At 47.4% G+C, this 52,710-nt stretch carries 47 protein-coding genes, 1 tRNA gene and 1 pseudogene; 20 read left to right on the top strand and 29 right to left on the bottom strand.

Annotated elements, in window-relative coordinates; translation table 11 throughout:
• Nucleotides 1-119: pseudogene (locus QGP82_RS21970) on the top strand (photosystem II q(b) protein); the annotation flags it as partial.
• A 783-nt stretch (nucleotides 120-902) separates the two neighbouring features.
• On the opposite strand, the gene infB reads toward QGP82_RS21970, so the two are convergent.
• Nucleotides 903-3,872, bottom strand: coding sequence for a translation initiation factor IF-2 (gene infB / locus QGP82_RS21965; RefSeq protein ID WP_163702829.1), 2,970 nt, complete (start codon nucleotides 3,870-3,872; stop codon nucleotides 903-905).
• Nucleotides 3,873-3,961: 89 nt separating this feature from the next.
• On the opposite strand from infB, the gene QGP82_RS21960 reads away from it, so the two are divergent.
• On the top strand, nucleotides 3,962-4,165 hold the full coding sequence (locus tag QGP82_RS21960; protein WP_163668143.1) for a hypothetical protein: 204 nt from the start codon (nucleotides 3,962-3,964) through the stop codon (nucleotides 4,163-4,165).
• A 75-nt stretch (nucleotides 4,166-4,240) separates the two neighbouring features.
• On the opposite strand, the gene QGP82_RS21955 is transcribed toward QGP82_RS21960, so the two are convergent.
• The 5 genes from QGP82_RS21955 to hemE all read right to left on the bottom strand — a co-directional run bounded on the left by QGP82_RS21955 (nucleotide 4,241) and on the right by hemE (nucleotide 8,857).
• Complete coding sequence (locus QGP82_RS21955) at nucleotides 4,241-4,507, bottom strand: YlxR family protein (protein ID WP_163668145.1); 267 nt, start codon at nucleotides 4,505-4,507, stop codon at nucleotides 4,241-4,243.
• Nucleotides 4,508-4,516: 9 nt separating this feature from the next.
• A complete protein-coding gene (gene nusA, locus QGP82_RS21950; RefSeq protein WP_163668147.1) occupies nucleotides 4,517-5,884 on the bottom strand; it encodes a transcription termination factor NusA in 1,368 nt (455 codons plus the stop codon).
• Between the two features lie 144 nt (nucleotides 5,885-6,028).
• Nucleotides 6,029-6,499 carry a ribosome maturation factor RimP gene (gene rimP / locus QGP82_RS21945; RefSeq protein ID WP_163702830.1) on the bottom strand — a complete coding sequence of 157 codons (471 nt, stop codon included), beginning with the start codon at nucleotides 6,497-6,499 and terminating at the stop codon, nucleotides 6,029-6,031.
• Nucleotides 6,500-6,646: 147 nt separating this feature from the next.
• Nucleotides 6,647-7,645, bottom strand: coding sequence for an NAD-dependent epimerase/dehydratase family protein (locus QGP82_RS21940; RefSeq protein ID WP_163668151.1), 999 nt, complete (start codon nucleotides 7,643-7,645; stop codon nucleotides 6,647-6,649).
• A 147-nt stretch (nucleotides 7,646-7,792) separates the two neighbouring features.
• Nucleotides 7,793-8,857, bottom strand: a complete 1,065-nt coding sequence (hemE, locus tag QGP82_RS21935; RefSeq protein WP_006516793.1) for a uroporphyrinogen decarboxylase — start codon at nucleotides 8,855-8,857, stop codon at nucleotides 7,793-7,795.
• A gap of 176 nt (nucleotides 8,858-9,033) precedes the next feature.
• Between hemE and QGP82_RS21930 the strand changes: the two genes are divergently transcribed.
• Nucleotides 9,034-9,567, top strand: coding sequence for a phycobiliprotein lyase (locus QGP82_RS21930; RefSeq protein WP_163668153.1), 534 nt, complete (start codon nucleotides 9,034-9,036; stop codon nucleotides 9,565-9,567).
• Here the strand turns inward: QGP82_RS21930 and QGP82_RS21925 are convergent.
• The 5 genes from QGP82_RS21925 to QGP82_RS21905 all read right to left on the bottom strand — a co-directional run bounded on the left by QGP82_RS21925 (nucleotide 9,557) and on the right by QGP82_RS21905 (nucleotide 14,471).
• Entirely contained in the window at nucleotides 9,557-10,240 is a 684-nt protein-coding gene (locus QGP82_RS21925; protein WP_163668155.1) for a hypothetical protein, read from the bottom strand. The two genes, QGP82_RS21930 and QGP82_RS21925, sit on opposite strands and share 11 nt — an antisense overlap.
• A gap of 203 nt (nucleotides 10,241-10,443) precedes the next feature.
• Nucleotides 10,444-12,858, bottom strand: coding sequence for a DUF3769 domain-containing protein (locus tag QGP82_RS21920; RefSeq protein WP_499061011.1), 2,415 nt, complete (start codon nucleotides 12,856-12,858; stop codon nucleotides 10,444-10,446).
• 174 nt (nucleotides 12,859-13,032) lie between these two features.
• Nucleotides 13,033-13,149, bottom strand: a complete 117-nt coding sequence (locus QGP82_RS21915) for a photosystem II reaction center protein I (protein WP_006516789.1) — start codon at nucleotides 13,147-13,149, stop codon at nucleotides 13,033-13,035.
• A gap of 107 nt (nucleotides 13,150-13,256) precedes the next feature.
• Complete coding sequence (locus tag QGP82_RS21910; RefSeq protein WP_163702835.1) at nucleotides 13,257-14,138, bottom strand: EamA family transporter; 882 nt, start codon at nucleotides 14,136-14,138, stop codon at nucleotides 13,257-13,259.
• A 3-nt stretch (nucleotides 14,139-14,141) separates the two neighbouring features.
• Nucleotides 14,142-14,471 (bottom strand): DUF8822 family protein, encoded by a 330-nt coding sequence (locus tag QGP82_RS21905; protein WP_163668161.1) that lies wholly within the window; start codon nucleotides 14,469-14,471, stop codon nucleotides 14,142-14,144.
• Nucleotides 14,472-14,595: 124 nt separating this feature from the next.
• On the opposite strand from QGP82_RS21905, the gene aat reads away from it, so the two are divergent.
• On the top strand, nucleotides 14,596-15,240 hold the full coding sequence (aat, locus tag QGP82_RS21900) for a leucyl/phenylalanyl-tRNA--protein transferase (RefSeq protein ID WP_499061010.1): 645 nt from the start codon (nucleotides 14,596-14,598) through the stop codon (nucleotides 15,238-15,240).
• Between the two features lie 89 nt (nucleotides 15,241-15,329).
• On the opposite strand, the gene QGP82_RS21895 is transcribed toward aat, so the two are convergent.
• Nucleotides 15,330-15,482, bottom strand: a complete 153-nt coding sequence (locus QGP82_RS21895) for a hypothetical protein (RefSeq protein ID WP_163668165.1) — start codon at nucleotides 15,480-15,482, stop codon at nucleotides 15,330-15,332.
• Between the two features lie 203 nt (nucleotides 15,483-15,685).
• On the opposite strand from QGP82_RS21895, the gene QGP82_RS21890 reads away from it, so the two are divergent.
• From QGP82_RS21890 to QGP82_RS21870, 5 genes are all read left to right on the top strand, one after another.
• Nucleotides 15,686-18,364 (top strand): MGH1-like glycoside hydrolase domain-containing protein, encoded by a 2,679-nt coding sequence (locus tag QGP82_RS21890; RefSeq protein ID WP_499061013.1) that lies wholly within the window; start codon nucleotides 15,686-15,688, stop codon nucleotides 18,362-18,364.
• A 257-nt stretch (nucleotides 18,365-18,621) separates the two neighbouring features.
• Nucleotides 18,622-22,170: a DNA polymerase III subunit alpha gene (locus QGP82_RS21885; protein ID WP_499061009.1), complete on the top strand. Its 3,549-nt coding sequence runs from the start codon at nucleotides 18,622-18,624 to the stop codon at nucleotides 22,168-22,170.
• A 201-nt stretch (nucleotides 22,171-22,371) separates the two neighbouring features.
• Nucleotides 22,372-23,133, top strand: a complete 762-nt coding sequence (locus QGP82_RS21880) for a lipase family protein (RefSeq protein ID WP_163668169.1) — start codon at nucleotides 22,372-22,374, stop codon at nucleotides 23,131-23,133.
• Between the two features lie 137 nt (nucleotides 23,134-23,270).
• Entirely contained in the window at nucleotides 23,271-24,116 is an 846-nt protein-coding gene (gene ypfJ / locus QGP82_RS21875) for a KPN_02809 family neutral zinc metallopeptidase (RefSeq protein ID WP_163668171.1), read from the top strand.
• Between the two features lie 230 nt (nucleotides 24,117-24,346).
• Nucleotides 24,347-25,225, top strand: coding sequence for a hypothetical protein (locus QGP82_RS21870; protein ID WP_163668174.1), 879 nt, complete (start codon nucleotides 24,347-24,349; stop codon nucleotides 25,223-25,225).
• A gap of 2 nt (nucleotides 25,226-25,227) precedes the next feature.
• On the opposite strand, the gene QGP82_RS21865 is transcribed toward QGP82_RS21870, so the two are convergent.
• The 6 genes from QGP82_RS21865 to psbH all read right to left on the bottom strand — a co-directional run bounded on the left by QGP82_RS21865 (nucleotide 25,228) and on the right by psbH (nucleotide 29,325).
• On the bottom strand, nucleotides 25,228-26,340 hold the full coding sequence (locus QGP82_RS21865; RefSeq protein WP_163668177.1) for an S-(hydroxymethyl)glutathione dehydrogenase/class III alcohol dehydrogenase: 1,113 nt from the start codon (nucleotides 26,338-26,340) through the stop codon (nucleotides 25,228-25,230).
• 117 nt (nucleotides 26,341-26,457) lie between these two features.
• Nucleotides 26,458-27,123, bottom strand: a complete 666-nt coding sequence (locus QGP82_RS21860) for a hypothetical protein (protein WP_163668179.1) — start codon at nucleotides 27,121-27,123, stop codon at nucleotides 26,458-26,460.
• Nucleotides 27,120-27,776 carry an AAA family ATPase gene (locus tag QGP82_RS21855; RefSeq protein ID WP_163668181.1) on the bottom strand — a complete coding sequence of 219 codons (657 nt, stop codon included), beginning with the start codon at nucleotides 27,774-27,776 and terminating at the stop codon, nucleotides 27,120-27,122. Before QGP82_RS21855 ends, QGP82_RS21860 begins: the two co-directional genes overlap by 4 nt.
• Nucleotides 27,777-27,843: 67 nt before the next feature.
• Complete coding sequence (gene pth, locus QGP82_RS21850) at nucleotides 27,844-28,473, bottom strand: aminoacyl-tRNA hydrolase (protein WP_499061007.1); 630 nt, start codon at nucleotides 28,471-28,473, stop codon at nucleotides 27,844-27,846.
• Nucleotides 28,474-28,588: 115 nt separating this feature from the next.
• Entirely contained in the window at nucleotides 28,589-28,906 is a 318-nt protein-coding gene (locus QGP82_RS21845; protein WP_163668185.1) for a TatA/E family twin arginine-targeting protein translocase, read from the bottom strand.
• Nucleotides 28,907-29,121: 215 nt separating this feature from the next.
• Nucleotides 29,122-29,325, bottom strand: coding sequence for a photosystem II reaction center phosphoprotein PsbH (psbH, locus tag QGP82_RS21840; RefSeq protein WP_006516771.1), 204 nt, complete (start codon nucleotides 29,323-29,325; stop codon nucleotides 29,122-29,124).
• Between the two features lie 76 nt (nucleotides 29,326-29,401).
• Between psbH and psbN the strand changes: the two genes are divergently transcribed.
• The 7 genes from psbN to QGP82_RS21805 all read left to right on the top strand — a co-directional run bounded on the left by psbN (nucleotide 29,402) and on the right by QGP82_RS21805 (nucleotide 39,669).
• Complete coding sequence (psbN, locus tag QGP82_RS21835; RefSeq protein ID WP_006516770.1) at nucleotides 29,402-29,533, top strand: photosystem II reaction center protein PsbN; 132 nt, start codon at nucleotides 29,402-29,404, stop codon at nucleotides 29,531-29,533.
• A 315-nt stretch (nucleotides 29,534-29,848) separates the two neighbouring features.
• Entirely contained in the window at nucleotides 29,849-30,097 is a 249-nt protein-coding gene (gene rpsP / locus QGP82_RS21830; RefSeq protein WP_163668188.1) for a 30S ribosomal protein S16, read from the top strand.
• Nucleotides 30,098-30,222: 125 nt separating this feature from the next.
• Nucleotides 30,223-30,612: a KH domain-containing protein gene (locus QGP82_RS21825; RefSeq protein WP_431732032.1), complete on the top strand. Its 390-nt coding sequence runs from the start codon at nucleotides 30,223-30,225 to the stop codon at nucleotides 30,610-30,612.
• A gap of 125 nt (nucleotides 30,613-30,737) precedes the next feature.
• On the top strand, nucleotides 30,738-31,691 hold the full coding sequence (locus tag QGP82_RS21820; protein ID WP_163668201.1) for a PhoH family protein: 954 nt from the start codon (nucleotides 30,738-30,740) through the stop codon (nucleotides 31,689-31,691).
• Nucleotides 31,692-31,773: 82 nt separating this feature from the next.
• A complete protein-coding gene (locus tag QGP82_RS21815) occupies nucleotides 31,774-34,974 on the top strand; it encodes a sll1366 family intein-prone helicase (protein WP_499061006.1) in 3,201 nt (1,066 codons plus the stop codon).
• 536 nt (nucleotides 34,975-35,510) lie between these two features.
• The gene (sigC, locus tag QGP82_RS21810) at nucleotides 35,511-36,782 is read left to right on the top strand and encodes an RNA polymerase sigma factor SigC (protein ID WP_163671771.1); all 1,272 of its coding nucleotides are present in this window, start codon (nucleotides 35,511-35,513) and stop codon (nucleotides 36,780-36,782) included.
• A gap of 262 nt (nucleotides 36,783-37,044) precedes the next feature.
• Nucleotides 37,045-39,669 (top strand): choice-of-anchor Q domain-containing protein, encoded by a 2,625-nt coding sequence (locus tag QGP82_RS21805; RefSeq protein ID WP_163668205.1) that lies wholly within the window; start codon nucleotides 37,045-37,047, stop codon nucleotides 39,667-39,669.
• Between the two features lie 103 nt (nucleotides 39,670-39,772).
• On the opposite strand, the gene QGP82_RS21800 is transcribed toward QGP82_RS21805, so the two are convergent.
• Both QGP82_RS21800 and QGP82_RS21795 read right to left on the bottom strand, forming a co-directional pair.
• Nucleotides 39,773-39,937 (bottom strand): hypothetical protein, encoded by a 165-nt coding sequence (locus QGP82_RS21800; RefSeq protein ID WP_006516763.1) that lies wholly within the window; start codon nucleotides 39,935-39,937, stop codon nucleotides 39,773-39,775.
• Nucleotides 39,938-40,071: 134 nt separating this feature from the next.
• Nucleotides 40,072-40,704, bottom strand: coding sequence for a phosphoribosylanthranilate isomerase (locus tag QGP82_RS21795; protein ID WP_163668207.1), 633 nt, complete (start codon nucleotides 40,702-40,704; stop codon nucleotides 40,072-40,074).
• Between the two features lie 162 nt (nucleotides 40,705-40,866).
• Here QGP82_RS21795 and QGP82_RS21790 point away from each other — a divergent pair, with 162 nt between their 5' ends.
• Nucleotides 40,867-42,066, top strand: coding sequence for a site-2 protease family protein (locus tag QGP82_RS21790; RefSeq protein WP_163668209.1), 1,200 nt, complete (start codon nucleotides 40,867-40,869; stop codon nucleotides 42,064-42,066).
• 300 nt (nucleotides 42,067-42,366) lie between these two features.
• Nucleotides 42,367-43,488, top strand: a complete 1,122-nt coding sequence (locus QGP82_RS21785) for a CHASE2 domain-containing protein (protein ID WP_499061005.1) — start codon at nucleotides 42,367-42,369, stop codon at nucleotides 43,486-43,488.
• 51 nt (nucleotides 43,489-43,539) lie between these two features.
• On the opposite strand, the gene QGP82_RS21780 is transcribed toward QGP82_RS21785, so the two are convergent.
• The 9 genes from QGP82_RS21780 to QGP82_RS21740 form a co-directional block, all read right to left on the bottom strand.
• Nucleotides 43,540-44,277 (bottom strand): lipoyl protein ligase domain-containing protein, encoded by a 738-nt coding sequence (locus tag QGP82_RS21780; RefSeq protein WP_499061004.1) that lies wholly within the window; start codon nucleotides 44,275-44,277, stop codon nucleotides 43,540-43,542.
• Nucleotides 44,278-44,281: 4 nt separating this feature from the next.
• Complete coding sequence (locus tag QGP82_RS21775; RefSeq protein WP_163668217.1) at nucleotides 44,282-44,755, bottom strand: YbjN domain-containing protein; 474 nt, start codon at nucleotides 44,753-44,755, stop codon at nucleotides 44,282-44,284.
• A gap of 183 nt (nucleotides 44,756-44,938) precedes the next feature.
• Nucleotides 44,939-45,652, bottom strand: coding sequence for a GTP cyclohydrolase I FolE (gene folE, locus QGP82_RS21770; RefSeq protein ID WP_163668219.1), 714 nt, complete (start codon nucleotides 45,650-45,652; stop codon nucleotides 44,939-44,941).
• 104 nt (nucleotides 45,653-45,756) lie between these two features.
• Complete coding sequence (locus QGP82_RS21765; protein WP_163668222.1) at nucleotides 45,757-46,485, bottom strand: SDR family oxidoreductase; 729 nt, start codon at nucleotides 46,483-46,485, stop codon at nucleotides 45,757-45,759.
• Between the two features lie 319 nt (nucleotides 46,486-46,804).
• Nucleotides 46,805-47,785 (bottom strand): acetyl-CoA carboxylase carboxyltransferase subunit alpha, encoded by a 981-nt coding sequence (locus QGP82_RS21760; RefSeq protein WP_006516754.1) that lies wholly within the window; start codon nucleotides 47,783-47,785, stop codon nucleotides 46,805-46,807.
• Between the two features lie 107 nt (nucleotides 47,786-47,892).
• Complete coding sequence (locus QGP82_RS21755) at nucleotides 47,893-48,915, bottom strand: long-chain acyl-[acyl-carrier-protein] reductase (RefSeq protein ID WP_163668224.1); 1,023 nt, start codon at nucleotides 48,913-48,915, stop codon at nucleotides 47,893-47,895.
• A gap of 165 nt (nucleotides 48,916-49,080) precedes the next feature.
• Nucleotides 49,081-49,776, bottom strand: a complete 696-nt coding sequence (locus QGP82_RS21750; protein WP_163668226.1) for an aldehyde oxygenase (deformylating) — start codon at nucleotides 49,774-49,776, stop codon at nucleotides 49,081-49,083.
• Nucleotides 49,777-50,117: 341 nt separating this feature from the next.
• Entirely contained in the window at nucleotides 50,118-51,167 is a 1,050-nt protein-coding gene (locus tag QGP82_RS21745; RefSeq protein WP_250565097.1) for a hypothetical protein, read from the bottom strand.
• A 43-nt stretch (nucleotides 51,168-51,210) separates the two neighbouring features.
• Nucleotides 51,211-51,702: a DUF4112 domain-containing protein gene (locus tag QGP82_RS21740; protein ID WP_499061003.1), complete on the bottom strand. Its 492-nt coding sequence runs from the start codon at nucleotides 51,700-51,702 to the stop codon at nucleotides 51,211-51,213.
• Between the two features lie 220 nt (nucleotides 51,703-51,922).
• On the opposite strand from QGP82_RS21740, the gene QGP82_RS21735 reads away from it, so the two are divergent.
• Together QGP82_RS21735 and QGP82_RS21730 are read left to right on the top strand one after the other, a co-directional pair.
• Nucleotides 51,923-52,375, top strand: coding sequence for a PPC domain-containing protein (locus QGP82_RS21735; protein WP_006516749.1), 453 nt, complete (start codon nucleotides 51,923-51,925; stop codon nucleotides 52,373-52,375).
• Nucleotides 52,376-52,553: 178 nt separating this feature from the next.
• Nucleotides 52,554-52,626: transfer RNA gene (locus QGP82_RS21730), tRNA-Phe, on the top strand.
• Nucleotides 52,627-52,710 lie beyond the last annotated feature (84 nt).

The following is a 52,710-nucleotide window of genomic DNA, read 5'->3' as shown; positions in this document are numbered from 1 at the left end:
ACCGTGCCAACCTAGGTATGGAAGTAATGCACGAGCGTAATGCTCACAACTTCCCTCTAGACTTGGCGGCTGGTGAAGCGGCTCCTGTTGCTATGGTTGCTCCTTCCATCAACGCGTAGTCGTCGTGGTTTTGTAACCTAGTCTAGTCAAAAGGGCCTCTATCTTCGGATGGGGGCCTTTGATTTTTTAAGGGGATAGATACGCAATTCTTGTTTTGTTTGAGACTGACAACTTGGCAAGCCTATTTCATTAGGCTATAAGTGATTGCTGAAACGTTAGCTGGAAACAGACAGCTATGGTCAAAGCAAAGTGCTGTTGGCGTCGCTTCTCATTTGGAGATATGCATTCATCGATGTTCGATAAGTAGATATGCTTGTTACTAAAAAAGGGAGGTTACTAAACCTCCCTTTATGGCTAATGTTTAATCAGTGCTGGTCAAAGCGTTTAGATTGAAAATACATCAAGAGACGCTCTGTAAATTCACTAAGCTTTTGTCTTTAGCTTAATAAGCAAGAGTTTCTAAGGTCTCTCGCAGATATCGTCTTACCAATTGCTCTAGTGGAGTTTTATCCAAGGTGTCAGCTGGTAGTTCGGACTTCCATCTCTGGAACCCGGTACTACTACATATAGCTCGCTGCAAGCTTAACCATACATTCGTATCTTCAGAGCTAAATAGAGTGGAGGATATACTAGCCATAGGTTTCCTGTGTAAGCTGATTTGATAGGATATTTCAGCATCTTCTACTCATACGATAACGCAGGACCAATGGACGTGTTGTGCCTATAATCACGGTTTATATCGACTTGTTGCTAGTCGATACAAGAAATGGAGACAATCTGGTAGTATCATCGGTTTTTCTTGTATCGACTAGCTTTATACAGCGGATTGCTGACGATAAGTCCTATTGAGAACGCCCGGCTAGGGTCCGTCGCTTCGTGACCATCTTGAAGGCCTCAATGCGATCTCCTTCTTGCCAGTTACTGAACTTATCAACACCGATACCACACTCAAAGCCAGAGGCAACTTCTTTCACGTCATCCCGCATACGCTTGAGTGAATCTAGATTACCTTCATATACCTGAGTGCCATTACGCATGACTCGAATCTTACAATTTCGAGTTACCTTACCGGATAGAACATAGCAGCCTGCAACAGCCCCTTTACGTACTGGGAAGACAGCACGGACTTCGACTTCACCCAGATCTTCTGCCACCAGTTCAGGCTCAAGCAGACCTTCCATAGCGCCTTCAATATCTTCTAGGAGCTTATAGATAATGTCGTAGTCTCGAATATCAACACCTAGACGGTCAGAAGCTTGCTGTGCTCCCGGCGCTAGAGTTGTGTTGAAGCCAATGATGACTGCGCCACTGGCCGCAGCTAGGTCAACATCAGTTTCACTAATCTCCCCTGGAGCAGCCATCAGCACACGAATTTGAACTTCGTCCTGGGGCAGCTGTTGTAGAGATGCCAGAATTGCTTCAACAGAACCTTGAACGTCTGCTTTCAGCAAGATGTTGAGTTCCTTCAGTTCGCCTTCCTGAGCTTGGGCAGACAGGGTATTGAGGGTTACCCGTCGAGATGCCATCGCTTGCTGCAACCTAGACTGACGCTGATCGATTGCTCGGCTATCAGCTATAGCACGAGCTTCTTTTTCAGACTTGAAGACTTCAAACTCATCACCTGCTTGAGGTACGTCATTGAGACCTAGAACCTCAACGGCAAAGGATGGTGAAGCTGCCTCAACACGGTTTAAGCGATCGTCTAACATTGCCCTCACCTTACCGAAGACAGAGCCGACGACCATTGAATCGCCAATCTTCAGAGTGCCATTTTGTACAAGTAAGGTAGCCACAGGGCCTCGTGCTTTATCCAGGTTGGCCTCAATAACGGTTCCCTTTGCTAATCTGTCAGGATTAGCGTGTAGATCCTCAACTTCAGCCTGTAGCAATAGCATTTCTAGCAACAGATCAAGGTTCTCACCAGTTATGGCACTCACAGGCACCATGATGCTATCGCCACCCCATTCCTCAGGAACCAGACCTTGCTCCATAAGTTCTTGCTTGACGCGATCAGGGTTAGCTGTTTCTTTATCAACCTTGTTTATAGCAGTAACAATGGGTACCTGAGCTGCTTTGGCGTGGCTAATTGCCTCAATCGTCTGAGGACGCACACCATCATCTGCCGCAACCACTAACACTGCAATGTCAGTAACACGAGTACCTCGAGCACGCATTGCTGTAAATGCTTCGTGGCCAGGGGTATCTAGGAAGACAACCTGGCGATTGTCGCCCTCATGTTCGACATCAACGTGGTAGGCACCAATGTGCTGGGTGATACCCCCGGCTTCCCCACTGGCAACTTTAGCTTCACGGATAGCATCCAGAAGCGAGGTTTTACCATGGTCAACGTGACCCATGATGGTGACCACTGGTGGACGCTGCTTCAGATTTTCGAGGTCGCCCTCATCAATCATTTCGGTGGTTTTCTTTGCTTCAGACTCGGCTTCAGCAGTTTCTACCTGGATATCAAAGGCTTCAGCTACCATCCTGGCCGTGGGAATGTCCAAGGTTTGATTGATATTAGTAGCGATGCCTTTAAAGAACAAGAACTTAATAACTTCAGTTTCAGGTTCTTTAATCTCTTGAGCTAATTCGTGTACGGTCAGACCGTTGGTTAGAATTATTAGTTCGGGCTTGTCTTCGACGACTTCGACTTTGCGATCGCGCCGATTATTGCGTGATGAACCACCCCGAGTTGGCATAGAACGGCTTTTCACAGCAGCTGGCTTGGCCTGACTCTGATGAGACTTAGGCTTAGGTGGCCGCATCAACGAAATACTGATTGGCGTTGCTGAAGAATCACCAGACAGACCTGCCTCTAGTTCTTCAATGTCATCATCATCATCTAAACGTTGAGCACGTCGCTTCTTCGTTGCGTTCTTGCTAGCGCGCTGCCGCATTTCCTCTTCTTCACTCTCACCACGAGGCTTCCCTCGTTTGGGTGGACGTGCTGGAGCTGAAGGTCGGCGTACGTCAGGACGTCGAGGTGCGCCAACTAAAACGGGGCCACCACTGCTGGTATCGTCTGTATCTGTATCTGTAGCACCTGTCTCATCAGCCGTTGGACTAGACGGTTTTGGTCGGCGAACCTCAATAACTGGTTTTGGTTTTAAGCTTGGTTTCGCCTTAAGTGCAGCTGGCTTATCCTGAGCCTCGACCGATCTACCGACCTCAGTCACCGGGATCTTGGCATCTGGATCATCACTTCGCCTCGCTACTTTAGGACGTGGTGCTTGGGTACGAGATGGAGGAGAGACTAGCTTAGGTTGAACAATCTGTGGTTTGGATACCGGTACAGCCTGGTCGGATGGCTCACTGGACGTAGCCCCAGAAGAACTGGCACCATTTGTATTCCCAGTAGGACGAGGTACTGGCTTCTGAGGAGGACGCACAGATGGCTTGTTTGGTCGTCCAGGGCGATTTGGTGGCTGTCGTAAGTCATCCGAGGATGGCGACTTGGCTGGAGAAGCATCTTTGGGAGCCTGAGGAGGAGATACTTTTTTCTCAGGAGAGTTAGGTTCTGATGACTGATGACGCCTAACTTCTAAAATTTGCTGTTTTCGAACGGGACGATTTGGGGCTTTAGGCTTGGTCAGGTTCGGTTTTTGCTTTGGTTTCGGAGGCGGCTTTTGTAATGAGCGCTTTGGCGCTCCTGATGCAGCTGCACGAATCCGTTCCGCATCCGATTCAGTAATAGTGCTGCTATGGCTCTTTACTGCTATGCTCAAACGTTCACAGATGGCCAGAATATCTTTATTGTCTAAATCCAACTCCCGAGATAACTCATATATCCTGACTTTGCCATTGTTCATCCAAATATTCCTCGCAAATTTTCAAAGAAAGGTGTCACATAGACTTACTGCCCTTATCGAAACGACATGACATTTTACCCTTGGGCACTATGGGCAATATCTTATTCTATCGACTCTTAGCACTAATGTGGCCATTGTGGGTACTGATGAAAATGGATGTATCCCCATCCCCGCTCAATAATATTCTGACAGTATCAGGAATTCCCGACCAAAAATTAGCACAGGTCTTAAATTCTACCTTAGCATCAGCCCTAAAAAGTATTCGCAGCCAGGCAAAAGCTCAAAAGCTTTAACTGAACTACTTAGGTCATTTGCATGTAAGCCTTTGTGGACATTTCAGAAGCTGTTAATGATCAAGCTTGAATCTGTTATCGGGGTGATGCCAGTTTTTGCTTAATGAGTTGGTGCAAGTGTTGATAAATTTCCTCTGGCACAGGTGCCTTAAGGGAACGACCAAGCCGATTTTTCTTGTGTGCTGAGTTTAAGCAATCTATCTGAGGACATAAATAGGCGGAACGTCCCATGCCATAGTTCAGCTGGATTGTGCCTGTTGGATAAGTGCGAACGACCCTCAGGAATTGATCTCGATGGGCTGCCTTACGGCAGCTCACACAGCGTCGATAATTCGGTCGCATCAAACTAACTTATTCCTCCTCATAAGCGGGTCCCTCATTTTCCCCCTCATAGGCAGGTCCCTCATTCTCAAGGACTTCAGGCTCTTCTACAGCCGCTGCTTCTGCGGCAGCTTGTTGAGCGGCCGCCGCTGCTAGATTTGCTGCTTTAATGGCTTCCATTTGTGCCGCTAAGGCCGCCGCTGCTTCTTCCTCTTGCTTACGTTTAGCTTCCAGTTGAGCCCGTACCTTCTCATCTTCGGCCTCATAGTCGTACTTAGCTGAGTCCTTGATGTCAATTTTCCATCCGGTTAAACGTGCTGCTAGCCTTACATTTTGACCTTCTTTCCCAATGGCTAAACTAAGCTGATCTTCAGGGACCAACACATGGGCTTGACGATCTTCTGGATTCATCAATCGCACCTCGTCAACCCGTGCAGGGCTGAGGGCGTTGGCAATATAGGTGGCTGGGTCTGGGGACCAGCGAATAACGTCTATCTTTTCACCTCGCAGTTCATTGACAACAACCTGAATGCGAGAACCACGAGCACCAATGCAGGCACCTACGGGATCAACATCCCGTTCTAGGGTATCAACAGCAATTTTGGTTCTAGGGCCTACTGAACGAGATGGGGGATTAGCCTCACGGGCCACGGCAACGATGCGGACTACTTCGTCCTCAATTTCAGGTACCTCATTGGAAAATAGCTCAACAACAAGGCTGGCATCTGCACGGGACACTAGTAATTGTGGCCCACGGTGAGATCCTTCTGAGACTTTTTTCAGTGCTACACGGAATGTGGCATTGGCTCGATAGTTATCATTGGGTAATTGATCCCGTTTGAGTAACTCTGCTTCTACGTCTGGTTGGCCAACGCCGCTGCTAACGGCCATAATCACGGACTGACGCTCAAATCGCAGTACGCGTGCTTGGAGGATGGTACCTTCCAAGTCCTGAAATTCTTCCTGGATTAACCGCCGCTGCTGATCACGTAGTTTTTGAGCCAGCACTTGTTTGGTCTGAATCGCGGCCATGCGGCCAAAGTCGCGTTGCTCTGGCGTAACATCAAGCACCACCTCGTCTCCTATCTGAGCCTCGGGGGCAACTTCGACTACTTCTGCTAAAGAAATTTGATGGTCAGGGTTTTCAACAGCCTCGACAATTGTTTTGCTCGATAAGACCCTAAAGCCTTCTTCCTCTGGATCTAACTCCACAGCAAAGTTGTCAAAATAGTCTTCATCAAATTGAGCGCTATCCATGCGGCGAGTACGACGATAGCGCTCATAACCTTTGAGTAAAGCTTCTCTGAGGGCCTGTTCTACAGCGGAACGAGGTAAGTTACGCTCTCGACTGATGCCTTCAATCATTTCTTGTAGGCTGGGCAGACTGACCATTGACATGGGCTTTCTCCTCCTTAAATAACTAGACTTCGATGCGAATAGATGTGAATAAAAGTAAGAATGATGCTGGTTTAGCCCTGATATCCTGGCGCGTTACGCTGAGGTGATAGGCGTTTTGTAGCGATGAAGTGGTGCAATGAGCGGCTATGCTTCAACTTGATTGCTCAGTTGTACTGCTTCTACTAACTCATTGGGTATGGCAACGCGACGACCTCGTTGACTAATAGCTAGTTTGCTTTCCGTTCGTTCTAGTAGTGTACCTATCCATACTTTTTTGCCTTTGTGAGGTGTATGGAGAGTGATTTCAATGGCAAACCCCTTGAAAACGATAAAATCGCGGTCAGTTTGCAGCTGATCAGAAACGCCAGGACTGGAAACTTCTAGAACATACGCATCAGGTAGTGTATTAGAGGTTTCTAATGCTTCACCTAAGGCGATACTCATTTTTTCACAGTCGTTTAGGCTAGTGTCGTCCTGGGTGAGGTTACGGACGTCAACCCGTAAAACCGGTGGGTTATGGTTGGTTTGAAAAACCGCGCCCACTACCTCTAATCCCAAGTCAGTGGCAATGGGGGCAGCTATTTCAAGTACCTGTGGAATAACAGGGTGAGCCATGGACACGTAGTAAATTAAACAAAATAAAAAGTGGGCCTTGAGGTCCCACTTCTTAACACAATCATTTTTGAACTGGGGCAGTAAATAACCAGTTATTAACTGATCCAAGTAGCATTACTGCTACATGACTTTACTGCGTTACACAGTTTAGCGTGTTTTTCTTTGCTTTGATTCAATACCCGTTGCTTGAAAAAGATCGGCAACAGTTGTGCAGTAGTTGTCTAGGCCAAGACTAGAAGGGGTCAGAGGATTTTGATAAGTAAAATGACGATACTTTAAACAAAAGTGGTCCCAATCTTCCAGACGCACCTTAAATAGTTTGATAAAAAAGTCGATGAGTCTCTGGGATAGAGGGATACGGAAGTAAATGGATCGACCTAAATAATGGCTGACTGCGGTTACAGCCTCATCCACGGCAAGGGCAGAGTTGCCTAATACCAACTCCCTACAGTCGTCTTGCGTAGGCGGATGGGCAATTAGATAGGTAACCATCGTGGCAACGTCTTGAGCATGGATAAAATGTAACGTACCCTCAGCACTAAAAAAGCGAATTAAATCGATCCACTTAGTGACTTCGGTTAGTCCACTGGAAATATGCGAGTAAGGTTTGTTGGTATCACCCCCAAAAACGAGTGTGGGAAATAGGGTAGTGATTTTGGGATATATGGCTAGGTCTTTTAACTTTTGATGACACTGATATTTACTGCGAATATAGTCAAAGGAGACGTTGCCGGCTTCTTTGAGGGGCTGATTTTGACGGTCTAAAATACTCGCGGTTGAAAAGTAGAGCACCTGTTTAATCCGATCAGGATCTAACAGTTCCATCAACTTCAAATTAGCTGTGACATTGATGTCGTAGATTGCAGGTGCGCCTCCCCAGGATGTGGCGATGAGGATTGCAGTGTCTATGGTGCCAAGTAGGTTGGCAAACTGATCAATTTCACGAATATCGCCCTGTAATATGTGAACCCTCGGCTGCTGAGAAATATCTAGTTGGAGCTTATCTGGATGACGCAATAGTAGAAAAAGCTCATGATGACTATGCTCAAGCAAGTTCTCAAGGACATAATGGCCTATACACCCACTGGCACCAGTGATAAAAATTCTCTGCGGTGACGATTGAAGGGATTGTGCCAGTTGACTCACGGTTTAAGCAGGCGCGATATTTAAGTATCCATAGTATTACCTTGCGTAGCAGTTATAACAGCTGGTGTTACGCCTGGTTGAGTGCATGATTGCAGCTACAGCCCATCAATCAGCTATGGGCTGTAGCTGTGGCGGTGGCTTTGCGTTTTAAGCAGGAACTGCTAGCAAATCTTCAAGCTGCTTGGCGGTTTCGAAGAAGTGAGCTGCATTTTCTTCTGGAGTGCCAGGAAGAATGCCATGGCCCAAATTCAAGATGTGCCCACCACGACCGGCTTTGCGTACGGTATCGAGGATGCGATCGCGAATGAAATCCTTCGATCCAAACAAAACGCCGGGGTCAACATTACCCTGTACCTTCATGTTGGGACCGAGACGACGACGGGCATCGGCCATATCAACTGTCCAGTCGACGCTGATGATATCTACACCAGACTCGCCCATAAGTTCCAGTACGCCAGCACTGCCGCTGATGTAAAGGATAAGAGGGGTATCAGGATGAGTTTCTTTAACCTGACGTACGACCTGCTGCTGATAAGGCAGGGCAAAAGTACGATAGTCTTCAGGACTTAGCTGACCGGCCCAAGAGTCGAATAGCTGGACAACCTGAGCACCGCAGTCAATTTGATAGCGCACATACTTGGCAATGCCATCTGCCAGGTGGCTCAGCAGCTGATGCAGCATCTTGGGCTCAGAGAAGGCCATGCCTTTAATCACGGAGTAGTTCTTAGAGCTCTTGCCTTCCACTGCATACGCCGCCAACGTCCAAGGAGACCCAACAAACCCAAGCACTGTTGACGCATTGCCGACTTCTTGTCTGAGGGTAGTCAAAATCTGTCGAATAAAGGGTAAATCCTCTTCAGGATTCAACGGGCGTAGGGCATCGATTTGAGCTTGAGTGCGGATTGCAGGCTCAATGATGGGGCCTTTGCTCTCTACGATATCGAAGGGGATGCCCATGCCTGGCAATGGGGTCAAAATGTCTGAAAACATGATGACGCCATCGGGACGAAATGCTCGCCAGGGCTGTAGTGAAATCTCAATAGCAAGTTCTGGGTTCTCAGAACGCTCACGAAAAGAGGGATACTTCTCTCGTAAATCGCGATATATCTTCATGTACCGACCTGCCTGACGCATCATCCAGACCGGTGGTCGATCCAAGATTTCGCCCTTGGCGGCTCTTAAAAGGTAGGGCGTTTGATCGGGTTGGGTCATTGAAATTTCACCACAGACTAAAAGAGTTTTTAATTCGCATTTGTAAGCTTATCATCGTGAATTGCCCTCAATGACTGGAGATGTTTGGCTTGCCTAGGGTTTAGCCAGTGAACTGATGAATTTGACACGACCGTCACAGCGTAAACTTAAAGGCAGATAACGAATTGTGGCTATGTATGTCACTCCAGTCAGACCTATTCATGCAGAATGTGAACTTTTTTAAAAAGCAAGAAGGACGGTGGTTTTCGCAGCGCACTACACACTACCTGAAGGCAGGAAACTCAAAGGCGGGTAAATCAGATTTAGAAGTTACCTACATGGACGTTGGTACGGATGCTGTGATTCAGCTCTGTAATGAAGCGAGCTGTTCTGCCACGGATGCCGTAGGCGGGTTACGGATTGCCCAGAAGAGTACCGTAGATGGCCAAACGCGAACCCTGGTAACGTTGTTGGCTGCGATCGCAACCGATGACGATAACGGTAAGTTAATCAGCAAACCTGAGGGTAAAGCCCGATCTCAAGTCAGTCAGTATCGGTTTGAGAATGAAGTTCTAACGATTGTTACGGCAGCTGATGGTTTGCGAGCTGAAGAGCGTTGGTGGTTTATCACTGACAAATTACGGATGCGCACCAATGTTCTCAGTGGCGACCAGGGGCAAACGATGGCTTCATTTTGTTCAGAAATTCGTCTGGGTGATATCAAACCCTAGAAATACGCTTAAGTTGAAGTGTTGGTCGAAACGGTTGGATCGGAGCTGACCTAACCATAGGAATATAGTCTGAATAGGCCGCCTCAGTCTTATGGGGAGATGCCTTGGGCCTAGCTTCTGCTTTGGATGCCATCGTTTGATGAGGCTGATGCGATGGATCAGCTTGATAAACTTCAACCAGCGTATCCTCGGGCTGCACTGGAAATGCTTCGATGGATAACCCAGGGTAATGGCCGTAGTCCACATCAGATGATCTACTGTGGATGCCTTTGGCGGTTGAGACGGTTTCTGTAAACCCTGATGAGGACATAGTCTTGCGCTGACCCAGCTCGTTCATCGTGTGACTGGGGCATGTGATCTCAGGCTGTGGTGCTGTGGTCAAATGTAGCGGAGTCCCAAGATGGTCAGCAATGACTTGCCCAAAGCCAGACGTAAAGTGACGAATAGGCTGTCCACGCCGTTGCCATAGGCTAAGGATATGCTGAACCGAAATAACTTTGTAGCGCCCTTGATATACTGCCTCGATAATGGCATCTCGAATCCAGTTAGCACGATAGTGGTTAAGCCAATACAAGACTTGGCTTTCAGGACTATATTGAGCCAACTCCAGGCTAAAGGACTTGAGCAGAGTAATGGCCTGTTGTGCTTCTCGCTCTAGATCAGATGCCATCATGGTTAATACCTCTAGCCCAACGTATTATTTGATTCATTGTTGAAGTAACAATTTCCTAATACGCTTGGGAAATAATATTTATAGGTTTATTGAACCCATATAAGTCTTAACTTTACCCTTGGACATCAGTCCTTGATGCAGTCCTTAAACTTTGTTTGATTCCCGTATTCCTACGATGTGGTGAACGCTGATTAAGTAAAGGCCTAACGTTCTTCTACCACACCACTATCTACCTGGCGAATATTGGGCTCATCAAAGGGGCTGCCACTGCCAAGCCAGTTGAAATCACTAAGTCTGAATCCAATGGAACCTGTTTCTCTAGTTGGGCTGTAGCGAAAAACCAAACCGTAGGTGCGGCGAGTGTATTCGAAAATAAAGTCGGTGTTAACGGTTTCCCCAGTATTAATGTTTATTGATGTTTGAAAGCCTAGCAAAATAGGCCCAAAAATCTGCTGGAGCACACCAAAACTAACCACGCGTCGATCTACATTTCGATCAAACAAAAAAGGAGAGTTATCGCTTGAAAGGATGTCTTGGGAATAGCCCAGGTTGAAGCGAGTGTAGTCAAAAAAATTTTTAGACAGATGTCCAATCTGCCCGTCTAAACGTACATCTGCAGAGAGTTCCTCTTGAAAGTCGCCACTCGTATAGTAAGACGCCACTCCCAGCAAGTTAACGTTGAGGTTTAGAAAAGGGACCACTGGGGCTGGGGTGTAACGTAAGCCTTCTGTGGGGGTAGCAGGCAGGGGGGTGCCGCGCCAGAGGTTAAATCCTTTGCGCAAGCGTGCGCTGGCTTGCATCCGGCCTAATGTGATCAGATCTTCGCCACCCCGTGGCCTACCCAGAAGATCGATACGATCGGTTCTAGAGGTGACTAACTGTGCGCCAGCTTGGTAGGTCAGGATAAGGCCACGCTTATCTAAATTAATGGGTGGAGACAGCAGGACTGCACCGAGACTGGAGCGGACATTTTGAAAGCCTAGACTGCCATTAAAAAGGCGATCGCGATAGCTATATTCTGCGGACAGTAGATGATCGCCGATAAGGTAGCGATTACGAATACTGCCGCGGAGGTTATCTTCAGCTTCTCTTAAATCTAAGCTGGTCAATCTGACTCGTGCAGAAAGGTTGGAGCTTGGGCTTAGACGCGTGTCAAAGTCAGCTTCCACACCAAATACATCTGAATTAGCCAGGCCTTGATTTGTAGCGCGTTCTAAAAAGTACTGGGGAGTAATGCTAAAGGATGTGGATTCATTCTCGACAATAGGGACTTCGCTTTCTAAAAAAACGCCACCACGATCCTCAGAGTCGCTACCAATACTGATCAAAAAAGGGTTGATTTGATTCTGCTCGCGTTCTCCACGATTCAGAATATATCTGGACTTTAATAGGGGTAGGGAAAACCCTTGATCAAAAACCAAGCGAGGGTTTTCTGTCGTGAGCAAATCGGCGGTTGGTGAGAGTGTCACTAACGTCAGTCGGTCAGTGCGAAATTCGAGCTCCGGTGGAGAAAAAGGATCGTTTGTTAATCGCACCTCCTCTGCTACCCAAGCTTCAGCATCAAAGGTGACTCGTGCGGCTTCAAAGCGGATGCGTCTGATGCCGCCTTCTGCGTCTGGTAAGGATCCGGGGTTACTGCCTTGAAGCCGAGAACTCAACTCAACCCCCCCGACTCTTCGGACGGCAGTGACATCCTCGTCTGGGTTGAGGGGGTCGAATACTGTCCGGCTAGTGACAGGTCTCTCCGTTGGGGCTGCAAAGTCGTCTTCGAGTTCTGGTAAAAAAAGTTCACCCCGTGTTTCAAAAATGGTGCCTGCTTCCTGCAGAAGGCTATATTCAGCTCGTTCACCTCGAACTTCTTGCTCGCCACGAGTCAAAATTACGTTGCCTTCTGCCAGGACATAGCGATTAACTAAGTTGATCCACATCTCATCGGCTAATAAAAAGGCATCGTTGAGCTTGAACACGACGTTGCCTCGGGCAATCACCACTTGCCTATCAGAGTCAAAGATTTGGGTGTCGGCTGTAATTTCTAATTTTGAGGGATCTAATGCTTCAGTAGGTGCTGTGGTAGAAGGAGGTTCTGCTGATTCCGGTGTTTCAGTCTCGTTGCCCTCATCAGAGCCCTCATCAGAGCCCTCATCAGAGCCCTCCGCTGCTGCTGGCTGAGGGACTAAGCTATCGTCCGCTACTCCCTCAATCTCTCGCTCCTCGAAAGCGTTGGGATTGGGATTCTCTAAATCGACTGCTTCGGCGTCTTCTAAATCGATTGCTTCGGTGTCTTCTAAATCGACTACTTCATTGACGGTATCCCCAGCTGCTTCGTCACTTGCAGCTGGTGCCACTTCCGTTTGAGGCGGTAGGGAAGGTAATTGGGCCAGATTGGGCTTAGAGAAATCATCCGCATTGGGCTCTGACAGTTGTCCGACAGGAATCAGGCTTCTAGGGGAAAAAGAAGGCTCTAGAAGGCCATCGGTCGATTGCCCAGGCGTGGGGTAGTGATGGGTGAGTAGGTGTTGAGCCCCGCTGTTGTGCTTAGTTTTGGTTGAAACTGTGCTGATTGAGACTGCTGATAGCTGATTTTGGGAAGGTTCAGGAGGTAAATCGATTAGGGCCATGGAAATTGTTAAAAACGGCCAATGGTTAGCGTAATACTAACCCTCATGAACACAAGCGTTGAAACAGTCCCTCAGGGTGAAAACTGACTCGCATTAAAAACTCCTTAGCTGGACTAGCCAAGGAGCCTAATCAAAATTCATTGGAACTCTTTCGAAACTAGCGCTTAGCAGGAATTATTCCATATCTTGGCGGCCAGGATTCCGAGAGGGGTCGCCATTGAGGAAGCCAAAGACGAATAGACCTACAAAAAATGCAACAGTCAGATATACAACGATCTTTAGAGTCAGCATCGGGGATCTCCAGCACAGACACTTAAATTTATAAAAGCTATTCTATCGCAACATTGAATTCATCGAGTGTTGATACTCAGAGTTTGCGTAAAGATGGAACCCATGGTTTAGTCCATTGCCATGATGGCAACGCCACTGACCATAATGGCTGCTCCTAATAGGCGCTCTTTCAGTCCTGTTTCGCCAAATAGGGCGTAGCCAAAGCCAACTGAAATTAAGGCACTCATGCGCTTGACTGCGATTACCTGTGCTACTGGGGCCAGGGTGAGGGCGATGAACTGGAGGCTAACGCCGATAGCGTTGAAGACACCTGCGAGCACAACGAATAGGGCTTGCGATCGCAATTCCCCAATCACCAAACCTGCCCCCTTTTGCCAGGCCCGCTGCACAACAAAGGGCATCATACCCATCGCAATTGTCCCAAACAGCGACATGCCCCAAAAAAGGGAGGATGAATTTAGGGTGCCAACCTTATCAAAATTGGACGTGATGCTCCATAAAAACGCCACACCCATCATCATGCGGCTACCTGGATTGGTCATGAGTGCCCGTAAGGGGGCCAACGTCAAGCCCTCACTAGGCTTCAGGTTCAGTATGTAGGAACCCACAATGAGAAACAGCACACCCATCACGTCTAAGCCAGTGGGCCATTCGCCAACGATGATGGGGGATGTGACCAGCAAAAACAATGGCGTTAAGGTGACCAATGGCACCGTCAGCGATAGGTCCGCAATTTTAATGGCGCGTGTATAGAGAGTGAAGGCCAAAATATTTAAGCTGCCCCCCACCAGAATTGCTAACCCAAAATCAGGTCCCAGAGTCGGTGGACCTTCGGTTGCCAGCATCAACATGGCCATCAATAAGGCTCCAGCGCTGGTAAAGCCTAATAAAACCGAATATTCATCTAACGATTTCAGCGCCTGTTTCCCCGTGGCATCTTTGAGGGCTTCACAAAGGGCGGTGCCGCTGGCAAGGGCTAACCAGAGCATCCCCTAAGCTCCGCAGCAACGATCGATGCCCAGGCTTTCTAGCAATAAGTCGCCGACAGCATTGGCGACAGAAAACTCGCTGTAGAAGCTTTTGGAAAAATCGAAGGACTGCAATTCAGTTAAAATGGCCATCACCAAGGGAATCAGCTCATTTTCCCCTTCCATCCGCTGGCGTACGAAGACCTGAGATGCACGTTGGGCAATGTCCTGATTGACCGCTTCTGGCAAAAACTCTGTATCTAACCAGTTTTGCAGCGATGCTCTGAGCCATTCGCCTTCTTGCTGTGGATCTTGAGGAGATGGTAACGTGACGGATTGAATTGGTTCAGTCATAGCAGATGCTGCGGCGATACCTGTATTTTTTCGGTTCTAGATTCTTTTAGGGTAAGTTTTTTTAGGCTACGGTAGGAGAAGGGTTTGAAGAATGTAACGGGATAGTCCCCCTGTCACAGCTGCTATGGCTTACTCGATTCCCCATATTTTGCAGTGTTATGCCCAGGGTTATTTTTTAATGGCAGATAGCGATTACCAAACGCTCAATTGGTATTCCAGCCGTAAACGAGCACTGATTCCATTGGATGAGCGATTTCGTTACCCAAAATCGCTACGTCGGGTACTCAATCAAAATCGGTTTGAAATTGCGTTTAATCGGGATTTTGATGGCGTGGTTGAAGGCTGTGCTAATCGTGAGACTACCTGGATCTCAGATGAATTGAAGGCAATTTATCGCATGCTGCACCGGGCAGGCCATGCCCATAGCTTTGAAGCCTGGCAGGGGGATCAGCTGGCAGGCGCTATTTTGGGCATTGTGCTAGGGGGAGCTTTTATCGGCGAGTCGATGTTTTTTACGGTTCCCGACGGTTCGAAGGTGGCGATGGTGAAGCTTGTGGAGTGGCTGCGATCGCAAAACTTTCTACTTTTCGATGCTCAAATGATGAACCCCCATCTAGCCCGTTTTGGGGCATACGTCGTGGAAAGTGAGATCTACGAAGACATCCTTTATCAGGCAATACAGCGTTCCTGTCAATTTTTGCCGCCGTCAGCGAATGAGCGAACCATCTCCATGGGATCGCAATACTTAAATCGCAGGAAGTACGAATAGGGTAAATGCTGTTGTAAGTTCTTCCGAGTTCTCAGGGGGAATGAGGCATCCAATGGTCATCCACAAGGGATACCCTTACGGTTTGATAACTATTCTTCTTGAGATTGGATGGGTACCCACTGGCAGACTAACTTGCCATTCACTCTGGTCCAATGGGCAACCAGGCTTGATCGCTTCTGAGGCCGAGAATCTTTAGGAGGAACGGCGCGATAAGTAGTCGCTAGATCCGCATAAGTAATCATATAGTGACCCTCCAGTGATTTATCTATAGCGGCAGCAATGTTGCTTTACATTTCTTGGGATGTTTGGTCAGGAACTCATTTATCTCCCTCAACAAGACGTCCCTATCCAGCAAATTCGCTACCTAATGACCTCTGGCATTGGGACATCATTATGGTAGTTGCTGATGCAACGGCTACCGCTGTCCATTGCCCCTAAAACCGCCATGACCGCCGAATACGATCGCCTGCACACCAATCCAGACACCTGGAAAATCTGGGGACCTTATCTCAGCGAACGTCAGTGGGGCACCGTTCGCGAGGACTATAGCGCAACGGGGGAAGCTTGGGATTATTTCTCCCATGACCAGTCCCATAAGCGGACTTATCGGTGGGGTGAGGATGGTTTGCTGGGGATTTCTGATGCAAAACAAAGCCTTTGTTTTGCCCTGGCACTTTGGAATGGGGAGGATCCAGTTCTCAAAGAGCGATTATTTGGGCTGACGGGTAGTCAGGGCAACCATGGTGAAGATGTGAAGGAGTATTACTTCTATTTGGATAGTACGCCGACACATTCTTATATGAAGGCACTCTATAAGTATCCGCAGGCAGCCTATCCTTACGGTGAGCTGGTGAAGGAAAATCAGTGGCGCGATCGCAACTCCCTAGAATATGAACTCCTGGACACAGGCGTCTTTGATGAAAATCGCTACTTCGATGTCTTTATCGAATACGCTAAGGCAGCGCCCGAAGATATTCTCATTCAAATTACTGTTGCAAATCGAGGCCCAGAAGCCACAACATTAATAGTGTTGCCCACCCTATGGTTTCGCAACACCTGGAGCTGGGAAGAAAACGCAGAAAAACCAAGTCTCAAACTGGCAGATACTCAATCAGGCTTCAGTACTCTGGAGGCTTTCCATAATGACTTGGGGGTTCGTTGGCTCTACTGTCAAAGCAAGGGGTTGGTGCAGAATTCTCCTATTCTTTTTACGGAAAATGAGACCAACTACCAAGCAGTTTTTGGATCTGCCAATCCAATTCCCTACGTTAAAGATGCCTTTCATCGCTATGTGGTTCAAGGTGAGACAGGGGCGGTTAATCCTGGGCTGACAGGAACGAAGGCAGCGGCTCATTACACGTTAACGATTCCTCCTGGAGAGAGTCAGGTGATCTGTTTACGGTTGAGCGATCAGTCTCAACTTTCAAATCCCTTTGGAGAGTCTTTTGTAACTACCCTGACCACTCGACAACAAGATGCGGATGACTTCTATCGAAAAGTCTCTCCTTTCCCGATGAAAGATGAGGAAAAAGCCGTTCAGCGTCAGGCTTTTGCTGGCCTGTTATGGAGTAAACAATATTTTGGTTTTGATGTGAACCGTTGGCTCAAGGGCGATCCGACAACACCGACACCGCCAGAAAATCGGCAGCGCAATAATCAGTGGACTCACCTGAATGCTGAGGATATTATCTCGATGCCCGACAAGTGGGAATATCCCTGGTTTGCGGCCTGGGATTTGGCGTTCCACTGTATTCCCATTGCCATGGTGGATCCGGAGTTTGCCAAGTACCAGTTAGATATCATGACGCGGGAGTGGTACATGCACCCCAATGGTCAGATTCCAGCCTATGAGTGGGCCTTTGGGGATGTGAACCCGCCGGTTCATGCCTGGGCGACGTGGCGGGTTTATAAGATTGAGCAAAAGGTGACTGGAAAGTGCGATCGCACTTTCCTAGAACGCGTCTTCCAAAAACTCCTGCTCAATTTCACCTGGTGGGTAAACCGCAAAGATGCCGAAGGCAGCAATGTTTTTGAAGGTGGTTTTCTCGGTCTAGATAACATTGGCGTTTTTGACCGCAGCTCTGCTCTTCCTACCGGAGGCCATCTCGAACAGTCCGACGGCACCAGCTGGATGGCTATGTACTGTCTGAATATGCTCACCATTGCCCTGGAGCTTGCCAAAGAAAACCCAGTCTATGAAGACATGGCCACTAAGTTCTTCGAGCATTTTCTCTACATTGCCGATGCCATGAACCACATCGGCCAGGACCGCTCTCAGTTATGGGATGCTGAAGATGGCTTTTTCTACGATGTGCTGCAGTTTCCCAACGGCGATCGTCAGCGGCTCAAGGTCCGCTCTATGGTGGGTCTAATTCCGCTTTTTGCTGTGATGACACTAGAACCTGATTTGTTAGAGCAAGTACCTGGCTTTAAAGAACGGCTAGAGTGGTTTATCGAAAATCGTACCGATCTGAAGAAGAATGTGGCCTGTATGGAAACAGAAGGTGTGGGTGCTCGCCGCATGCTGGCCCTTTGCTACGCCACCCTGGGTGAGGTGGAACCCACCGATAAGCTACGCTGCATCCTAAACAAGCTGCTAGATGAAAACGAATTTCTCAGCCCCTATGGCATCCGTGCCCTATCTCGCTATCACGCTGAGAATCCCTATTGTTTCAATGCCAATGGTGAAGAGTTTTGCGTAAATTACGAACCAGCAGAATCCAGCAGTGGGTTGTTTGGTGGTAATTCCAACTGGCGTGGCCCAATCTGGTTCCCAGTAAACTATCTGTTAATTGAGTCTCTCCAAAAATTCCACCACTACTTAGGTGATGATTTCAAAATTGAATGTCCTACGGGGTCAGGTCATTGGATGAATTTGTGGGAAGTGGCAGTAGAACTTTCCCAACGATTGACATGTATCTTCCTACCAGATGAGCAAGGCAATCGCCCTGTTTACGGCAGTGACTCATCTCCGTTTCAGCAAGACCCCCACTGGCAGAACTATATTCTTTTCCATGAATATTTTCATGGCGATAATGGAGCCGGTATCGGTGCCAGCCATCAAACGGGCTGGACTGGCCTAGTAGCTAAGTTGATTCAGCAGCAAAGCAAATATGGTCAATAGGCATCCTGTTACTTATGGTTCAAGAACTTTTTCCTTAATCTATCCAAAATCTATCCAAATCCAAATTCAGTAACCTAATTCAAAATAGATAACGCTGTAGGGGCAATCATCACCTAGAAATCCTTTGTTAAATTAACTAGATGTAGCGCTATAAATCGGCTAATCTTAGAATCCAGACTCTATAGCTAGTGGCTAACCCAAACGCTTCAAGCCACAAGGTCTATATAGTATAATTGTACTAAATACAGGCGAGCGCTATGTCCTTTGTCGGTCTGCACATCCACAGTGATTACAGCTTGCTCGACGGAGCCAGCCAGCTAGAACCACTGGCGGCCAAAGCTGTCGAAATGGGGATGCCCGCCATTGCCCTCACCGATCACGGTGTCATGTACGGGGCTATCGAACTGCTAAAAACCTGTAAAAAAGCAGGTATTAAGCCCATCATCGGCAATGAGATGTACCTGATTAATGGCGACATCACTAAGCAAGAAAAGCGCCCCCGCTACCACCAGGTCATCCTTGCCAAAAACACCCAGGGCTATAAAAACCTGGTGAAACTCACCACCAAGTCCCACCTGGACGGTGTCCAAGGTCGCGGTATCTTTTCCCGCCCTTGCATCAATAAAGACCTGCTGGAGCAATATCACGAAGGTCTGATCGTCACCAGTGCCTGCCTCGGTGGTGAAGTTCCCCAGGCCATTATGCAAAATCGCCTGGATGTCGCCTACCGCGTTGCCAAGTGGTACAAGGACCTTTTTGGCGAAGACTACTATCTAGAAATCCAAGACCACGGCTCACCCGAAGACCGCATTGTAAATGTGGAAATCATCCGTATTGCCCGCGAGCTAGATATCAAAATTATTGCCACTAATGATTCCCACTTTATTTCCTGTGTCGATGTCGAAGCCCACGACGCACTGCTCTGCATCCAAACCGGCAAGCTCGTCACCGAAGACAAACGACTGCGCTACAGCGGCACCGAGTACCTAAAATCCGCTGATGAAATGCGTCGTCTTTTCCGTGATCATCTACCCCAGGATGTCATCGACGAAGCCGTAGCCAATACGGTTGAAGTCGCCGAAAAAATCGAAGAATATGACATTCTCGGTAATCCTCAGATTCCGAACTTTCCAGTGCCCGAGGGACATACTGGCGAAACCTATATGGCCAAGGTTTCCCGCGATGGTTTGCTTGAACGGTTAAACATTACTTCATACGACGAAGCGCCGCCAGAGTATCAAGCACGCCTGGAATACGAAATCCAGATGATGCACCAAATGGGTTTTGCTACCTATTTCTTGGTGGTGTGGGACTACATTAAGTTCGCCCGTGATACCAAGATTCCTGTGGGACCAGGGCGAGGTTCGGCGGCAGGTTCCCTGGTGGCCTATTGCATGGGCATTACCAATATTGATCCGGTTCACCATGGTCTACTGTTCGAGCGATTCTTAAACCCTGAACGTAAGTCCATGCCTGATGTGGACACCGACTTCTGTATCGAAAAACGGGAGAAGGTGATTGAATATGTCACCGAGAAGTATGGCAAGGACCATGTTGCTCAGATCATCACCTTTAACCGCATGACCTCCAAGGCGGTGCTTAAAGATGTGGCCCGTGTGTTGGATATTCCCTACGGCGAGTCCGACAAAATGGCCAAGATGATCCCAGTGGCTCGGGGTAAACCCACCAAGCTCAAGGTGATGATCGACCCTGATAAAACGCCCGAGAAAGCGTTTCAGGAAAAGTACGAAAGTGGTGACTTGGTGCCGGGAACAGCCGTTACCTATCGCCGCTGGCTTGATATGGCCATTACCATTGAAGGTACTAACAAAACCTTTGGTATGCATGCGGCGGGTGTGGTGATTTCTGCTAAGCCGCTGGATGAACTGGTGCCGCTACAGCGTAATAACGATGGTGCCGTCATCACCCAGTACTACATGGAAGATGTAGAAGCAGTTGGTCTACTAAAGATGGACTTTTTGGGTCTGCGCAACCTCACCATGATCCAAAAAGCGGTGGACTATGTGGAGCAGACCCGTGGTGAAACCCTCGATATGGATAAGGTCGCTTACAACGACCCAGAAACTTACAAGCTATTGAGTCGCGGTGAGTTAGGGGGTGTATTCCAGCTTGAGTCCTCGGGCATGCGCCAGATTGTGCGCGATCTTAAACCTGACGGGTTGGATGATATCTCTTCAGTCCTCGCTCTATATCGACCGGGTCCGCTCGATGCAGGCTTAATTCCGAAGTTTATCAACCGCAAACACGGTCGTGAGCAGATTGATTATCCCCATGAGCTGATCCAGCCGATTTTAGAAGAGACCTACGGCATCATGATCTTCCAGGAGCAGATCATGAAAATTGCCCAGGATATGGCGGGCTATTCCCTTGGGGAAGCAGATCTGCTGCGCCGAGCTATGGGTAAGAAAAAGCAATCGGCAATGGATATGCACCGGGGCAAGTTCATTGAAGGGTCGGTGGCCAATGGTGTGCCTAAAAAGACGGTGGAAAACCTTTGGGACCAAATGGTGAACTTTGCCCAGTATTGCTTTAATAAAAGTCATTCCATGGCCTATGGCTATGTCACCTATCAGACGGCATACCTGAAGGCCAATTATCCGGTCGAATATATGGCAGCATTGCTGACGGCCATTAGTGGTGATCAGGATAAGGTGCAGATGCACATTGCTAATTGCGTCAGCATGGGCATTGAGGTGCTGCCGCCGGATGTGAATCGTTCTGGCGTGGATTTTACGCCGGAAAATAACTGCATTTTGTTTGGGCTGTCGGCAGTGCGAAATGTTGGCTTGGGTGCGATTGAGACGCTGATTCAAAGTCGTGAAGAGGATGGACCGTTTAGGTCATTACCGGAATTGTGCGATCGCATCGATCTCCGCGCCGTCAACCGCCGTGCCTTAGAAGCCCTGGTACACTCTGGTGCATTAGATAGCCTCAACAGCAACCGTCGTCAGCTCAATGCTGACTTAGAATTTGTCGTTGATTGGGCTCAGTCCCGCGCCAAAGATCGCGAAATTGGCCAGGGCAATATCTTTGACATGATGTTAGGTGGAGGCGAGACAGCCGCAACACCCAATGAAAAGACCAATCATGCCGGTGCCTACGAAGCCGCCCCCAAAGCTCCTCCCATGGAGGATTACGATCCCCAAGAACGCCTGCGCTTAGAAAAAGAGCTGCTCGGCTTTTATATTTCCGATCATCCGCTCAAGTCAGTGCAGCGCCCAGCTCGTATTTTGGCTCCCATCAGCTTAGCCGAGCTGGGTGAACAGCCCGAAAAGCTGACCCTTAGCGCCATCGTAATGATTAGTGCCATGAAGCCCATCACCACTAAAAAAGGTGACAGTATGGCAATTCTTCAGATCGAAGATTTAAGTGGTCAAGCTGAAGCTGTCGTTTTCCCGCGGACCTATGCCCGCATTGGCATGCATATTAAGGCCGATGCGCGATTAATGATTTGGGGTAAGGTCGATCGACGTGACGATCAGGTGCAGATGATCGTTGATGATGCTGAACCCATTGAAGATGTGCGCTTAGTGACGGTTGAGCTGCCTCCATCGATTGCCGGAGACATCGTGCAGCAAAATCGCCTCCGTAATGTCATTCAAAACCAGCAAGGGGAAGATAAAAGCGCAGCTAAAATTCCCGTTGTCGCTATGATCACCCACCAAGGACATCGCCAGGTGGTGCGTCTTGGAGCTCAGTTCCGTGTCAAAGATCCAGACGAAGCCGTATTAGCCCTGAATGCGGCTGACTTCAAGGCTAAAGCAGCTCCCTTGGTAAGTGCGTAGCAGATCAATACTGTTTTAGTAAGATGACCTGGAATCTAGCCCCCTTTTCTTGAAGTCAGTTCCAACTGGAGGGGAGACGTTAACCCCTTAGCCTTCACGATAAATAGTGAAGGCTTAATTTTTATCAATGACGCGTATAGATAATTGGACTATACGGCACACTGACCCAAGAGGGTTTTGCTATGGGGTAGGACTTTATTTATGGAACTAGATTACAAAGTCGCATTACGATGCGCCCATCTATCGAATGAAGTCTACAGAGATTTCAACGAACGGCTCCGATTTAGTATGCGCCCTAATCTGATGCCAACGTTGTTTGATATCGAGCGTACTGATACACAGGTTGCCTTACTAGAAGATCCCGAGACCCAATGCGGATACGTTATTTTCCGTGGTAGCGATGCCGATCGCGACTGGCTTACCAATTTGGATTTTGCCCGCTGGTCTGCCGTGACGGGGGCCGTCATAGATAACAAACAACTGGACTATCCTGCTGTCTATGGCACCTCCCAGTCTGGAGTGAAAATGCACTCAGGATTTACTAAGGCCTATCTTGCCGCCAGGTCTGAAATCCAGTCCGTTGTACATCAAAGTGAGATGACTCGCTGGTTGGTAACTGGCCATAGTTTGGGAGGCGCTTTAGCTAAGTTGTGTGCTGTTGATTTGCAATACAACTTTTCCCCTGATATATCGGTAGAAGTCTATACCTTTGGGGCTCCGCGTGTGGGTAATAAAGCATTTGCTGAATCCTATAATCGCCGGGTTCCCAATACCTGGCGTTTTGTCAATGGTAATGATGTTGTCAGTGGGTTACCCCGCCGCTGGCAGCGCTATCGCCATGTCGATGAACGGATCAGATTCAACGTTATGTTCAGCTGGCGCATTATCTCAGGCAGTTTGCAAGATCACCGTATCGACCGTTATATAGCTGCACTTGAAAAACGAGCAGATCAAGAAAAATAGCTACTTTAGCTGAATGCTAAGAGATCCCTTGGTTTGATTGGTCGGTGCAAATAGCGATGCTATATTCCGTATAAGTACCAATTGTGTGCTTTAAGTTCTGAATATCAAATCTTTGACAACTTATCTAAGGGGCAGCCATGAAAAAGACGGGGCGGCGCAGTAGCAATATCGATGATCGTCGTGGTGCTACAAGTTCTCTGGTTGTCGGTGGTGGTGGTTTAGGGGCTCTGGTGTTGGCTGCCGTCGTGACCCTTGTGACTGGCGATCCAGGCCCTGTTTTAGATCAAGTTGCTCAAACCCAAGCTCCAACGCAACAATCTTCAACCTCTCTCGCTGAAGATCAGTTAGCGGATTTCACATCCGTGGTCCTAGCTGATACTGAAGATACGTGGAATCAAATTTTCCAAGAACAGATTGGTCAAGATTATCCGGAGCCTACGTTGGTTCTCTATTCTGGATCTACTCAGTCTGCCTGTGGTTTAGGTCAAGCAGCTATGGGGCCATTTTACTGTCCGGCTGATCAGCAGGTCTACATCGATCTAAGCTTTTACAACGATTTGAAGAGCCGTCACCAGGCCCCTGGTGATTTTGCCCAGGCTTATGTGATAGCCCATGAAGTTGGGCATCATGTGCAGAATGTTCTGGGCATTTCTAGGCAGGTACGACAACTGCAAAGCCGTGCCAATAAAGCTGAAGCTAACCAACTATCAGTCCGTTTAGAGCTTCAGGCCGATTGCTTCGCGGGGGTATGGGCCAACCGTGCTGATCGAGCCCGCGATATTTTAGAGAGCGGTGATATTGAAGAAGCGCTGAATGCGGCTAGTCAAATTGGAGACGATCGTTTGCAGCAGCAGTCCCAAGGCTTTGTAGTGCCTGAGTCCTTTACCCACGGTAGCTCTGCCCAACGTGTACGCTGGTTTAAGCAAGGTTTGGCAACGGGGGATATCGAGCAGTGCAACACGTTTGTGACCAATCAAATTTGATAACGCTCTCCCGCTAAACTTACCAAAATCAACCTGGACTTAACATAGGTTCCGTATATATACGGAACCTATGTTTGCTATTTTTGGTTTTTTGCTTGAATGGGGCTACGTATAAACCCGTAGGTGTTATCTAAATTTAAAGCTCTAAAAAAGATCTCAGCATTACTGAGGTGACTCAAATCTCCGTGAAGTTATTAATGTGAACGTAGTATTTGATACCTTTATCTGTAATGGCTAATGTCAAATCTTTAGCTGCGATCGCAACCACTGTTGTGCTATCCATTGCTTCTACAATTTTGCCTGCTCAGGCAGAGGTACGAGTCCTCGACTTTGAGGCCGATGCGTCCGGTAATGCCCTAAGTGGCGGTACTCAAGTTCATAATCAATGGGCCGACTGGGGGCTAAGCATCACTGGCAAAAACTATAAAACCGGCCATAACAACGCCCCTCTGTTGCTCTATGACACAAGTCAATCAGGTGCCGATAACGATCTACGCACTGGCGCGACCTGGGGTACTTCAAATCAAGGCAATGCCTTGATCATTCAGGAATACAACAACGGTAGTTATAACTTACATACACCTGATGATGAAGCTAAAGGTGGCCACATCTGGTTTGATTTTGACCAAACAGTTGGATTTAAACAGTTTTCACTCCTTGATATCGACGATAACTTTGGGACGAAGTCCGGAACTCAGGTTCGTGTGATTGGTAAAGATGCTGACAATAATACGATTCTCAATATTAATGTTGACAATCTAATTAAGCGGTTTGCCAATACCTATAGCGATCCAGACCACTCCAAAAGTCAAGGCAAATCCCTCACCCATGCCTACAAAAATGGTTTAGATGAGTATGTTGACGTCACCATCACTCAGGTGGGCAATAAGCGTGACGACAACTCTATGTTCCAGTTTGATTTCGAAGAAACTGAATTGCAGCGAGTCCAGTTTCGCTACAGCGACGTGAGTGGTGCGATCTCAGGGCTACAATGGGACGATCTCTCATCTGAGGAACCACCCCAGCTCCCTGAACCCTCAGTCACCATTGGTTTAACGATGATGGGCTTTATAGGGGCTCGAAAGCTCCTTCAAGGACGCTTGCAATAATGCTAGTCAAACGTCACAACACTACGAATTGATGTGCCTTCATGCATCACATCAAAGGCGTCATTGATCTTCTCTAATGGAAAAGTGTGGGTGATCAGATCATCAATATTGATCTTGCCATTCATATACCAGTCCACAATTTTAGGAACATCGGTGCGACCTTTTGCCCCCCCAAAAGCTGTACCTTTCCAAACTCGACCTGTAACCAGTTGAAATGGACGCGTCGAAATTTCTTGCCCTGATGCAGCGACACCGATGATGATGCTTTCACCCCAGCCTTTATGGCAGCACTCCAATGCCTGACGCATCACATTAACATTGCCAATACACTCAAAGGTGTAGTCGGCCCCACCTTTGGTCAAGTCCACTAAGTAGGGCACCAGATCCCCCTCAACTTCCTTGGGGTTCACAAAGTGGGTCATGCCAAACTTTTCTGCTAGAGCCTTTTTCCCAGGGTTAAGATCTACCCCTATAATCATGTCTGCCCCAACCAAGCGACAGCCTTGGATTACATTTAACCCAATCCCTCCTAATCCAAAGACAATCACATTTGATCCAGGCTCCACCTTAGCTGTATTAATCACAGCACCGATGCCTGTAGTCACCCCACAACCGACATAACACACCTTATCGAAGGGTGCATCTTCTCGAATTTTAGCCAGGGCAATTTCAGGGACAACCGTGTAGTTAGCAAAGGTTGAGGTACCCATGTAGTGATAAATAGGCTCCTTGCTCAAATGAAAGCGACTAGTGCCATCGGGCATTAATCCACGACCTTGAGTGCTACGGATGGCCTGACAAAGGTTGGTTTTGCCGCTTAAACAGTACTCACAGGTACGACACTCGGGGACATATAAAGGGATGACATGATCGCCAGGTTTCAGGCTTTTTACACCCTCTCCCACTTCCACAACCACGCCAGCACCTTCATGCCCCAAAATAGCTGGGAATAAACCTTCAGGATCTTTGCCTGAAAGAGTATAGGCATCGGTATGACAAACACCAGTAGCCTTAATCTCAACCAGCACCTCACCTGACCTAGGGCCATCTAAGGTTAGTGTTTCTATCGTTAGGGGTTGTCCAGCCTGATGAGCAACAGCTGCTCTCACGTCCATAAACCATACCTCTGCACAATTCCTCCTCAGAGTAGGGGACGTGATTGACGATTTATCAACCTGTTATTCAACTGTAAAGAAACGCCACGAGAATTTATTCAGTGGATTTTAATAGCCCTAATCAACCCAACCAATGTCATCGTCGGAGAGCATACTATTATGTTCGCCACGCTGGATGGCATATTCTGGAATTGCTTTGTAACTACTGGGGCGATTTCTCAAACTCAAAGTATGACGGTTGACCGCTAAATCGGCACCGTGAATGATTTTCGTCGGAGTATCCTCTTGTTGAGCCGCTTCCTCTTGTTGAGCCGTAATTTTTCGGATTGTTTCTTTGGCCGTTTCCAGCTCTTCAGTAACTTTTGTTAGTTCTTCCGATTTATCTGCTGCAACTTTTTGTGAGGTTTCTAACTCATCCTTAAGTTCGAATATACGAGTTTGGTGAGTCTTGATATCGTCTTGTAGCCCAGAGATTTGTTCCTGAGCTTGTTTGAGAGAAGTTTTTAAGTCGGCGATTTGCTTTTTCAGATCAGCTGTGTTGGTGGCTTCGGTCGTGGTCTGTTTGGTCGTGGCCTTTTTCGCAGTCGTCTGTTTTGAAGCTGTTGATGTTTTATTGGTCCGTTTTCTAGTCCGACTTGCACCAGAGGCCGTTTCGGCAGTTCCTCCGTTACCTGCTTTAGAGGACTGACTATCCTGAGTGGGAGTGGGTGCTGGAGTTTGTTCAGCATCGTTGGATTTCTCGACTTCTTCTTTTAGTAGGTCGGCAATGCGTTTTTTAGTCATAATCTTTTCCAGTCTCTTAGGACTTCAGCAGCAACTCGGTAATAGTCGGCCTGAGCTTCTTGAGCATTAGGCCCCTTCCATTGACTAATAGCGCAACCTTCCATGGCAGCCCGCTCATGGGCTTTGTACGTCCGTATGTATGTTTGAAAAGCCGAAATATCCAACTTCTCCAGCATGGCTTGAGCCTCTTGCGCTTCTTTTAAACTACGGGAATCAACCTTTGTCAGCAATACCCGATGAAAGACCCCAGATGGTTGAACAATAGTTTTGACAGTTGTAATTAAGGCTGTCACATCCATCGGTGCTGGTGGTGTAGGCAGTAGTAAATAGTCTGCCACCGTTAACACAGCACCTAAGGATTTAGAGTGTAGCGCTGGAGGAGTATCAACTACAATCAGTTCATATTCATCAAGGGACTTCAGCTTTTCCAGCATCTTGACATCAGGTGCGTGGGAGAAGTCAAATACTTGGTGTACTCGCTCTAGCCACCAGGTAGCAGAACGCTGGAGGTCACTATCGATCAGCAAAACTCGCCGATCTTCTGCAAAAATCGCAGCTAGATTAACAGCAGTAGTTGTTTTACCTACTCCACCCTTACCATTTAAAACAGCTAATACCTTTGGGGTTACTTGCTTATTTTTTACCTTGGTCACGGCTACTACAGCTACAGGACCTTAATACCTAATGTTCATGATCAGAACAGATGTGTGTTTAATCGTGCTACACGGCAGCTTCTCGCCCATTGTAAAGACTCATGGCACGCTCAATCCCTTTGCGTAAACTAAACTCTACTGCGTCATTAGCAAGAGTAATAGCTGCATCGATAACCTTACGTTCATCCGGAGCAAATTTACCTAGTACATGACTAACGACGGCTCTATTAGCTTGTTTGTCTGAAGTGTTGGTCCGACTAATACCCAATCGAAGTCTAGGAAAATCCTGAGTGCCTAGGTGGGAAATAATTGATTTCATGCCATTATGACCGCCTGCCGAGCCCGAAAGGCGTAAGCGTAATCTGCCAATGGGCAAATCCATATCGTCGTAAATCACCAGCACTTCACTTGGCAGTAGTTTGTACCAATCAAAAACAGCCCGTACCGATTGTCCAGAACGGTTCATGTATGTGGTGGGTTTGAGTAAAATCAATCGTTCGCCAGAGCTGGAACGAGTTTCTCCAAAGTGTCCCTGGAAGCGTTTGTTTTCGGTAAGCTTTATGGACCAACTCTTAGCCAGGCTATCTATCACTTCAAAGCCAATATTATGGCGAGTGCGGTCATATTTTTGCCCTGGGTTACCTAGCCCCACTAATAGTTTCGGTGTTGGTGGAGCTGCGGCGTTTGTCGTTACCATCCTATTACTTAAAACTTTCGGTTACTTACGCTTCGCGTTAGTAGGCTGAAGGCAAGACATGGACTAGGTGAAATAATTATTTTTGACTATTACCCTGCACCCAGAACAAATACAACTAAGCTGGCCCATCGGTGGTGATGTTGCTCGCAGTAGCATCATTGACCTGATTTTCGTCGGAAGATTCAGGCTCTGGCTTTAATGCCTTAGGTTCTGATTTTTCTAAAGTTGCTTTCATCGGTTCAGCTACTGTTTTTTCTATGCGGGCAGCTTCTTTTTTGAACTCGTCTTCAAATTCTTTGGAAGCATCTTGAAACCCTTTAAGGGCTTTTCCAAGGCTACGACCAATCTCAGGAAGCTTTTTGGGGCCGAAAACTAATAGGGCCACCATCATAATCAGAGCCATCTCTGGCAAACCAATGCCAAAAATATTCATTGCTGATAAACCTCTCGCTGATGTTGACTGCTCCAGACTATTACATCACCTAAAATCACCGCTAACCTGATAGTCATGGCGCTGATCGATGAACTACTGACACACTACTAGCAAAGGGGACAGGTTAAGAAACCCACCCCCCTCAAACAGTTTTTATGCGCTTTTATGCGCTTCCCCAAAATTTTTATGAAAGAAAGCGCACTGATGAAACTGATTTAGAAGCTCAAACCACGCCAATCAACATCAACTCCCTGAATTTGAATTGAACTGTTGTAAAGCTGCAGAATGATCAATAAGAAGACAAGGAAAAGCGCCATAAATACTCCCATTAAAGGAGTAGTACCCCAGCCGGGGGTAACTTTACCGTATTCAGAGTTCAAAGGTTTGAGTAGGTTTCCCAACCGAGTTTGCTGTGCCATGGGCATAAGTACCTTAAGGTCACTTTATATTCTGTAATATCATAGATTTTACATCCTCTACGTCTTAAAAGATCCTATGGATTCTGCAACAGTTCTTATTATTTCAGTTGGCGCTATCGTCATCGCCTTTACGGGACTTGCCATATACACAGCATTTGGACCACCGTCTAAGCAGCTTGCTGATCCATTTGACGATCATGAAGATTAGTCAGCGTGTTTTTGGCTGGGAGTTGTCGTCTGTGAACTCGAAGTTTTCACACTGACACAACATAGCTCTATGAATTCAATTCTTCACAAGCAAGGTTAGCTAAGGTTATTTTGAGTGTTAGCAGAGCTTGTTGACACTTTGTCAGTGCGATGCTGGCTTTGTGGTGATAGAATTAGTTGCTCTGGGTGAGTGCGCCTGTTTTTGGGCCCTTTGATAAAGCCATGAAAAACCTCGCACTCAAGCACTTTTGAATAGATGTGCTGCGCTCAGCTAGGCTTTGTGTAAATTTTCGGACAGAACAGTTTCAACAAAATTATGATCAAATTGCGACTGAAGCGTTACGGCAAAAAGCGTGAGGTGAGCTATCGGATTGTGGCTATGAATAGCCGAGATCGCCGTGATGGTCGCCCTCTAGAGGAGCTAGGTTTTTACAATCCTCGAACTGATGAGACCCGTTTAGAAGTTCCTGCTATTCTTAAACGTTTGAAGGAAGGCGCGCAGCCCACAAAAACTGTGCAACGTATTCTTCAAAAGGCTAACGTGTACGAGCAGCTTAAGGCTTAGTTTTAATGTCCGTGGTTCTAGAACTTGATGCTTAGTATGAGAGCTTATTGTTAAGCTTCCTGCTGAAATCAATTTCTTGATGTGTGTACTCCTATGCTTGCTACTGGATGTTAGAGGGTGACGATGTGCCTGATTTTGAAGCCTTAGTGCGATTTTTAGTAACTCCCTTTCTAGAGTCTCCTGATGCGTTGAGATTGGACTTTGAATCATTGTCAGGCGGTCAACGTCTTTGGATTCGAGTTGCTTTTGACAGTGAAGACAAAGGTCGAGTTTTTGGACGTGGTGGTCGTAACATTCAAGCAATTCGTAAGGTTTTGAAAGCGACCGGTGCATTGCACAATTGTTCAGTGCATTTAGATATCTACGGCGAATCATCTCAAGATTCGAGTGGTGGTCATGATCGGGCTCGTCCAAGAGGTGGTCGAGGTGGTGGTCGCCCGCGCCGTGGCGGTGGTGGTGGTCGACCAGGGGCTGGTAGACCACCCAGGCGTAGTCAAAGTCAAGACGATGCTTAGCTGAAATGTCTAGGCTTGGTCGGGTTTTGAGTTGTGTTTACGAGCGTCGATAGTTAATTAATGTACAAAGTCCAGGTGCTGGGTGCTTGAGCTAGGTATCTAGGGCGGCACAGTTTGTCTGTTTTATGGAAGGTGCCTTCGAGTTTGAGTTTGATTCAGCCGAGCAAGCGATGGCTATGGCTGGATATCGGGAAGACGCTGTAAAACGACTATCTCAGCAAACAGGAGCCAAGCTAGTTATGCGTGGCACCACTTTGTTGATATCAGGGACGCCAAGTCAAGTTGAACGTTCTAAGCGTTTAGTGACATCGTTGCAATCTATTTGGTCTCAGGGACAGGAGGTCTCGGTGGCTGATGTGATGACTGCGGTGCATGCGTTGGATACTCATCGAGAGGATGATCTTGGGCAGCTGCATGGGGATGTAATTGCCCGGACTCGTCGCGGAGAAACGATTCGAGCAAAAACCTTCCGTCAACGTAAGTATGTCAGTTCCCTGCGCACCAATGACCTAATTTTTTGTACTGGGCCAGCCGGTACAGGGAAGACATTTTTGGCCGCTATGGTTGCTGTGCAGGCAATTCTTGAGCAGCAGTTCGAGCGCCTGATTTTGACTAGGCCTGCGGTTGAAGCTGGGGAGAGTTTAGGTTTTTTGCCAGGTGACTTGCAGCAGAAGGTGGATCCCTATTTGCGTCCTCTTTATGATGCGTTGCATGAGTTGATTGACCCGGAGCGCATTCCGAGTTTGATGGAGCGGGGCATTATTGAAGTTGCTCCCCTGGCTTATATGCGCGGGCGCACATTGAGTAATGCGTTTGTGATCTTAGATGAGGCTCAGAATACGACACCAGCTCAGATGAAAATGGTGCTAACGCGTTTGGGTTTTAAGTCGCGGATGGTGGTTACTGGTGATATTACCCAAACAGATTTGGTGCGTGAGCGGCAATCAGGTTTGTCTGTTGCTATGAAAGTGCTCAAGGGTGTCAGTGGTATTGCGTTTTCCGAATTAACAAAGGCCGATGTTGTGCGCCATCCAATGGTGCAGAGGATTGTGGCGGCCTATGAAAAATATGAGATGTAGCTGGATATGATTCTATCCTCGAACTATATACTCTGAATCCTTTTTATCTGGATGTTGGACGGTACTGAAGGCAGCATTGATTATGGCGATTCTTCATGGAAGTTGGCTCCCGACACAGCAGCGTTTTTTTGTGTGGGCGGAGACATGGCGTAGGCTAGAACCTACTGACAATGGTTGGAGTATTGCGACTCATCCTTACTGTTTAAGTGCTGATGAATTTCAAGCTTTTCTGGCGACGGTAAATCATTGGGATTTAAGCGTGTTGGCAGAGCGGTTTCAGTCGCGTTGGCGCGAGCAAGTGCTATCAGTGCCAACGGTTATGGAAGATGCTCAACTTTGTCCTCAGCTCTGTGGGCAATCTCAGGAGTCTGAGGTGTTGCTTTATCCGTGGCGTGTGTCTGGAATCATGCTGCCTACTGTGGCGGCGTTGCAACTTTTGGTTGGGTTGCCTTTGGGAGCTGAAGCGAGTCTCATTGGTGGTGATTTGCGCTATTGGTCTCACATGATTCGCTGGAGTCTTGACCTGATGGCACGGGGCAAATTTGTACCAATGGTGAGTGCGGATGGTAGTGGCGCGATCGCAACTTGGCAGCTACTACTCAACAGTGCTACTGACCAGGCTCGACTGCGTCAGTTTGCTGATCGCATGCCCCTTGTCTGTCGACTATATCAAGCACTCAATCCACAGACACGTAAAACGACTGCGGCTAAAAAAACTAAAACCACTGCTAAGAAATCCAAAGCGGCCATTGCGGACCCACCAGATATGCCGATTGCCATGGGTCCCCCCGAGCTACCCTTGCCGCTACTGCAAGACTTTCTCGGTAATGTAGTATCAGCTAAGGTGCGCGAACTGGCGCAAATGCAACCTTTACCTGCTACGGCTCCCCTCAGCAAAGATTTGCCGCTACGGGAATGGGTAGGAGCTTTAACTCAAGAAAAGAAAAAGCGCTTTGACTCTACTCCGGTTGGACTGGTGCGTCTCAATGAAGCGCTGAATACCTGGACAGCGCCTCTGCAAAATGTGGCGGCTGATGATCTAGATTCATTACATGTGGGCTTTCGTCTGATGCCTCCGCCCAGCGGTGAACTCAATTGGGCATTGCACTATGGTCTAGAAGCCTCGGATGATGAGAGCTTTTGCCTGGATGCCCAGACAATCTGGCGGCACCCCGTTGATCAGTTAGATTATCGTGGACGTGCGGTGGAATCTCCTCAAGAGAAACTATTAGCTGGTCTGGGACGAGCCGCTCGTCTATGTGAACCTATTAAGCAAACCCTGGGTGAGCCGAGCCCGAGTGTCTGTACCCTTGATCCGATTCAAGCGTTCGAATTTATTAAAGCAACGGCCAATCGCCTGCAAGACAATGGATTTGGAGTGACCTTGCCCGATAATCTGGTGGACCCGACAAAGGCGAGTGCTAGTCGTTTGGGTTTAAGTGTTAAGGCGATGGCACCTTCCCGTAAACAGCAGCGCCTAGGGCTTCAAAGTCTGCTCAACTTTGAGTGGCAACTGTCCATTGGTGGCCAGAATGTTAGCCAAAGTGAATTTGAGCAGCTAATTGCCCAGCAGACGCCTCTGGTAGAAGTTAATGGTCAATGGGTAGAACTCCGTCCTCAGGATGTTAAAGCCGCTCAATCCTTCTTCACCAGTCGCCAAACAAAAAACAAGCTTTCCGTCGAAGAAGTATTGCGGATTAGTAGTGGTGATGGTCAGCTCATCGATAAGTTGCCGGTGGTAGCCTTCGAAGCATCGGGCAAGTTGGATGAGTTGATTACGACCCTGACCACCGGCAACCAAAGTCTTGAAGAAATGCAGGAACCTGATGGATTTGAGGGTAAGCTGCGTCCTTATCAAGCAAGAGGTGTATCTTGGTTGTCATTTTTAGAGCAGTGGGGTCTGGGCGCTTGTTTGGCTGATGATATGGGTTTGGGTAAAACCGTTCAGCTCATTGCCTTTCTCCTTAGTCTCAAGCAAGAAGACGTTCTCAATAAACCGATTCTGTTGGTATGCCCGACATCAGTACTGAGTAATTGGCAGCGAGAAGTGCATCGGTTTGGTCCAGAGCTGACCACATTGGTTTACCACGGTGATAAGCGACCTAAAGGGGCCACATTTGCTAAACGAGTTCAGAAAACAAACCTGATTATTACTAGTTACACCCTGGTATATCGGGATCTCAAAGAGCTAAAGCGGGTGGAATGGCAGGGGCTAGTCCTTGATGAGGCCCAAAATATTAAAAACTCTGATGCGAAGCAGTCTAAGGCTGTACGAGAGTTGGAAAGTGATTTTCGCATTGCCCTGACCGGTACTCCGGTAGAAAACCGTCTCACGGAGCTATGGTCCATCATGGATTTCTTGAATCCGAACTATCTGGGACCCAAAAACTTTTTTCAGCGGCGTTTTGCCACACCGATTGAACGTTATGGGGATACTGATTCGCTACGGACTCTTAGGGGATTGGTGCAGCCGTTTATTCTGAGACGACTCAAGACCGACCGCAGCATTATTCAAGACCTGCCCGAAAAACAGGAAATGACCGTTTTCTGTGGCCTGTCTGCTGAACAAGCAAGGCTTTATCAAAAAGCTGTAGATGAAGCCTTGGCTGATATTGATGAAGCTGATGGAGTGAAGCGGCGGGGCATGATTCTGGGATTGCTAGTCAAACTAAAGCAAATCTGCAACCATCCAGCCCAGTATCTTAAACAAGCATCTCTAGGTAAACAGCGTCGTTCTGCTAAGCTCCAGCGTCTGAATGAAATGTTGGAAGAGGTGATTTCAGAAGGCGATCGTGCCCTCATCTTCACCCAGTTTGCTGAGTGGGGTACTTTGTTGCAGGCTCATCTAAAAGATTACTTAGGGGAAGAGGCTTTATTCCTGTACGGTGGAACTTCTCAGCCGTCTCGTGAAGCAATGGTGGATCGATTTCAGCAAGATCCCAATGGCCCCAAGTTGTTTATTCTTTCTCTAAAAGCCGGTGGTGTTGGTCTTAACCTTACTCGTGCCAATCATGTATTTCACTTTGACCGCTGGTGGAACCCAGCAGTGGAAAACCAGGCGACTGACCGGGCGTTTCGTATTGGTCAAACCCGCAATGTGCAGGTCCATAAATTTGTGTGTAGCGGCACTTTAGAGGAGCGCATCAACGACATGATTGACAATAAAAAGGCTCTGGCAGAGCAAGTCGTTGGTGCTGGTGAGCAATGGTTGACTGAGCTGGATACGGATCAATTACGTGAGTTGCTGCTGCTGGACCGTAAAGCTGTAATTGACGAAAGCTGATCCATGAATGGTCAGCTAGTCTAACTGGCTGTGCATAAAGCAAGCTTAATCAAGCGGCTCATACAAATGAAATTTTTGTGATGTTTACGGCCCTTCGCTTTGTTGCTGGCGGGCAGAGAGCGTTCTTAAATGCCCCGAAGATTAAGGCCGTAAGTCGTCCTAATGTCTGAATCTATCAGGAAAATTTCCATAAAATTGTGCCACTGAAAAACCTGGACTAATCCTGATCGAGGTGATCAGCAGTGGTTGATATTTAGTTAGATATAGCCCTCGGCGTCATCTTAAATGCTGTTTATCGGGAATAGATTGACTGAGTGATGTAGATCCTAAGGTCACCTTGATGTGAGTCACTTGGGGTTTAACTGCGTCACTCTACGCTAAATGTGGGTGCGTCAGTCTAGCTCATCAGGTATACATTTGTGCTTGGAGAAAATTCCCAATTTTGCAGATTGTTCCCCGCTTAATTGGCTCGGGCACACTACATCTACGAGGGCTAGACGGCCTTGACTGTTCTTAAAGCTACACCGCCCATGGTTATGGATGCAACGTCTTATCAAACCACTACAGATGCTGATTTAGCAGCCCCCAGCTCTGTTGCTCTCACTACTGCTGATCCTGCTAAGGAAGAGCCTAGCGATACTGATATTAAAATGCTGTTGTCAAAGGATGAGGATAGCGCTGTAGAAAATTTAGACGTTGATAAGTTAGCGGTTGCCCCTGGACGCCGTACAACTGATTTGGTTCGTCTTTACTTGCAAGAAATTGGGCGTGTCCGTCTACTTGAAAGAGATGAAGAGGTTGCTGAAGCTCAGCTAGTCCAGAGTTATATGAGCCTTTTGGAACAGCGCAATCAGGCTGCTGCTGAGCAAGAGGGCATTCTAACGACGTATGTCTTACTGTTAGAAACTCGCGATCGCATGGCAGCTCAGTTAGGCCATCGCCCCTCCCTGGAGCGTTTGTCTAAAGAATGTGGCATTGAGGCTGCCGAGCTAAAGCCAACACTGCAGGCAGGCAAGCGTCAGTGGGCTGAGCTTGTGGGTATGTCTGTCCAAGAGTTGGACGAAGCCTGTAGCGAAGGTACTCGTGCTAAAGAGCACATGATCAAGGCAAACTTGCGCCTGGTTGTGTCGGTAGCGAAAAAGTATCAAAACCGAGGTCTAGAGCTGCTAGACCTGATTCAGGAAGGTACTCTTGGCCTGGAGCGTGCGGTTGAAAAGTTTGATCCTACTAAGGGATATCGCTTTAGTACCTATGCTTACTGGTGGATCCGCCAGGGTATTACCCGTGCGATCGCAACCCAAAGCCGCACAATTCGTCTGCCCGTCCACATCACTGAAAAGCTCAATAAAATCAAAAAAGCTCAACGTAAAATCTCCCAAACCAAAGGGCGCACAGCCACTGTGGAAGATATCGCTCGCGAGCTAAAGATGACCGCACCTCAAGTGCGTGAGGTGCTTCTCAAGGTGCCCCGGTCTATTTCCCTAGAGACCAAAGTTGGTAAAGAGCGGGATACAGAACTAGGCGACCTTCTAGAGACTGATGCCTTATCTCCTGAAGAGCTGGCGGTTCGTGATGCTCTGCGTCGTGATTTACATCAGCTTCTAGCTGACTTGACCACACGTGAGCAAGAAGTCATTCGTCTAAGATTTGGTTTGGGCGATGGTGTGCCTTACTCATTAGCTGAGATTGGTCGCACCTTGGAACTATCTCGCGAGCGAGTTCGCCAAATTGAATCTAAGGCACTGCAAAAACTGCGTCAGCCTAAGCGACGCAATCGTATTCGTGATTATCTAGAAGCCTTGAGCTAGTCTCTGTCTGCGAGAGGCGTTTCTCCATACAGCACGTTTTTGAGCCGGTGATGTTTACATCACCGGCTTTTTTCCGAATAGATATTTTCTTGATAGATGTTGGTACCCTAAGACGGATGTTTTGGGGTTTGGGTGCTGATTGAAAGCGTTACAAACGCGTATAACCCTTTCCAGGTAAAGACCTAAGAGTTCCGGTAAGTGGAACCCTTGCCTGAAATTGCCAGTCCGATTCATTAAATCTAGTTAACTGCGATCGCAAACTATGGCTATTTTTTACGTTCAAGCGAATGCGCCTAATACCAACAATGGTGATACTTGGGGAACAGCCACTAGTTTGCAGACAGCCTTGGCAAGCGCTAATGCTGGAGACGAGATTTGGTTAGCTCAAGGGACCTACAGTCCCGGGAGTAACCCCACGGATACCTTTACCGTCAATCAAGCCGTTCAACTTTATGGTGGTTTTGATGGTACTGAAGCCACCCGTAACCAGCGGGATTGGCAGGCTAATCAAACGATTATTGATGGTAATGGCGACAATAATACGGTTGTCACCGCCCAGAGCACTGCGAATGAGGCGCTAATTGACGGTGTCATTATTCAAGGAGGAGATGCCGTTGACGATGGTGGGGGTGTCTACAATCAAGGGGGTGGCAAGCTAAGACTACAGAACACAATTATTCGCGATAACCAGGCTGCAGATGATGGTGGTGGGATTCGCAATAATGGTGAGTTAGTCATTATCAATAGTAGTGTCATCAACAATACGTCCATTGGCACTACGACCACGAGCGGTGGTGGTGGCCTTTTAAATGCCTCTGGTGCATCCGTCACGATTATTAACAGCACTTTCAGTGGCAACACGGCACGTAATGGTGGTGGCGTTCGTAACGACGGCATTCTAGATTTAACGAATAGTACCCTCAGCGGTAATATTGCTTCCGAAAGCGGTGGTGGTCTTTCAAATACCGTTAATGTGGTAGCGCCAGGGATCGTGATCGGTCGTGCAACGGCTACTATTGCCAATAGCACTATTACTAATAATGAATCTCAAAATGTTAGTGCACAGCCGAATGATACGGGTGGTGGCGTCGCAAATTTTGGTGTTGTAACAGTCACTAACAGTATTATTGCGGCCAATGTTGATAATGATGACATCGTTGACATCAACTTCTTTATTGGTGCTGGTTCCACTACAACGGCTGGTAATAACCTGATTGGCAATGGCGATTCCACGCCTGGCTTGACTAACGGTAGTAATGGTGATCAGGTAGGTAGTGCTGTCACTCCCCTTGATCCACAGTTGGATACCTTACAAGCCAACGGTGGCTTTACTCAAACCCATGCTCCATTAGTGGGTAGTCCAGTCATTGATGCCGGTACTGCCGGTACTGTTCCTGCCGATGCGTTTGACCTAGATGATGATGGCAATGTTGCAGAGGTTATTTCCGTTGACCAGCGAGGTGTTCCGTTTGCTCGATCAGTCGGCACTACGGTCGATATTGGCGCTGTAGAAGGTTCAGTTGCGCCTGTCGGTATTACAATTACGCCAACCACAGGTCTTGTGACGACAGAGGCAGGCGCAACCGCCACCTTTACAGCAGTCCTGACCAGTCAACCGAGTGATGTGGTCAGCTTAACTTTCACGAGTAATGATCCTACTGAAGGGACGGTTATCCCTAACATTACGTTTTCTACAGCTAATTGGGACCAACCTCAAACAGTCACCATTACTGGCGTTGATGACACCGATGATGATGGCGATGTTGCTTATATCATCAATACCAATGTGACTAGTACAGATACTCGCTATAGTGCTTTGGTGCCAACGGCGGTAGCTGTCACAAATCAAGATAATGATACGTCTTCGGGTGGTCCTGGTAGTTCTAGTAGTTTGACTCCCCAAGATGCGCGACTGCTTGTCGGTGGCACTGGCGATGTATCTGTTGAAATTTCCATTAGTCAAAATGCATCTGAGCAGGTCAGGGAGATCATTGTGTTTGCCACAGATACCAGTGGTGCAGTCAATGGTTTGACCGCCAGTGATGCTGGCTACTTAGAGGCTGTGCTAGATGCGGCGCAAGTCGTTTTTTCTACTCTAGAAGCAGGAGATATTGCAGATTTTGAACCCCAAAAAACGCTTACCATAACGGCTGGTAGCATTCTGCAATTTGCCATTATCGATGACGGTAGCTTAGATAGTTTGCGCCGTGGCACGGGCGGCACGATTAACATCACAGGGCTCGATGGCCAGACAGATGTGGTCGAATTACAGGCCTTGAGTGATGGTTCTATTCAGGCAGGGTTTCGCCAGGGGCAAAGCGGAACCTTTGATCAAATAGTGATTAATGCCATAGCTGTGGAGGAGACTTTGCCCATTGGTGCAGGTCTGCAAGGTCTGAGTAGTGACTCTGAACTCATTGATTTGAGATCGCAAACAGGGACGTTAACAGCCACCATTGATATTTACCGGGAAGCCGCATTAGATAATGTGGTCGGTCTGTTTGTTGTGGAAAATGAACAAGGTCAAGTCCGTGATGCTCTGGGGATATTACTCAGCCCTGGCGATGAGGGCTATGGTGCAGCGGCCTTAGCTCAAAGGGTTAACTTAGAGTTAACCGGCACCAATGGCGAGGCCACACGCTATACCAGTGAAATTCTCGGTGGGCAGCTTTTATCTACCTTTTTAGTTGTGGATGGCACTGTTGCTGACTTACTAGATAGCGATGTGAATAATGATCCAGCTATCTACTTTACGCACATCGCCGGTAATAGCGATGGGGCAGATCATGTAAGGCTCTTAGGTAACAACGCCTTTGGCTTTGAAGATTTACCGGGTGGCGGTGATATGGACTTTGATGATTTGGTTATGCAAGTTCAGTTTGCCTGATATTCTGCCGTCATCCTATCTACAATAAAAAATAAAAAAGCCAGCCGCTATAGCGGCTGGCTGGACAGGAGCAATCGCTGAAACAGGAAATCACATTTTCTCGCTAGCAGAGATGATCAATAAGTACAGCGACAGTGGAAGCAAAGGCTGTAATGCCGAGCCCGACAAAGGGATTTTGACCTTGGCTCACGGCAAATGAGGTAATGATGCCTGCACCGAGAGCGGCAATCATAAATGCACCTAACCAATCTTTCTGGGCGTTGTACATAGGGCGCAGCTAGAGAAAAACTGAACGACTGAGATCAAGCTATCACCACGCTCTAGCCTGCATAAAGTGAAGCGTACATTCTGTAATCAAGATTTAGGGTCAGAGATGTTTTGTTACAAATTCTCGGGGCTGCTTTAGACAGAGACGGCTCTAACGGCTTTGACTAATTGTTCTACTTTGGCAAGATTTTTGTCTCCAGGTGAGTTCTCTACACCACTTGAGAGGTCAATGCCATCGGGTGTGAGCAGTGACAGAGCTGTGGTGACATTGTCGGGGGTTAGTCCACCAGCTAAAAACCAAGGTTTTTCAGGCTGAAAAGTGCGCAAGGTTGGCCAATCTAGGGTGTGCCCAGTGCCGCCTAGCTGTTGTGGGTGATAGGCATCTAACAAAAATGTGTCGACGTGGGGGGCATACTCTTTCACCTGTAGTAGATCCTCTGGATTACGAATTCGCAATGCTTTGATTAGCTCTACGCCAGGGAGCATCTGCCGCATTTGTTGACAATCCTGCGGGGATTCTTGACCGTGGAGCTGTACGCCGCTTAGTTGCCCTGTTTCTACAGTTTGCCGAATGACGTCTAGGGTCGCATTAGCAAAAACGCCAAAACGGTCAATGTTAGGCAGAGCTTGGACAATGGTGCGAATGGTGTCAGATGACACGTAGCGCGGGGATATTTTGACGCAAATAAAGCCCAGGACCGAGACTCCCATATTTGAGATCGCAACGGCCTGGTCCGTTTGAGTTAGGCCACAGATTTTAATGCGCATAGATAATAATGATTCAAAAAGATTCGGATATCCAGTAACGCTATTGGTAAGCCCCATTATTAAAATGAAGGCAGTTCTTGGAATTTCACCAGCGTGTAGTCTATAAAGACAATTTAATAACCCTGTTCCTAGGATCTCTAGGCATATCAAAGGTATATCACTATGCAATCCGGTTGGCGCGTTGGCGCAATTTTCGGCATCCCCCTATTCGTTGATAATTCTTGGTTTTTTATTCTCCTACTAATGACATTTGCCTACGGAGGCGATTTACTGAATGATGGTTTTTCGTTTCCGGTAGCAGCGGTAGTGGGGTTAGGGATGGCACTGCTTTTGTTCGGTTCTGTGCTCCTCCATGAGCTTGGTCATAGTTTGGTAGCACGGCGACAGGGTATTCAAGTCAATTCGATCACCCTATTTTTGTTCGGTGGTATTGCCTCGATTGATAAGGAGTCAAAAACACCGGGTCAGGCATTTCAAGTTGCGATCGCAGGTCCGTTGGTCAGTTTTTTCCTATTCTTGCTGTTGAGCCTCATGGTTTTCATCCTGCCAGAGCAGACTGTGATATCTCAATCAGTAGGGACGATTGCCCAAATTAATCTCGTCTTGACACTCTTCAACTTGATTCCAGGTTTGCCCCTTGACGGTGGTCAAGTGCTCAAGGCCCTTGTTTGGAAAATCACGGGTAGCCGCGCACAAGGAGTACGCTGGGCCGCTCGGGTCGGTCAGTTATTGGGCTGGATGGCCATCACAATTGGTATTTACGGTTCCCTGGCAACTCGACAGATAGGATTCCTCTGGTTTGCCCTTTTGGGGTGGTTTGCGGTGCGTAATGCAGGGGCCTATAACCGAGTTAGTGATTTGCAAGATGCCATTACTAGTCTTAAGGCCAGGGACGCAAGCGTGCGTGAATTTAAGGTAATTGATGCCAATCTGACTTTACGGGCGTTTGCCGATCATCAGTTGCTCAATGAAGAAAAAAAGCCGATTGTGTATTTTGCCGCGTCTAATGGGCGTTATCGAGGCATGGTATCTCTGGATGATTTGCGTCAGATTGAACGCAGTCGCTGGGAAACAATGACCTTGGCAGAGATGGCTCATCCTCTGTTAGATGTGCCCCATGTCCGGGAAGAAACGCCTCTTTCTAAGGTGATTACAGACTTGGAAGAAAACGAGCTACGACGCATTACCGTGTTGTCCCCAGCCGATGCTGTTGCCGGTACTATTGACCGAGGAGATGTCGTGCGGGCACTGGCCAAACGCCTGAATTTCCCAATTTCAGAAGCCATTATTGATCGCATTAAAGAGGAAGGTGCGTATCCATCTGGGTTACAGTTGGCTGCAATTGCTAGAAATGCTGAATAGGGAATTGTTAAAAACGTTAACGCCTAGAAATACTGAGTTAGCAGCCTCAGCATTCTTCCTTAAGCCTGAATAGAGTCGTTTTCAGCGATTTGTACCATCTCAAAACAACTATCTACTGCTGTCTCAATTGGGCCACTGTACGGAGATTAGGCATCTAGACTAATGGTGTCTGGACCTAAACAACTTCAGTGATTTGTCCATTGGTGGCTAGGTCCAGTGGCAGCTAACGTATTGTCATAGTTGAAATGGTAAGGCATTGGGGTGTGGAGTGATAACAGTCATGCCCTGATCACAGGTTTTATGAAGCATTGGCTATATCGATTTGGGTGGCGACTGTTGCCTGGAGTTTTAGCGTCAGGATTAACGCTATTCGCTGCCCATGTTGGGATTTTTCAACCTTTAGAGCACAGTGTCTATCGCTTCTTATTTCAAGTGAGAGGTGAGCAACCGTGGGATGAACGGGTAGCGGTGATTGAAATTGATGAGGCAAGTTTGGCCACCATTGGTCAATTTCCTTGGCCCCGGCATTATTATGCTGACCTGTTAGAAACTCTGGCTCCTGCCGATGCTAGTGTTGTGGCTTTCGATATTTTGTTTGCTGAGTCTGCGGAAGACGATGCAGAGCTGGCCCTGGCTATGGAGCACCATGGCAATGTGGTAGTAGCTACTGCATGGGATAAGCAACGGGGAGTTATTGGTCCCAATGCCGATGTGATGGAGGGTGCGATCGCAACAGGCCATATCCATCATATTGCTGATACCGATGGCATTACCCGTACCTATTATCCAAAAGCCAACGGCACACTAGCATTGAGCGTTGCAGCTGTGCAGCATTATAGGCCAAGTCAAGCCCATGGGCTTGCAGCCTCTCATCAGAGCCTTTGGTTAAACTGGCTCGGGGGTACCCAAAATGCCCCTCGATATTCGTTTGCTGATGTCCTCAATGGGACTATTCCTGTCGATAGCTTTTCAGACAAAATTGTTTTTGTCGGATTCACAGGAGTGGGTCTGGACACCATGACGACGCCCTACAATCAAAATCCACCAGCGGCAGGCGTTTATCAGCATGTTGTTGCAGCTAATAACTTGTTGGCTCAAAATCACTTAAAGCCCTTTGTCGTACCTGTCATGGTGCTACTGGTTTTGCTTGGCCCAGGACTGGGTTACCAATTATTTTATCGGCGTTATCGAGTCCACCTTTTAGCAAATCTAATAATTGTTGTGACCTGGGGTAGTGCAGTGACTGTGGCCTTTCATCACAATTACTGGCTCCCGACCGTTGCACCTTTGGGTACCGTAGTAGCGACTAGTTTCTTTGTAAGATTGACCGAACGCTTACAAGGCAAGCTGAAATTATCACAGTTTGCAAATATTGATCGAACGCTTGTAAGGCAAGCTGAAACTATTACAGTTTGCGAGTGATGTTCGTCTTACTTCAGCTTACTTCAGCCGGAATCTATTGGATGTAGCTAATCACGGTGCATGATATTTGGCTTGAGCCCAAACGAAGGCCTGTTCTTGCTCTTGTGGTGAGAGCGGCTTTTTTTTGAACTGGATATCGAAAATGTTCTCAGCGGCGACCGTGAGTGCTCCAGCAACATCAATGCGGTGAATGTTGACTAGGTTAGGTGGCGGAGTCACAGGACTACCGAACACAGCTTGAACTAAATCTGGGTTGGGCATAAGTCTTATGGAGCCATGTTGCAAGATACAGCTATTACGATAAAGCTGAGCACTGCCAATAAGTTTATAACCATTATCCATAACCAAATCAGCTACAGTATTGCTACCAAAGCAATTGTGAGTTTTCTGATAGCCACGTTTGTTAGAGCCTAAGGATAGCGAAATTCCTAATTGTTTCCAGCCCTCAATTAGAAACTGACAGAGTTGAGCATAGATATCCCGTCGCCGCCCGCCATAGCCAGAAAGCACCAGGCTATAGGTTAGATCTCCCTGGTGTAGGACGGCTCTCCCACCGCTTGGTCGTCTTACGATGTCAAGGGCTTGGCCGTTCCACTTAAGTGTGTGCCAGTGGTCTGGATAATCACGCTGATGATAACCCAGAGAAATCGCAGCAGGCTTCCATGTGTAAAACCTTAAGCAAGGCAGCTCATACGCCAAACGATGCTGCTCCAATAACCACTCATCAATAGCCATTTGAGTGATGCCAGAGGTCTCTATGGGGTCAATGAGCCGCCATGTTGCTGTCATGATTTTAACTGGCAGAAGGATATTTCTCCTTCAGAACATCATCCGTTTCGTCGGCGATTGTCGCCACAATCGTCATCAGTCGAGAGATTTCACCGGGATTAATATCGGCAAGAATCCGACTCGCTAAGACAAGGACTTCTTGGTTAGAAATTCCGAAGCAGGCCTCAAAGGTTTCACCACAGTTCTTTGCCAATAGCTCCTGCATCAGATCATTTTGGTTGGTTACAGGTAACTTCAAAAGGGGAGACCATACAGTTAGAGTATCTTCGTCTCCAGTGCCCGTAAGTTGGACATAAACAGTTACACTGCCATAGGTAAATTTCCAAAGATAGCCCTCATCATCACGACTAACCATGGCATTGCCCCCCTGGTCCAGGCTGGCAATGACAGTTTCAATCACATCCACATGGCTAGCTTGAAAGCTTTCAGTGCCAGCGCTGATGGTTTCACCAGCAGTTTCAACGTTCAGGGTACTCATGGGCTCCGCTTACTCCTAATAAATCACAATCGAGGGTGTGAGCATGACAAGCTGCTGTTAGTCAGCATATCGATAAAATAGAACATTCTCGGTAGATGTGAGTTCCTTCCGAAAAGATCCATCCCACTGTATCGTTGCTTTTCCTAGGGGAAGTCTTAGCAAGTTATTTTTTCAGATTTCTTTCTAGTAGTTAGAGAAAGCTGGCTGATGGCGAATGAGGCTTAAGAACTCTTCGCGTGTTTTCTGGTCATCTTGGAAGACACCAAGCATAGCGCTTGTCACTGTCCAAGAACCGGGCTTTTGCACCCCACGCATAGCCATACACATATGACTTGCTTCCATTACAATAGCCACACCCTGTGGTTCTAAGATTTCGCTGATGGCTTCAGCTACCTGACGTGTGAGGCGTTCCTGCACCTGTAGACGGCGAGAATACATCTCAACGATACGGGCTAATTTACTTAAACCAACTACCTTTTGATTAGGAATGTAAGCTACATGGGCCCGACCCATAAAGGGCAGCATATGGTGCTCGCACAGGCTAAAGAAGTTAATATCTCGCACCAAAACCATTTCATTGTGACCCTCGTCAAAAATGGCGTTATTGATGAGGGTTTCTAAAGATTGAGTATAGCCTTGGGTAAGAAAACGCATCGCTTCGGCTACCCGTTTGGGGGTTTTCAATAAGCCCTCACGCTCGGGATCTTCACCGAGCTCGGCCAGCATTGTATGCACGGCTTCCATTAGCTTTGTGTTGTCAGTGGAAGGCTCGTGCAGTAATGCATCGTGTCCTTTGGTTTTCGCACGATCAGGGCGGATGCTGGATTCCAATGATTGCCCGTTAATCAGACCATTCGTTGTAGAGCCTGTGGTGGAACCGTTAGTAGAAATAACCATGGTGTGGGTAACTTGAGTTCTAGATAGTGAGCAAAAGGATATTCGTGTAGGCAAGCGAAATGTGATCAAGTTAGCTTGCCTACTTTGAAATATTGGTTAGAGAATCACAGGGCTCCTCCACTTGGCATGATGGTCAGCTCTTCGACCACAGCCCCAGGAGGTAGGAGCGCAGTTTGTAGAATAGCGTTTGCAACTAACTCGGGAGTCAACATACCGGAGCGGTCGAAGTCGGCTTGCACAGTGTCGGTATCCCAAAGAGGCGTATTGACCGCTCCAGGCAAAATGGTCACTACCCGAATGCCATGATTTCTTTCTTCTACAGAAATAGCTTTAGATAGTGCTACAACGGCTGCTTTGCTAATGCCATAGGCACCCCATTCTGGGAAAGCTTGGCGTGCGGCAATTGAGGCCACATTAATAATCATGCCGCTTTTGCGATCGCGCATTCCCGGAAGTACAGCCTGAATGCATTGAAAGACGCTAGTGACATTTAGATCAAGGACGCGACACCAGTCATCTAAAGGCATTTGGTTGAGTTCTCCCGTGTAACCCATCCCGGCATTGTTAACTAGCACATCAACCGGGCCAAAGGCCTCTAATATATGCGTTACTTGTTCCTTGATTTGAGCAACTATGCTCAAATCTAAGGGAAAGCTTTGGGCCTTAACGGTTGCGGTCTCACCAATCTCGTCTTCTAAGGCCTTTAGCTTATCTGTTGAACGACTGACTAATGCTACATCAAAGTTAGCCTTAGCAAAGGCCAGCGCAGTAGCACGACCGATACCAGTACTAGCACCTGTAATCAATGCGCGACGGTTTGGGACAGTATTCATCAAGGGGCGTCAAGGATGCGTAGGCGTCAATGAAAAATCACTTAAGATTAATGTTAACAAATGTTGCGAACAATGTGGTGTTTTCAGACTATGAGATTTTATTGAAAGGAGTAAAAAATAGTCTTTATGAGGGTTGTATCCACATAACAACAACTTATCAGGCTCTCATTAATCTTTGATTTCATCAGAGGTGAGTACCTGCATAAAAGACTTGGACTATAATCTAGGGCGTATTGCCGTTAGGCTTGCCGCACCTGAGATGCCTATGGGATAGCCTTTGCTTCAAGCAACGCTAGCGCAATTACGTTGTGGGCAACGATTATGCAGCTTCAGAAAATACGCCAATCTGCCGAAACTTACGATAGCGTTCCTGTCGACGTTGCTCTGGTGAGATTTCCAGTAACGCTTCAAGATTCTCTAGCAGAGCTGTTTCTAATCCTTCAGCTGCCTTGATAGGATTAGCATGAGCACCACCAATCGGTTCAGGTAGTAGATGGTCCAAAATACCTAGGTTTTTCAAGTCCCAAGCTGTAATTTTGAGAGCTTCGGCTGCTTGTGATGCCCTAGATGCATCCTTCCACAAAATAGCGGCACAGGCTTCAGGACTAGCAACGGTGTAAACAGAATGCTCAAACATAATGAGACGGTCGCCAACACCGATGCCCAATGCCCCGCCAGAACCACCTTCTCCAATGACAGTGCAAATAATAGGACTATCTAGACGAAACATTTCGCGAAGATTGTAGGCAATGGCTTCGCCTTGACCTAGTTGCTCAGCTTCTAAACCAGCCCATGCTCCTGGCGTATCGATAAAGGTGAAAATCGGCATCTTAAAACGATTTGCATGTTCCATGAGTCGCATCGCTTTGCGGTAGCCTCCAGGAGATGCCATGCCAAAATTGCGGGCAACATTATCCTTTGTATCTCGGCCTTTTTGGTGGCCTAACATGACAACTGAGTGACCATGAAAACGAGCGATACCGCCTACTAAAGCAAGATCATCTTTTCCAGAGCGACGGTCACCATGCAGCTCAATCCATTCGTCCGAAATTGCTTGAATATAGTCTAAGGTGCTGGGTCTACGAGGATGACGTGCTACCTGAATACGCTGAGCTGGCGTCAGGCTAGTAAAAATCTCCTGGCGTAGTTGCTGGGCACGGGATTCTAGTTGTTGAATTTGTGCTGAAACGTCGACATCATTGTCTTCAGCCAAGGCCCTTATTTGTAATATGCGAGACTCTAGTTCAGCTAAAGGCTTTTCAAAGTCAAGCAAAATAGGCCTTCGTTCTGTTGTCGCCATAACAGTTTTAGGTACCTCCAGCAGTGATTCCACCCTATCGTAAACTGTCCCCTAAAATTTACTTATTGTCATAGCCAACTGGCATGAACTGTAAATAACAGGGGGATTTAAGTTGTTAGCAAGGGGCGAAACCCATGTTTGATAGAGGCTGAACCAATTTGCTCCATTTTCTCAAGCGTAATTTGATTTCTCCCCCAAGAGAAGTTAGTGTGCCACTTTTCAAATTCCAACAACATGGATTCAGCAAAGCAAGCAAACAACTGTCGAGCCGGTACATCCATGGCGACGATGTGCATAATTCGCCAATCAATGTCTAGGCTATGTTCAACAATACCGCCCTTGAGAACATGGACTTCAGGATTGCTAAAATGGCTGTCAATATTCTTTGGATAACCGCCATCTACCATCAAACAGGGCTGCTTTAATGTGTTTGGGTCGATGTCGACGCCCTTGGGCATACTAGCCACCCAAACCACTACGTCTGCTTGGGGTAGGGCATCCTCTAGGCTCATAATTTTACCCATACCAATCTCGTCCTTAAGATTGTCTAGACGCTCTCGATTACGAGCGATGAGTAATAAATCTTTAACCCCTGTCTTTTCGCTAAGCCAGCGGCATACAGCACTGCCAATGTCTCCCGTGGCTCCACATACAGCAACGGTTGCATTTGACAAATCGATGTTGTATTTCGGAGCTGCCTGCTCCACCTGCTTACAAATGATGTAAGCGGTGTGCGTATTCCCAGTGGTAAAACGCCGAAAGTCAAGCTCTAAGTTACGAATTCGCCGGATTTGCTCTAGCTTGAAATTTTCAAAAATGATTGAAGAAAACCCACCCAAGGCAGTGATATTAATGCCTTGCTTCTGGGCGTGGGCCATCGCATTCAAGATCTTTCGAGTCGCTGCCTTAATTCGTCGCGTTGCCAGCATTTCTGGTAGAAAGCAGGACTCTACGTAGCGTCCTTCAATAACTTGACCAGTGGCACTGGTGACCTTAATGTCCTCAACTACAAATGGAGGCGCACTACACCAAAAATCCAAGCCCTGGCTGCCATATTCTGGATATCCCAAATCTCGGGCAACCGATTGGGCGTGTTCTAAGTTGGTCAGGTGTCCAATTAAGCCAAACATGTGGGACGCTTCTATTAAAAAAATAATCTTAGAAAATCAGACTACAACAAAACGTTACAGTCTTGCTGTTCGCTGCAACCTAATCACTATCCACACCAAAAAGAGGCTGATCGCATGATCAGCCTCTTTCAATATCTAATACAACATTATGCTTCTAATACAACATTATGCTGTCGCTAGACCTTGAGCAGAAAGCCGCATGACGTCACGACTACTGAAACCAATATTACCTAAGGCTTCACCATAGGTAATCATGAAGTCTTCAACTAGGGCATCTTTTTCCATGCCTAGTATAGCAGCGTCATCAGCCACTTGATTTAGCATTTGCCAAACCAAAGGCAGGTTTTGACGATTGGCCTCCTCTAACTCCTCCTTCGCGGAGTCAAAATTAGCTTTAAGCCACTCTTCACCAAAGTTGAGGTGCATGTATTCATCTTTGACTACACCTTCGGTGATCTTTCGAGCAAAGTCGTCTGCAACTGGAATATAGATGTTGTACGCTGAGATGGCAAAGGTCTCAATAATTAAAGACTGAATTAACAAACAAGTTACGATTTTGCCTTCGTCCTGGGCCTGCTTAAAGTTATCATGAAGCTTAGCAAAGAACTCTTTTGCAAACTTCATGTCAGGGGTCACATTTAAATTCTTGCCACAAGCTTGAAAGCCTTTCATGTGACGTTTTTCCATGCGAGCGAGCTTAATCAACTCATCTTTATGATCACTGAGGTGTTCAGCTAACGTCTGGTAGTTATCGTTAGCTTCCCATTCCCCTTCGATTACGATTGCGTTAATGCGACTATACGCATCTTTATACGCTTCACTTTGGAAGTCGAGCGCTAGGCTGGCCTCAAGCTGCGGCATATCTGTCCAATTCCTGCTTACAATAACCACTCGCTGTCCATATCTAAGCTATGGCATAGCACAGTGGCTGTGGTTAACTTAAATATTGACACCTGTTTTCACACTTTACACCCTATCAGGAGAGTAGATATGTTTGCCGATAGGCCCAAAGTGTCTCAACTCTTTTTGTTTGCAAGTGTTCCAGGATAATCTATTTAGAATTTTTATCTATTAGATTGATATTGCTTCAAGTGATGGACCTGTCTGGTTAGAAAGCTGACATATGATTTGGGAAATGGCTCATCAGCTAGTGTTTCAATCGTTGGACCATCGGTCATAGTACATCTGTTGGTATGTTGTGCCTACTCGATGTCTTCCAGTACCTTTAGCCGTATGGCTTTCGTTGAAGGGCTATTAGCGCTACCCAATTGGATCTCAATAATTTCATTGGTTAGGGGAGTTAGTCCACTCAGGAGGGCGCGCAAATTAGGTGTACTTTCGCCACTATCGACATAAACACGCTCCGCTAGCTTATTGATGCGTCGCCACGCGGTGTAGAGTTTGGCGGCTGCCTGTTCTAGCTGAGTGGCTTGGTTGACCAAATCTGCCGTGGAGTTTAAACAGCCTACTCGTAATGCTTCTTCCAGTGCTTGTTCTAAATTCACAACATCTGGATCAATGGTCTGTACCTGACTAGCTGCAGCAATGTACTTAGATAAATAGCGGGCTTCAGATGTAATTTGCTTGAGAGTATCTACGTCTGGATTTTGGGCAGCTTCGGTGCGTAGCGTTTCTTGATGGCTCGGGGGCAGTTTTTCCATCTCCTTGACCAAGGGGGTGAGATATCGAGTCGGGATGGTGTTGTTTGCTGCTTTTTCACGGACTGTTTCAGGAATTAAATCGGAGGTCATTGCTGTCCATTCATCGGCTAGCTGTTTGACTTCTTTGCGAGTAATTTGCTCTCCACGACGAGCGGCTTCGGTGACCATTTGTTGCACTTCTGGCGCAGCTTGGGCCGTTTCCACAAAGGCTCGCTTGCTAAATTGGTTGACAGACTGTTCATTTAGTAAGCCTTCTTTAAGTAGTTCGTCGGCACTATTACCCAGCTCAATTAGGGCATAAGCTTGGCTCTTGCTAATTTCTCGATCTTTTAGCCAATTTAAAAATCCGGTGCCACGACCATCGCCCCCCTGTTTTTCACGATCGCGAACGGCTCTAAGAATTCGACCACGCCAAATATCAGTCTGCAAATCAAAGCGATCGCAAACTTGCCAAGCGATATCGATTTGGTAACTGAAATCCTGATCAGGAATACTAGTGTCGCTAGGGTCGGGAATTTTAAAGTCGAGCGTTACATCTTGGTCTGTACCACCTTTAGTGATGTCGGCCACAAAATCGGCTGCTCCAACCATTGAATTTCTCTATCCCGCAGGCCTATTTGACAGGCTTATTATGTTACAGCTGTAGGACCCAGCGCACAAACAATAGTGACAAGGTCGCTGCTCCTAATACAAGGGTCAATAGTCCTGCAATCAATATAATTGCGAATAGCTTATCCGTTTTGCGGCTAGGAATGGGATTTCGAATATGCCGTTCTAGCAGATCGACATTGCGCGCATTGGCTTTCCAGACCACGTCAAAGAAATCTCCAATCATGGGCACTGTGCCCATGAGAACCTCCGTCAGGATGTTTAAGCCCATGCGACCTAGGGTCGCTGCAGGGACCCCTAGGCGAGCGGCTTCTATGACGACATAAATAGAGATCAGCCCTGCCATTAAATCTCCACCACCGGGCAGAAGACCGATAAGAGGGTCTAGACCTACTCGATAGCCTATACCTGGGATTGCGATCGCATTATCTAAAACATGACTCAGGCCACGTAGCCGTTGCAGTGTCTGATGAGAATTACGGTCTAATAGCGGTGGGGAGCCGTCAGAAAGGGGCATAGGAGTAACCTTACTTGCAAGCCATAAAGATGACTATATTCATTAGCGCGAAGGGCAGCATAACTCAATAAAAAACTGAGATTTTGTGTGGAAAATTGACGGAGCGTTAGCTTCAGTAATCAAGCTGGCTAATGAACGTTACAAGCTGGCTTGGCAACACAATGAAATCATCACTTGGGGCATAATGTCACCAATTCAATAATCCGTCTCTTTTGCAATCATGAAGCAATCTAGGAAAATTTTACGCCGTGCTTTGCTTATTCCTACCACATTGGTCACGTTTGGGATGATGAATGCTGCTGGCGCTGTGGCTCAAATTTATAACCCCATCGAAATAGCGGGAGGACGTGAAATTAGCGATACGCTTTCTGAAAACGATATCCCTACTGGAGTAGGTGGGTTTGCTAGGGATTACAGCGTTGAGCTGTTTGAAGGTGACCAGATCACTATCGATGTTATTTCGGAAGAGTTCGATACACTGGTTAGCCTTATAGGAGATGACGGTACCACTGTCAGTGAAAACGACGACGGTCCAGATGGTTCGACTAACTCATTGCTGTTTGCACGCATTTCTAAATCTGGTCAGTACACTGTAAGGGTCAGGTCCTATGCTGGCCAGGGTGCAGGAGCATTTTCCTTAAAACTTGCCCGTCTACGTGAGATTGAAGAATAATCCATTAAACCAGAGGGTTTCAGAGCCCTTTAACCCTTTGGCTTTAGGCTCTTCAGAGCATCTGATGAGGTGACATAGCAGCTAGAACAAAAAATATCCTAAGTTTTAGCTTGCTAAGGGTTCCACTCTTTTGCTAACTTGTTTAGGCGCGCAAGCAAAGGCAGAAATGCCTCATGTTGCCGGGATAGCTCAGTTGGTAGAGCAGTGGACTGAAAATCCTCGTGTCGGCGGTTCAAGTCCGCCTCCTGGCATTGCCGGTATATTTATCGGTGTATGTGGTAGAGGGTCGTTGCCCGAGTGGTTAATGGGGGCGGACTGTAAATCCGCTGGCTACG

Origin of the sequence: Leptothoe sp. LEGE 181152, from assembly GCF_032906605.1 — a bacterium.
Taxonomy (GTDB): Bacteria; Cyanobacteriota; Cyanobacteriia; order Phormidesmidales; family Phormidesmidaceae; genus Leptothoe; species Leptothoe turfae.
This window is presented reverse-complemented; position numbering and strand designations above follow the sequence as displayed.

Coding starts and splice junctions, on each gene's coding strand:
- infB (WP_163702829.1), bottom strand. CDS start 3,872: ATGAACAATGGCAAAGTCAGGATATATGAGTTATCTCGGGAGTTGGAT.
- QGP82_RS21960 (WP_163668143.1), top strand. CDS start 3,962: ATGGGCAATATCTTATTCTATCGACTCTTAGCACTAATGTGGCCATTG.
- QGP82_RS21955 (WP_163668145.1), bottom strand. CDS start 4,507: ATGCGACCGAATTATCGACGCTGTGTGAGCTGCCGTAAGGCAGCCCAT.
- nusA (WP_163668147.1), bottom strand. CDS start 5,884: ATGTCAATGGTCAGTCTGCCCAGCCTACAAGAAATGATTGAAGGCATC.
- rimP (WP_163702830.1), bottom strand. CDS start 6,499: ATGGCTCACCCTGTTATTCCACAGGTACTTGAAATAGCTGCCCCCATT.
- hemE (WP_006516793.1), bottom strand. CDS start 8,857: ATGACCCAACCCGATCAAACGCCCTACCTTTTAAGAGCCGCCAAGGGC.
- QGP82_RS21930 (WP_163668153.1), top strand. CDS start 9,034: ATGTCACTCCAGTCAGACCTATTCATGCAGAATGTGAACTTTTTTAAA.
- QGP82_RS21925 (WP_163668155.1), bottom strand. CDS start 10,240: ATGATGGCATCTGATCTAGAGCGAGAAGCACAACAGGCCATTACTCTG.
- QGP82_RS21920 (WP_499061011.1), bottom strand. CDS start 12,858: ATGGCCCTAATCGATTTACCTCCTGAACCTTCCCAAAATCAGCTATCA.
- QGP82_RS21915 (WP_006516789.1), bottom strand. CDS start 13,149: ATGCTGACTCTAAAGATCGTTGTATATCTGACTGTTGCATTTTTTGTA.
- QGP82_RS21910 (WP_163702835.1), bottom strand. CDS start 14,138: ATGCTCTGGTTAGCCCTTGCCAGCGGCACCGCCCTTTGTGAAGCCCTC.
- QGP82_RS21905 (WP_163668161.1), bottom strand. CDS start 14,471: ATGACTGAACCAATTCAATCCGTCACGTTACCATCTCCTCAAGATCCA.
- aat (WP_499061010.1), top strand. CDS start 14,596: ATGGCTTACTCGATTCCCCATATTTTGCAGTGTTATGCCCAGGGTTAT.
- QGP82_RS21895 (WP_163668165.1), bottom strand. CDS start 15,482: ATGATTACTTATGCGGATCTAGCGACTACTTATCGCGCCGTTCCTCCT.
- QGP82_RS21890 (WP_499061013.1), top strand. CDS start 15,686: ATGACCGCCGAATACGATCGCCTGCACACCAATCCAGACACCTGGAAA.
- QGP82_RS21885 (WP_499061009.1), top strand. CDS start 18,622: ATGTCCTTTGTCGGTCTGCACATCCACAGTGATTACAGCTTGCTCGAC.
- QGP82_RS21880 (WP_163668169.1), top strand. CDS start 22,372: ATGGAACTAGATTACAAAGTCGCATTACGATGCGCCCATCTATCGAAT.
- ypfJ (WP_163668171.1), top strand. CDS start 23,271: ATGAAAAAGACGGGGCGGCGCAGTAGCAATATCGATGATCGTCGTGGT.
- QGP82_RS21870 (WP_163668174.1), top strand. CDS start 24,347: ATGGCTAATGTCAAATCTTTAGCTGCGATCGCAACCACTGTTGTGCTA.
- QGP82_RS21865 (WP_163668177.1), bottom strand. CDS start 26,340: ATGGACGTGAGAGCAGCTGTTGCTCATCAGGCTGGACAACCCCTAACG.
- QGP82_RS21860 (WP_163668179.1), bottom strand. CDS start 27,123: ATGACTAAAAAACGCATTGCCGACCTACTAAAAGAAGAAGTCGAGAAA.
- pth (WP_499061007.1), bottom strand. CDS start 28,473: ATGGTAACGACAAACGCCGCAGCTCCACCAACACCGAAACTATTAGTG.
- QGP82_RS21845 (WP_163668185.1), bottom strand. CDS start 28,906: ATGAATATTTTTGGCATTGGTTTGCCAGAGATGGCTCTGATTATGATG.
- psbH (WP_006516771.1), bottom strand. CDS start 29,325: ATGGCACAGCAAACTCGGTTGGGAAACCTACTCAAACCTTTGAACTCT.
- psbN (WP_006516770.1), top strand. CDS start 29,402: ATGGATTCTGCAACAGTTCTTATTATTTCAGTTGGCGCTATCGTCATC.
- rpsP (WP_163668188.1), top strand. CDS start 29,849: ATGATCAAATTGCGACTGAAGCGTTACGGCAAAAAGCGTGAGGTGAGC.
- QGP82_RS21820 (WP_163668201.1), top strand. CDS start 30,738: ATGGAAGGTGCCTTCGAGTTTGAGTTTGATTCAGCCGAGCAAGCGATG.
- QGP82_RS21815 (WP_499061006.1), top strand. CDS start 31,774: ATGGCGATTCTTCATGGAAGTTGGCTCCCGACACAGCAGCGTTTTTTT.
- sigC (WP_163671771.1), top strand. CDS start 35,511: ATGGATGCAACGTCTTATCAAACCACTACAGATGCTGATTTAGCAGCC.
- QGP82_RS21805 (WP_163668205.1), top strand. CDS start 37,045: ATGGCTATTTTTTACGTTCAAGCGAATGCGCCTAATACCAACAATGGT.
- QGP82_RS21800 (WP_006516763.1), bottom strand. CDS start 39,937: ATGTACAACGCCCAGAAAGATTGGTTAGGTGCATTTATGATTGCCGCT.
- QGP82_RS21795 (WP_163668207.1), bottom strand. CDS start 40,704: ATGCGCATTAAAATCTGTGGCCTAACTCAAACGGACCAGGCCGTTGCG.
- QGP82_RS21790 (WP_163668209.1), top strand. CDS start 40,867: ATGCAATCCGGTTGGCGCGTTGGCGCAATTTTCGGCATCCCCCTATTC.
- QGP82_RS21785 (WP_499061005.1), top strand. CDS start 42,367: ATGAAGCATTGGCTATATCGATTTGGGTGGCGACTGTTGCCTGGAGTT.
- QGP82_RS21780 (WP_499061004.1), bottom strand. CDS start 44,277: ATGACAGCAACATGGCGGCTCATTGACCCCATAGAGACCTCTGGCATC.
- QGP82_RS21775 (WP_163668217.1), bottom strand. CDS start 44,755: ATGAGTACCCTGAACGTTGAAACTGCTGGTGAAACCATCAGCGCTGGC.
- folE (WP_163668219.1), bottom strand. CDS start 45,652: ATGGTTATTTCTACTAACGGTTCCACCACAGGCTCTACAACGAATGGT.
- QGP82_RS21765 (WP_163668222.1), bottom strand. CDS start 46,485: ATGAATACTGTCCCAAACCGTCGCGCATTGATTACAGGTGCTAGTACT.
- QGP82_RS21760 (WP_006516754.1), bottom strand. CDS start 47,785: ATGGCGACAACAGAACGAAGGCCTATTTTGCTTGACTTTGAAAAGCCT.
- QGP82_RS21755 (WP_163668224.1), bottom strand. CDS start 48,915: ATGTTTGGCTTAATTGGACACCTGACCAACTTAGAACACGCCCAATCG.
- QGP82_RS21750 (WP_163668226.1), bottom strand. CDS start 49,776: ATGCCGCAGCTTGAGGCCAGCCTAGCGCTCGACTTCCAAAGTGAAGCG.
- QGP82_RS21745 (WP_250565097.1), bottom strand. CDS start 51,167: ATGGTTGGAGCAGCCGATTTTGTGGCCGACATCACTAAAGGTGGTACA.
- QGP82_RS21740 (WP_499061003.1), bottom strand. CDS start 51,702: ATGCCCCTTTCTGACGGCTCCCCACCGCTATTAGACCGTAATTCTCAT.
- QGP82_RS21735 (WP_006516749.1), top strand. CDS start 51,923: ATGAAGCAATCTAGGAAAATTTTACGCCGTGCTTTGCTTATTCCTACC.